A 57,671-nucleotide genomic window follows, 5' to 3' on the forward strand; every position below is an offset into this window, starting at 1 on the left:
GGCCACAACCAGTAAAACGGATGCCACCGGTAAAGCAACCATCACTCTGACTTCCACCAAAAAAGCCGTGGATGATGTCCGCGTCAGTGCGCAGTACGCAAGTACCGCCAAAGTGGATGCGAATAAGCTGATCAGCTTTATCTTTGAACTGACCTCCGCCAAAGTCGGTACAGTTACCCTCAACGGTGATGTGACGGAAAAAGTTGCTGACGGTGTGAACGCCTTTACCTACACCGCACAACTGGTGGACGGCAACGGTAACCCGATCCGTCAGGCCGGTCTGGATATTAAGTGGACGCAGGATAAAGGCAATGATGTGACGTTGTCTGCTGTCAGCAGTAAAACCAACACGGATGGTCAGGCCACAGTCACACTGACGTCGACTACAAAAGCGGTGGATGATGTCCGTGTCAGCGGGCAGTACGAAAGTACCGCCAAAGCGGCAGCGGATAAAACGGTCAGCTTTATCTATAACGTTAATCTGGCCAAAGTCAGCACTGTGACCCTTGACGACGCTGTTATTGAAAAAGTGGCGGATGGTGTGAATACCTTCACTTACACCGCGCAACTGGTGGACGGCAATGGTAACTCGGTCCGTCAGGCCGGTCTGGATGTGAAATGGACGCAGGACAAAGGTAATGATGTCGTGCTGTCTTCGGCAACCAGTCAGACCAATGCCGATGGTAAAGCGACCATCACCCTGAAATCCACCACAAAAGCCGTCGATAACGTTACGGTTAAAGCACAGTACAAAGAAACGGCTGAGGTTGCTGCGGATAAGACGGTCAGCTTTATCTATGAACTGAGTTCAGCCAAAGTCGGTACCGTGAAACTGGACGGCACTGTCACGCAGAAAATCGCGGATGGCACCAGCTTCTTTACCTATACCGCACAGGTTGTGGACGGTAATGGTAACCCGGTCCGTAAAGCGGATCTGGTGGTGAACTGGACGCAGAACAAAGGTAACGATGTTGCTCTGTCGGCCACAACCAGTAAAACCCGTGCTGATGGTACAGCCACTATCACGCTGAAATCGACAACCACTGCGGTGGATAATGTCACCGTCAGCGGGCAGTACGAAAGTACAGCTGCTGTGGCGGCGGACAGAAATGTCAGCTTTACCTATGAACTGACTTCAGCCAAAGTCGGTACCGTGACCCTGGACGGCGATGTGGTGCAGAAAGTGGCAGATGGCGTCAATGCGTTCACCTACACCGCACAGCTGGTGGACGGTAACGGTAACCCGATCCGTCAGGCAGATCTGGTGGTGAACTGGACGCAGGACAAAGGCAATGCAGTCGTGCTGTCAGCGACAAGCAGTAAAACGGATGCCACCGGTAAAGCCACTGTCACACTGACATCGACCACAACTGCCGTTGATAACGTTACAGTGAGTGCACAGTACGAAGATACCGCGAAAGTGGCAGCGAATAAGGCCGTCAGCTTTATCTTTGAACTGACGTCAGCCAAAGTGGGCACCGTGACCCTGGAAGGCGATGTGGTACAGAAAGTGGCGGATGGTGTGAATGCCTTCACTTATACCGCACAGCTGGTTGACGGCAATGGTAACCCAGTTCGTCAGGCGGATCTGGTGGTGAACTGGACGCAGGACAAAGGTAATGATGTGGCGCTGTCGGCGACAACCAGTAAAACGGATGCCACCGGTAAAGCCACTATCACCCTGACCTCCACCAAAAAAGCAGTGGATGATGTACTCGTCAGTGCACAGTATGCCGGTACAGCCAAAGTGGATGCCAATAAGCTGGTCAGCTTTATCTATGAGCTGAGTTCAGCCAAAGTCGGTACCGTGAAGCTGGACGGCGATGTGGTACAGAAAGTGGCGGATGGTGTGAATAACTTCACCTATACCGCGCAACTGGTCGATACCAACGGTAACCCGATCCGTCAGGCGGATCTGGTGGTGAAATGGACACAGGATAAGGGCAATGATGTCGTGTTGTCTGCTGAGACCAGTAAAACCAATGCGGACGGTAAAGCAACCATCACGCTGACCTCGACCACCAAAGCCGTTGATACCATCACCGTGAGTGCGCAGTATGAAAGCACCGCGAAAGTGGCGGCGGATAAGACGGTCAGCTTTATCTATAACCTGACATCCGCACACGTCAGTACTGTGACGCTGAAAGATGATGTAACAGAGAAAATTGCCGATGGTGTGAATACCTTTACCTACACTGCACAACTGGTGGATGGCAATGGTAACCCTGTCCGTCAGGCAAATCTGGATGTGAAATGGACGCAGGACAAAGGCAGTGATGTCACGCTGTCAGCGGCAACCACTAAAACGGATGTCAACGGTCAGGCGACGGTCACCCTGAAATCAACCACCAAAGCGGTGGATACCATCACGGTGAAAGCGCAGTACAAGGAAACCACCGAAGTTGCGGCGAATAAGACTGTCAGCTTTATCTATAACATGGCGTCAGCCAAAGTCGGTACGGTGAAACTGACCGGTGATGTGGTGCAGAAAATTGCTGATGGGGCAAATAACTATACCTTCACGGCGCAGTTAGTTGATAACAATGGTAACCCGATCCGTCAGGCTGATCTGGTGGTGAAATGGACGCAGGATAAGGGCAATGATGTTGCGCTGTCGGCCACAACCAGTAAAACGGATGCGGACGGTAAGGCTGTTATCACCCTGACCTCCACCAAAAAAGCCGTTGATACCATCACCGTGAGTGCGCAGTACGAAAGCACGCCGGTTGTGGCAGCCGATAAGACGGTCAGCTTTATCTATGACCTGGCGTCAGCGCATGTCAGTACGGTCGCGCTGGGCGGTACAGTGACAGAAAAAGTCGCGGATGGCGTGAGTTACTTCACTTACACCGCACAACTGGTGGATGTGAATAACAACCCGATCCGTAAAGCAGACCTGGATGTGAAATGGACGCAGGATAAAGGTACGGATGTGACGCTGTCGGATGTAACCAGCAAAACGGATGCCACCGGTAAAGCGACGATTACCCTGACTTCCACCACAAAAGCGGTCGATACCATTACCGTGAGTGCGCAGTATGAAAGCACCGCGAAAGTGGCAGCGAATAAAACCGTCAGCTTTATCTATAACCTGACATCCGCACACGTCAGTACTGTGACGCTGAAAGATGGTGTGATTGAGAAAATTGCCGATGGCGTGAATACCTTTACCTACACTGCACAACTGGTGGACGGTAACGGTAACCCTGTCCGTCAGGCAAATCTGGATGTGAAATGGACGCAGGACAAAGGCAGTGATGTCACACTGTCAGCGGCAACCACTAAAACGGATGCTGACGGTCAGGCGACTGTCACCCTGAAGTCAACCAAAAAAGCGGTGGATACCATCACCGTGAAAGCTCAGTATCTGGATACCACCGAAGTTGCGGCAGACAAGACGGTCAGCTTTATCTATGACCTGGCGTCAGCCAAAATCGGTACCGTGAAACTGACTGGTGATGTGGTACAGAAGGTGGCCGATGGTGCGAACAACTTCACCTACACCGCTCAGGTGGTGGATGCTAACAACAACCCGGTACGCAAAGCGGACCTGGTGGTGAAATGGACGCAGGATAAAGGTAACGATGTCGCGTTGTCAGCAGCGACCAGTAAAACGGATGCTGAGGGCCGGGCAACCATCACCCTGGTTTCCACCACAACAGCGGTCGATACCATTACGGTGAGTGCACAGTACGAAAGTACGCCGGTTGTGGCAGCCGATAAGACGGTCAGCTTTATCCATGACCTGACGTCAGCGCATGTCAGCACAGTGACCCTGGATGGTGATCTGGTTGAGAAAGTGGCAAACGGCACCAACAACTTTACCTATACCGCGCAGTTAACGGACAGCAACGGCAACCCGATACGCCAGGCGAATCTGGATGTGAAATGGACGCAGGATAAAGGTACGGATGTTGTGCTGTCAGCGACAACCAGTAAAACGGATGCTGAGGGCCGGGCAGTTATCACGCTGAAATCGACGACCAAAGTGGTTAAAGATATCACTGTGAAGGCTCAGTATGCTTCGACTGCTGAAGTGGCAGCCAATAAGACGGTCAGCTTTACTTATGACCTGGCATCAGCGCACATCGGTAAGGTAACGCTGGATGGTGATCTGATTGAGAAAGTGGCAAACGGCACCAACATCTTTACCTATACCGCACAGCTGGTGGATGCCAATAACAACCCGGTCACACAGGCGGATCTGGATGTGAAATGGACACAGGATAAAGGCAGTAATGTCATCCTGTCAGCGGCAACCAGTAAAACGGATGCGACCGGTAAAGCGGTTATCACGCTGAAATCGACCACCAAAGCGGCTTATGATATCAGTGTCAGTGCTCAGTACCTTGAGACCGCACAGACTGCGGCTGACAAAACCGTCAGCTTCACAGCGGATCTCGCAACGGCGCACATTGCATCGGTCAATCTGAAAGGGGAAGTCACCCGTAAAGTGGCCAACGGGACAAATACCTTTATATTTGTTGCCACGGTACTTGACGGGAACGATAACCCGGTAAGGGATGTCGCGCTCACCTGGGAGGGCAGTGCACCAACAACCACAACACTGACCGCGGCTGCGCCGAAGACGGGTGTTGACGGAACGGTGGAAGCCACACTGACGAGTTCGATGACACCAACGTATGACATTGTTGTTTCGGCCAAAATGGACGGACAGAACAAGGTTAATGCAAATCTGACCGTGTCTTTTGAAGAGTTGTTCAAGAGTACAATCACCGTTGTGGATGCCGGTAAAACAGGTACCGTGGTTATTCCGGGAGCGAGAATTGAAATCTATTCCGAGAATAAAGGTGAAAAACTGGTTGATGAGCTGACACCGTCCAGCGGTAAGATTCAGGTTGAACTGGTGGCAGGACGGTATGCGATTGTTATTACGAAAGATGGCTTCAGAACCTATGATGATTTCATTGAGATTCGCTCAGGTCTCGATCTTAATTACCAGTACGGTCTGATCCAGATGGGTAATAATGATGCCAAGATTATTGTCCAGTGGCTGGAAAATAATCCGAAGGATCCGGATGCCTATATTAAAGTGCCTGACGGAACGGTGGTCTTCCGTGGTAAGAAAGATTATGACGGGGTACATCTCGACAGGGATAACACATCCGCTCCGGGTCTTGAAACGATTACCATCGAGAAGTTTAAGCCGGGCACCTATACCTATGCTCTGGAATGCTACAATTGTACCTGGTCAAACTTTAATAATACCGATACAAAAGTATCAGTACATATTAATGACCGTGTAACGCTGGCATCGGGAACCGCACCTGATACTTATGTTGAATCTCCGCGGAATGCCTCAGGTACGAGCACCAAATTCTGGCGTGTACTTGAAGTTAATGTGGACAGCAATAACGTGGTCAGTGTGAGACTGTTGCAGACATACTCCTCTGCCATGTAACGCAGAAGATTGGTAATGATAAAATAAGCCGTTCAGACCACAGGATAATACGTGATCTGTATCTCATAATCTGATACGACGGTAATATAAGGAAAAGCTCCGGTATGACAGCCGGAGCTTTTTATTTTGTGTGAACAGAGGAATAACATTGGTATCAGCGAAGCAGGTGTGAGCAATCCCGGTGAGCATATAGTATTTCAGATATTCAGATAGTTTTTCCCGGCAGATATACATTTATTCAGAGCAGCAGATTTATATCAGATGATAATACTGGGTGACGGGATTTAATAAGTGAAATACGCGTTTTTATACTACTAATCCGGAATGGAATACCACGGATAATGATAGTTACCAACGCAATAATTTGTTAATAATTAGTGTGTTACAATGGTGTTTTTGTGAAAAAACATAATGAATGTGTAACAGAGTGCTTCAAACGTAATCGCGAGAAGAGTGGGGGGAATATTTAGGATAAATCGTATTTATTGTGTAAAAACAGTCACTTCAATTTAACTTACTGATGTAATTAGTAAATTTGACTTATTATGCTATTTTTTGGGTATGAATAAATTTTTATTGATAGGTTTAATCTATTGTTCGATTTGAATGGAGAGGTGAATAAAAATTTGCACACACCGCCATAAGTCATTTACTCTTTACATGAAAATAAAATAACTTATATAAAGAAGGTTATTAACGATAACAGGTAAATGGCGACAAAATGATCTTCGCGATCGTCTTGTAATACCAATTTTCCCGGCGATAAGAAAAAGAAATACAGCTGACATATCAGTGACGATAATGTTTATCCGTACACAGGATAGCAGAGAGCATTAATCTCTGCCGCTCTGATATTGTTATCAATAAAATAGTTAACTACTTAACAAAATGAATGCTGAAAATAGCATTTTTACTCTCACGTGGAGTGAAAATGTATTATCATGCTTATCTTTTTTAACTGAAGAAGGAGGTGTCTTAAACAGGCATGCAGTATATTAGTTTATCTTTTCAGTGATTATCATTATTTCACATGGCATATAAAACAGAATGCATATTGTTTTATTTATAATAAATAGTAGTCAGAGTGTAATGTAGTCGTCAGGAGGATTTGTGATTAAAAATATTCATCCTATTTCCAGCGTAATAGGCCAGGCTCTTAAAAATAAACGCCGACAGCTCGGGTTATCCGGTATTGAACTTTCAAAAATCTTAAGTATCAGTCAGCAACAGATCTCCCGTTATGAAAGAGGCGTGAATTGTTTTAACCTGGATATGCTTATGCGCTATTTTGCTGCTCTTCAAATGACACCAAACGATGTTAATAATTTATTCTCGGTATTAGGAAGCTATTACCATCATAAGGTCGGAGAGCATGAAGGAAGAATAGAACAATCGTACTATAATGATTACGGAAAATGATTTAAACAATAATAAAGTATATTTATACAGAAATAATGCATAAAACCATTATGATGGGGATATCGTCGGTACTTATTGATAAATTATTTTATCATCATTAACTCTGAAAATCCGGGACCGGGACATATTTATGTTTATGTCATATAAAAAATTTAATATGAAAAAAATAAGATTATATCTGCTGTTTTCCTTACCGTTTATTTTTCCGGTTTCAGTTGCAGTATCCTCTGCATCAAAACCGGTGGTCAGACAATCTGAGCCGGTAATATCGGAAACAATAGAGGGTATAGGGGCAGTTGTCGCCGTGTCTCCGGATGATCTCAGAAACCGCTTTTTATCCGGCAGACGGGGCATGCCGTTTCCGATGGATCTGACCACACTGCCGGAGCCTGCCGGAAAAGTGCCGCCCGGCAGCCGGATCCCGCACAGTGATGTGTTCAGTACATTACCGGCGGTTCCGGTGCAGCGCGATGAATCCGGTGATCAGTTTTACTCGGATGAGATCGCCGGTGCCTGGCAGGCATTCTTCGATAACAACGGGTACGATGTACAAACCGGATTCGGCGGTGACCTGGAAAAAGATCTGAAAAATAATCAAAAAAATAACTTATTAAATACCAGCAGTTATATGGTTATCTATGATGAGAAACCATAGGTTTATCTTATGCAGTTCTGTTCAGATGTATTTGTTGTCACTTTAAACCTGAACATCAGGAGGAACTATGATTTTTGATGATATGAAAACTGATTTGGCAAATATAATGAAAAAATTTGTTAAACAGGATTGTGATATTAAATATCACTATGACGGTGATAACGTCGTGTTTTATATCGATGAAGAGAATGGTGTGCATATCCAGATCAATATAAATTGTATCAGTGATGTGCCGGTATACCAGTAAGCATAAAGACGCTGAACGAATGAAAATACATTTGTATTTATACAGTCTCTGGTTTCTCTGGGGAGGAGTACTGATAGCGATTATCTCTTCCGGGAGAAAATTGTATTTTCATATGAGCATCTATTTTTTGCTTCTCTTTGTATTATTTTTCATCACAACAGGAAGGCGTTTTTTTATGGCATTATTCAGACAAGACGATAAAAAAGATAAAGCAGAACCCATGAAAGCGGAACCGGTAAAAGCAGAACCGGTAAAAAATGAACCAGCCGGTAAAAGTATTACTATTGTGGGAACCGGCTGTGAAATAACCGGCGATATGACTCCCGGGGGAAATATTGAAATATACGGGAAAGTGAAAGGGAATATCAATGCCGGGGCTTTTAAAGTTTCCGTTATGGAAAAAGGCGTTATTGAAGGTGATGTGACTGCGGAGCATGTTTCAATCAATGGTCTTATGATGGGCACCTGCTGTGCTAAAAATACGGAAATTTTACAAAAGGGCGAACTTAATGGTGTGTGCCGCGCTGAAGCATTTTCCATTATTACAGGCGGGCGTTTTACCGGCCAGTCCGAACCCTATAAGAGTAATAAAGTAAACCCTGATATCGTTGTTGCCGGTAAAGAAAAGACAATAAATCAAAAATAATCTTTACCCCGGCACACTGTTAACGGATAAAGGAAAAATGAAAATATATTCCCGGATTTTGATAGCGCTGCTTTTTATCCCGTTACTTTGTTCTGCGGGGACGCCGCCGCAAAATGTTGAGCTGCTGAGTATAAAAGCAGGGCAGGGAGAGACAAATGCTCAGTTTTTACTGGGAACGTTGTATCTCACCGGACGTTACGGTGTGAACAAAGATATTGAAAAGGGAAAGTATTATTTGCTTATTGCGGCCGGAAAAGGCGATTCAGATGCAAAACGTTTTTTGGCGCTTCAGTATTATAATGAAAAAAACTATTTTGCATTTCTTAATCTGTTTTCTGAGTATTGCCTGGATATTATTGAACAGAACCCTGACTGATAATAAACAGAGACTAAAAAGGCTTGTATTAACTGCAAGCCTTTTTTATTTATGAACCGGCATTCAGACTGGATTTTTTCTTGATTGAGCGGAATGCGCTCAGTTTGATATCACTGCATACCTTCCCGAGTTTTATCGTCAGGCTGTTTTTCATATAAATTTTAATATCATTGTCCATGATGCTTTCATTTTCCCGCAGGAAATTAAACTCATTCATCACTTCACTGTATTTTCCGGATAATACACGGTAATCATTGGCATTCGTTTTACGCAGCAGATACATATCATCAATACAGCTGTCGCTGGTGGAATTCTGTGCCGGAGCAGGGAGCAGTTTTACCGGCACGGCCGCAGGTTGCGCGGGCTGAGAGGCCATTTGCCGTGATGGGATGGTACAGCCGGACAATGTGGTCAGTAATCCCGAAATCAGAATTAATGTTTTAAAACGCATGATAACTCCTCTGGCGGGTATATATTGTATCTGATTTTAAAAACAGAGAGGGCTATACATTAAAGTATGTCTGCGGTGTTTGTATATGAATAGAGTGTGACGAAATAAACATAATATTATCGTGTTTTTATTGGGTATTTTGGCAATAAATAAAACAATGGTTATGTTTTTTATTATTAAATTTGTCGTAACGCAATATAAGCAATTCCTGGTGCAGAGGATATGATTACATACACGTTATAAGAGTGATAATAAGCATCATAGTATATATATAACCGGTATTTCCCTGCAGAGTAAATAAAAATATGTTCCCGCTGTGCTCTGTTATGTCGTGACAGGAAACAGTCTTTTCCAAAACGGAAAACGTCCTTTTACCAATCATCAGTAGGGTAAGGAAAAACAGATAGTTACAATCCCGCAGATGACTTTCTGACGGGGATAGTGTGATGCTTAAATATGTGATTTTCAGCTTCTGGATTGTGCTGATGTACCCGCTAGGGGTGGATTTGCATCTGACCGGTATTCCGCAGATTGCCGTGGATCTGAATGCCCCGGAAAGCTCGCTGCATACAGCATTCTCCATATATCTTGCCGGAATGGCGGCCATGATGCTGATTGCCGGATGGTGTGCTGACCATATCGGGCGCAGACCTGTGGCACTGGCTGGTGCCGTTATTTTTTGTCTGGCTTCGGTGGCTGCCGGGTCCGCTGTCACCACCGGGTTTTTCCTCGGCGCCCGTTTTGCCCAGGGCGCCGGTGCCGGGTTCTGCTATGTGGTGACGTTTGCCCTGCTGCGTGATGTCCTTCCCGGCCCGGCACGGACAAAAATCCTCTCTATGATGAACGGAATTACCTGTATTGCGCCGGTGCTGGCGCCGGTAATTGGTTTTCTTATCCTGCTGTATTTTCACTGGTCTGTGATGTTTTACTTTTCTGCGGGCTATGCATTGGTGAGCATTATTTTCTGTCTGTTCTTTATTAAAGAGACCCGGCCGGATAAACACACGGCGGAAACAGCGGCAGCAGCCGGAGACGAACAGCCGGAAGGTTTTCTGAATGCTTTTTTCCTGACACGACTGGTGATTTCCTGCCTGGGAATGGGCGTGATCCTGACTTATGTGAATGTATCGCCGATTATTCTGATGGGACAAATGCAATTTACATCCGGTCAGTTTTCAGCGGCGATGGCGTTGCTTGCCATGGTCAGCATGAGTGTCTCTTTTTCCATGCCGAAAATTATCGCTGCCTTCAGCAGTGATGCCATTTTATATACCGCGCTGGGCTTGTTCCTGCTCAATGCCGCGCTGCTGGGAATATTTTTGTCCGGTGCGGAATACACGCTGATACTGATTATTGTGTTTGGCTTGTGCGGTGCCGGCTTTTCACTGATGTTCGGGATTATCATGAGTCAGGCGCTGTCGCCGTTTGCAAAACGTGCCGGTGTGGCCAGTTCTGTGCTGGCCATTGCCCAACTGAGTTTTGCCTCACTCTATATCCGGCTGATGGCCGCCGCGGAAACCGGCGCGGTGGCAATGCTGCTGATTATTCTGCTGACAACCGCGTTGGCGGGTGCGATATTACTGAGACGATATCCTGTCAGCAGCGGAAACCGCCGGGCGCTTTATGAATAAATCACTGCACCGCCTCGATTTAAATCTGCTTATCATCCTCCAGTATCTGCTGGAAGAGCGGAGCGTGAGCCTGGTTGCGGCCCGGCTGGCAGTGACCCCTTCGGCGGTCAGTAAAGCGCTGACCAAACTGCGTACCTGGTTTGATGATCCGCTGTTTATCCGCAGTCCGCAGGGGTTAATACCGACACCGCTGATGCTGCGTCTCGAAGGCGTGCTGCCGGAATTTCTGCATACTGCCAAATCAGTGGCGGAGATCCGCGACAGCGATAACCCGAAAGGGGTTCAGTTCCGTCTGCTGATGGAAGAACCGCTGAACCTGATCATGCTGCATGATCTGGCGGTCACGATCCTGAATCACTATCCGGAGTCGGCGGTCAGTATCCGTGACTGGGATTATAACTCACTCAGTGAGGTGATTGCGGGAGAGGCGGATATCGGGCTGCTCGGGCGTGAAAGCTACCCGAAGTCGCGGGAGAGCATCAGCGCGATCCCGGATATTGTCAATTTTGATCTGCTGTTCACAGACAGGCCGCTGGCGTTTATCCGGCGCGGACATCCGCTGCTCAGTGAGGCGTGGACAATCAGTAATCTGATCAAATACCCGCATATCAGTACGGAATATGCTAACCGGATCCCGTGGGCGCTGGATGATTTGCTGCATGATCTCGGTTATTCGCGGCAGATCCGGCTCTCTTATTCTTCTTTTGAACAATCATTGCAGATGGCCGCGCATCCGGGACATGAACTGATCACCTGTGCACCGGGCTACTGCCGCCACTATGTGACGAAATTTCAGCTGGATCTGGAGTGCCGCCCGCTGCCGTTTGAGGAATCATTTTACCGGCAGCTGGATATTCCGTTTCTGATGCTCTGGCATAAACGCAACGCGCATAATCAGAAAACCCGCTGGCTGCGGGAACAAATCCGGCAGAGTGTGGCGGCGTTTACCGGAGAATAAAAAAAGGCATCCGCCCCCGGATGCCTTTGGGTACAACAACTGAACAGCGGACTATTCAGCGGTTCTGGTACTGGTGCGGATCAGGTAATCAAAGGCACTGAGTGATGCTTTGGCCCCTTCGCCTGCCGCGATAATAATTTGTTTGTACGGCACGGTGGTACAGTCACCGGCACCGAACACCCCTTTAATGCTGGTTTCGTTACGGGCATCGACCACAATCTCACCCATCGGGTTCAGATCCAGTGTTCCTTTCAGCCACTGCGTATTCGGCAGCAGGCCAATCTGAACGAAAATCCCGGCCAGTGTCAGTGTGTGAAGCTCACCGGATACGCGATCTTTGTACTGTAAACCGGTCACTTTGCTGCCGTCGCCGAGCACTTCGGTGGTTTGTGCATTCACAATGATATCCACGTTTGCCAGGCTGCGTAATTTCTGCTGTAACACCGCATCGGCTTTCAGTTCCGGGGCAAATTCCAGCAGGGTGACGTGTTCCACCACACCGGCCAGGTCGATAGCCGCTTCCGCGCCGGAGTTACCGCCGCCGATCACCGCCACAGATTTCCCTTTGAACAGCGGGCCGTCACAGTGCGGGCAGTAAGTTACCCCTTTGGTGCGGTATTCCTGTTCGCCCGGAACGCCCATGTTACGCCAGCGGGCACCGGTACTGATAATGACGCTGCGCGCTTTCAGAGTCGCACCGGACGCGGTCTGTAACTGATGCAGGCCGCCTTGTTCTGTGGCCGGGATCAGTGCGGTGATGCTCTGGTTATCAATCACATCTGCAGTGTAATCTTCCACATGCACTTTCAGTGCCGCCGCCAGTTTTGCGCCTTCGGTTTTCGGCACGGAGATATAGTTTTCAATATCCACGGTATCCAGCACCTGGCCGCCGAAACGCTCACCGATAAGTCCGGTACGGATCCCTTTACGGGCGGCATACACGGCAGCGGATGCCCCGGCAGGGCCGCTGCCGACAATCAGCACTTCATACGGCGCCTGCTGATTCAGCGCATCGGCTGCACGTTTACCGGCATTGCTGTCGACTTTATTGACGATTTCCGCCAGTGTCATACGGCCCTGACCGAACTCGCTGCCATTCAGGAAAACCGCCGGCACGCCCATGATATTGCGTTCGGAGATCTCATTCTGAAACAGACCGCCGTCAATGGCCGTGTGTGTGATATCCGGATTAAGCACCGCCATCAGATTCAGTGCCTGCACCACATCCGGGCAGTTATGGCATGACAGTGAATAGTAGGTCTCAAAATGGAATTCACCTTCCAGATTACGCACCTGATCCAGTAATTCCTGTGCTTCTTTCGACGGATGACCGCCGACTTGTAACAGTGCTAACACCAGTGAGGTGAATTCATGACCCAGCGGGGAGCCCGCAAAGCGGATACCCTGAGTCTGTCCCGGATTTACAATCAGGAATGACGGCTTACGTGCAGAAGCACTGTTATCTTCGCGAACGGTAACCTTCGGCGATAACTCAGCGATTTCCTGTAATAATGTCCTGATTTCACCGGACTTAGCACTGTCGTCAAGGGTTGATACCAGCTCAACCGGACGGGTTAATTTTTCGAGATACGCTTTAAGCTGCGCTTTCATTGTGTTATCGAGCATGATTATTCCCTTAAAAAATCGGGTGCAATGCACCCGATAACAGTAAATAAGAAAGAAGACGGAGAGGGGGTCTTAAATTTTACCGACCAGGTCCAGTGACGGAGACAGAGTCGCTTCACCTTCTTTCCATTTTGCAGGGCAGACTTCACCCGGATGGCTGGCAACATACTGAGCCGCTTTTACTTTACGCAGCAGGTCAGATGCGTCACGGCCGATACCTTCAGCGGTGATTTCAATCGCCTGGATGATACCCTGCGGGTCAACAACGAACGTACCGCGGTCAGCCAGACCTTCCAGTTCACGCATATTTTCGAAGTTACGGGTCAGTGCGCCGGTCGGGTCACCGATCATGGCATATTTGATTTTGCCGATGGTTTCTGAGCTGCTGTGCCATGCTTTGTGGGTGAAATGGGTGTCAGTGGAGACAGAGTAGATGTCCACGCCCATTTTCTGGAATTCGTCGTAATGGTCAGCCAGGTCGCCTAACTCAGTCGGGCAGACAAAGGTGAAGTCAGCAGGATAAAAGAAGAAAATGCTCCATTTGCCTTCGGTGTCTTTTTCGGTGACTTCGATGAATTCACCGTTTTTGAATGCCATGTTTTTGAAAGGTTTGATTGGGGTATTAATTAAAGACATAGATGATTCCTCCTGTTTCGTTGAAAATAACAATACGGGAAGCTACGCGGGGAAGCCAATGGCTTGCTGCTATCGATGTGATAGGTTTTATCTAACGATGGGTTTATTTTAATAGTTTACAGCGCCAAAACGGCAGATATTGCGCACGGACAATAAGATCGCATTCCTGTTTGAAAATGCATTCAATCAGGGGGATGATTGTTAAGATATGTATGAATAAAGATGAACAAAAAATTAGTGGCGTGATGACGTTTCAGCTTTCATTTTAAGGTCGCTGTGTTTATTATGCCCTCTTCTTTTTTTGACGGCGTAACTGGTTTTGGGCATTGGCCATAAGTAGACCAATCTGCTTTAACAGTCTTTTTTCAGTTACGGTTCTATCTGCATGACCTCCGGGATAGAGTGAATAGCATAAATGACTGAGACAACCTCTCTGACACCACTTGTCACCCTGAAAGGGCTGAGCAAAAGCTTTGATGACAAGAACATAATTAAGCATTTCGACCTCACAATTAATCATGGTGAGTTCGTCACCATTCTGGGTCCGTCCGGGTGCGGTAAAACCACGGTTTTACGGTTAATCGCCGGGCTTGAGGATGCGGATGAAGGCACTATTATGCTCGGCGACCAGGATATTACCCATATCCCCGCTGAACAGCGCCATATCAACACTGTTTTCCAGAGTTATGCCCTGTTTCCGCACATGACGGTCTTTGAAAACGTCGCGTTCGGGCTGCGCATGCAGAAAACCCCGGAAAATGAAATCACACAGCGCGTGGAAGAAGCCCTGAAAATGGTGCAGCTGGAAGATTTCGCCGGGCGCAAACCGGGTCACCTTTCCGGCGGACAACAGCAGCGTGTTGCCATTGCCCGTGCGGTGGTGAATAAACCGGAAGTGCTGCTGCTGGATGAATCCCTCTCCGCGCTGGATTACAAACTGCGCAAACAGATGCAGAGTGAACTGAAAGCCCTTCAGCGTCAGCTGGGGATCACGTTTGTGTTTGTCACCCATGACCAGGAAGAGGCGCTGACCATGTCTGACCGTATCATTGTGATGCGTGACGGCAGGATCGAGCAGGACGGCACACCGCGTGAAATCTACGAAGAGCCGAAAAACCTGTTTGTGGCGCAGTTTATCGGCGAGATAAATATCTTTGATGCGGATGTTCTGCACCGGATCGATGAACAGCGGATCCGCGCAAATGTCGAGGGGCACGAGTGTGATATTTACACCACCCTGGATGTCACACCGGGGCAGCGGGTGCATGTGCTGCTGCGTCCGGAGGATCTGCGCGTTGAAGAGATCCATGATAATGAGCCGATTGCCGGGCTTATCGGCTATGTCCGCGAGCGCAACTATAAAGGAATGACGCTGGACTCCGAAGTGGAGATGGAAAACGGCAAACGGGTGATGGTCAGTGAGTTCTTTAATGAGGATGATCCGGATGTGGATCACTCACTGAATCAGAAGATTGCGGTGACGTGGGTCGAAAGCTGGGAGGTGGTGCTGGGCGATGAAAATGACGCGTAAACCATTCCAGACTATCGTGATCACGGGGATTGTCGCCTGGTTACTGCTGTTTGTTTTCCTGCCCAATCTGATGATCATCGGCACCAGTTTCCTGACACGCAATGACGCGAATCTGGTCGATATGGTCTTTACCCTCGACAATTACCGCCGCTTGTTTGACCCGATGTACGCACAGGTAATGCTGCACTCGTTCAATATGGCGGTGATTGCCACGGTCTGCTGCCTGCTGATCGGCTATCCTTTTGCGGCGTTTATTGCAAGGATGCCGCAGAAGTACCGGCCACTGATGTTATTCCTGCTGATAGTTCCGTTCTGGACAAACTCGCTTATCCGCATTTACGGGCTGAAAATATTCCTCAGCACGCGCGGCTATATGAATGAGTTTTTATTATGGACCGGACTTATCGATAAACCCTTTAAGCTGATGTATACCTCTGAAGCGGTGGTGCTCGGGCTTATCTATATTCTGCTGCCGTTTATGGTGATGCCGCTTTACTCCAGTATTGAAAAGCTCGACAAATCTTATCTGGAAGCGGCGCGGGATCTGGGGGCAAATAAATGTCAGACCTTCTTCCGCATTATTCTGCCGCTGACCATGCCGGGTATTATCGCCGGTTGTCTGCTGGTACTGTTACCGGCGATGGGGCTGTTCTATGTGGCGGATCTGATGGGCGGGGCGAAAAACCTGCTGATTGGGAACGTGATAAAAAGCCAGTTCCTGAACATCCGTGACTGGCCGTTTGGCGCGGCAACCAGCATTTTCCTGACCGCAGCGATGGGGCTGCTGCTGTATGTCTATTACCGTGCGGCAAAAATGTTAAATAAGAAGGGTGAACTGGAATGATAGGACGCCTGTTACGCGGTGGTTTTATGACCATCATCTATGCTTATTTATACATCCCGATTGTCATTCTGATTGTGAACTCCTTTAACTCATCCCGTTTCGGGATCAACTGGCAGGGGTTCACGACTGACTGGTACAGCACACTGGTCAATAATGACAGCCTGTTGCAGGCGGCGGGTCATTCACTAACGATGGCGATTCTGTCTGCCACATTTGCCACGGTTATCGGTTCACTGACAGCGGTGGCACTGTACCGCTACCGGTTCAAAGGAAAACCGTTTGTCGGCGGCATGCTGTTTGTGGTGATGATGTCACCGGATATCGTGATGGCAATCTCCCTGTTGGTACTGTTTATGATCCTCGGGGTGTCGCTCGGTTTCTGGTCATTGTTGTTCTCGCACATTACCTTCTGCCTGCCGTTTGTGGTGGTCACGGTCTATTCGCGGCTGAAAGATTTTGACGTGAAAATGCTGGAAGCGGCACGGGATCTGGGCGCCGGGGAATTTACCATTCTGCGCAAGATTATTTTGCCGCTGGCGTTACCGGCGGTGATTGCGGGCTGGCTGCTGAGCTTTACCCTGTCGATGGATGACGTGGTGGTTTCCTCATTTGTTACCGGGCCGAGCTATGAAATTCTGCCGCTGAAAATCTATTCGATGGTAAAAGTCGGGGTTTCACCGGAAGTGAATGCGCTGGCCACGATTTTAATGGCACTTTCGCTGTTTATGGTCATCATCAGTCAGCTTGTGCTGCGTGACCGCTCACACAAACAGCAGTAACCTTTCTGTTACCGGCGCGGTCTTCAGCGGATCCGCCGGTTTATTTTGTGAATAATCCCGTATTGCCGCAGAATTTTCAATTCTGTTACCGTTTTATGACGTAATCGTTGCTTTACCCCCCGCTTTTCCGCTTTTATAATTGCTCTGCTTAATTAATAAAGGGGGCGTTACCGCCTGTGATATTCACTGATTAACCCGGGTTGAGGGAAACACTGAAATGAAAAAGTGGTCCTTACTGCTTGGTGCCGGTATTCTGGCAGCGGGCTTGAGTTCAGCATCAGCAGATGACAGTAAAACACTCTATTTCTATAACTGGACGGAATATGTTCCGCCGGGGTTATTAGAGCAGTTTACCAAAGAGACCGGAATCAAGGTGATTTACTCCACCTATGAATCCAACGAAAGCATGTACACCAAACTGAAGACCTACAAAGACGGGGCTTATGACCTGGTGGTGCCTTCAACCTATTTTGTCGCCAAAATGCGTCACGAGGGGATGCTGCAGAAGATCGATAAATCAAAGCTGAGTCACTTTGATAATCTGGATCCGAATCTGCTGCACAAACCGTTTGATCCTGAAAATGATTACTCGATCCCGTATATTTGGGGGGCAACTGCTATCGGGATTAACGGTGACGAGATAGATCCGTCATCTGTGACCTCCTGGGCCGATCTGTGGAAACCGGAGTACAAAAACAGCCTGCTGATGACCGATGATGCCCGCGAAGTGTTCCAGATTGCCCTGAGCAAACTGGGTTATTCAGCAAATACCACCGACCCGGCTGAAATTGAGCAGGCGTATAAAGAGCTGCAAAAACTGCGTCCGAATATTTTAGCGTTTAACTCCGATAACCCGGCCAACCCGTTTATGGAAGGGGAGGTGAATGTCGGGATGATCTGGAACGGCTCCGCTTATGTGGCGCGTCAGTCCGGCCTGAATATTGATGTTGTCTGGCCTGAGGAAGGCGGTATCTTCTGGATGGACAGTCTGGCTATCCCGGCTAATGCCAAAAATCCGGAAGGCGCACATAAGCTGATTGATTTCCTGCTGCGTCCGGAAATTGCGGCACAGGTCGCACAGACTATCGGGTATCCGACCCCGAACCTGGCGGCGAAAAAACTGCTCCCGGCTGAGATTGTGAATGACAAATCACTTTATCCGGATGAGGAAACTATCCGCAAAGGGCAGTGGCAGGATGATGTGGGTGACGCCAGCGTGCTTTATGAAAGCTATTATCAGAAGCTGAAAGCCGGTCGTTAATGTTACTGACGATAAAAAAAGCACCTTCGGGTGCTTTTTTTATGCCTGCAATAAAGTGACATAACCAAAATGATTTCATTGTAATGATATATAAGCAGCTAAACAAAAATGTTTTTAATTATTAAACAGTGATTGAATCAATAAAGCGGTTTATAGAAAAACATAAATGACACCTGTCACAATGTAGATTTGTAATCATTTCAACTAATTGTTTTAATTCAATTATTATCTAATGCATTGATGTATAAGGGTGCCAATTTAAGTTATCCTGGTTTAAGCGAAAAGTGATGTGAAGATTAACAAATAAAAAATTACAAATACAACAAGCAGGTTACAAAATGCAACAATGAGGCTGCAATATCATGCTGGATATCTTTTTTTGTTGAGAATAAAAACTTGAAATTAAAATAAAATATTCATGCTGTAGCATGAAACACTTACTCACTGTGAATGTCAGATTTTAATGGTTTTTTCTCCGGGCAGCATAACTGATGCCTATCTAAAAATAATTAGATGATTATAATTACGAAAGTGACTAAGTAATGTGTAAATGGGTAATTATAAATACCATTATTTATTACTGGTTTTTCAATCAATTCATCCTTCGGATGGCGGATTGGTCAGTCGCTGAGTCTTTTTTCGTCATATAGCTGGTGTTTTAGGCATAATGGCGATTAGGGTGTGATGGATATCGCTGAATTGATGTAAGGCAATGAAAGATATTTTGTTATATGTGATCTGTTTCGCTTTTTATGTGGTTGGATCAAGGAATCATAGTTAACGGATGGATTAGTATATAATCAGACATCCTGATTTACATTCTCTCATTATTTCGGTTGATGCTACGGATAGCATAAAAAAAGACAGGGCAACGATTAATCACAAAATGACTAAGTGATTTTACCAAAAAAAATTACTTATCTTTATGTGACTAGTTAGTAATCCTGGTCTTATTTTGTTTAGGGAATAGTCTTAAATATGCAGAGTGATTTTAAATTTTGATATCGTAATAAAGATTCTCACGTTTTTCTGTGGCGCTTAATTTTTTAATTAGTTAAATAGATAAACCTGGTTAAGCATTCTTACTGAAGTTCAGATAAATCGGTTTATCCCTGACAGATGTAATGAAATTTTTGTGAAGTATGACATCGATATTAAACTAAATTTAAATATTACGTCATAATTAAAACGAAATTATTCATAACTTTTAGTATTTCGCGAGAAATACTTTGTTTTTATTTGAAATTTTAATATATAAAAAATATATCTTTTAAGTAATTTTACTTAATTGAATTCACGACTTATAGAGAAAATAGGCAGACATTATGGAAACTTCCGACTTTTATGCAGTCTTAGGCCACAGAATCCAATCAAGACGTAAAGAACTCGGGATTGTTACGGTTAAATTAGCGCAAAAACTGAATATCAGTCAGCAGCAATTTAACCGTTACGAACGCGGTGTCAGTAAAATCAGTCTGCATCATCTTATTGAATTATATTAATTATTATATGCACCGGTCGAATGGTTCCTCAGTGGTAAAGCTGAAGCATCAGAACATCCGCATGAACATGCGTTCAAATCAGTTCAGAGCAGAAACAGTATTACTGAACGGCAAACAATTTATTTAAATCAAGATATTTTTTCTGTTGTTATCAATTCTGATACGACAGGCATTATCAGCTAAACGCAGTAAGCCAGTCATCTTTGTTATTATTCTGGTCAAAATCAGCGGAAAGTACATCTGGTGCTAATCCCAGCTGTTTTTGATTCACCATCTTAAGAAGGTATTGTTGGTAAAAGGCATAATAGTTCACAGCTTCGCCGCCAACCTGGCTTACTGATTTGCACATTTCCGTATCAGAATATTCCGGATTTTTAATTAACTTATTTTCAACAGTAATTAATAACTTTATTTTTTCTTGTATATTATTTCCGGTATTGTAGCCATCAATACCTACTAACTCCATTCCCCGATAAATATCTTCCTTTTTATTATAATTAGTTATAAGCCAGTCATGCAATCGTTTGGATTTTTCATTATTTTCGTCAGGGTTAATATCCGCCTTTCCGGCTGTCATTTCTGTTCTCATATTTATTGTCCTTTTTTGTATAATTATAAATATTCACCGGAGATATCCGCCGGGCTATCCGGAACAACACGGGCATTTATTTGTGTTATTTTTTCACGGGCAAACGTTTCCGGTGTCAGATAAAGTAATTTTTTTCCGGTACGTAATATGATGTTACGACTGAAATGAAAAGAAACCGGTACAGTGAAATCCGGATATTCAGTCATTTCTTTTTTAAGCTCAGCCGGCAGGATTAATTCACATTCACTCTCCGCGGCAAACTGTTCAAGCAACTGATGAATCAGCTGAAAACGTATTTTTGTATCATCAAAAAATGCAGTCAGCTCTTTTTCCAGACCGGAAACTGCAACGGCGAGGTTTTGGTGAATGACAGATTTATACTCATTCACCACACGCATCAGTTCCGGCATCGTCTGTGCCAGCCCCTGCTGAAAACCGGCATCAAATCCGGTTTTGCGATGTTGTTCTGCAGTATCTTCCGCCTGTTTTATCAGGCGGGCAGCGTGCTGGTTTGCCTGCCGGGTCAGGTTACTGAGGCGGCAGAGGGCAGAGACATGGCGATCTTTAATCAGCACACCGTGTCTGATATGTGACAGCAGGGAATCAGGCAGTGAACGGCACATAATGTAATACCAAAGGTAAAAGTGAATCGGGCAGATGCGGAAGCCGGATGTCTGCCGGTGACAAGGATGCATCCGTCATCAGCTGAAAGCGGGCTGCCAGCGCAGGAGAAAAACCGGATAATAACTGTGTCATGGCAATCTGGCCGGGCAGGACTGCCGGAATATCCGGCTGTTTGTCTGCTTGTGGCCACTCCGGCAGTGGCAGTACGGGGCTCAGAGATAAAAATGCCTGTTGTGATAAATCCGGCACGGTATTATCCGGCAGGCCATAAGCATGGCGGATGAACATATCCAGGTAACAGCTGACGGCCGGAAGCTGCTGCCAGTGGCGCATCAGCGGGATAACCAGCGGGGAGAACAGATCAAAATCCCTCTCACGCGGCAGCCGGTAGTGATCCATAATAGCTGCGTTCTGCATTCTGCGGTAAGACGCCGATTGTGCTGCCGGCGGCAATCCGCTGAATAAGCGGCTGCTGTGCAGATAATCCGCCGGCTGGTACATCACCCGCGTGACCGCGCCCTGTATATCAAACCGGTCATTCATGCTGTTTTGCCTTCCGCCGCATCAGAAATGCCCGTAATTGTGCACGGCAGAAATAACCGGCCGCTGCCAGCATTATTCCTGCCGGAAACAGCAGAAAAAGCGGGGACAGTCCGGCTGCTTCCGGCTGAGGCGGCAGATCAATAACCGGTTTCCCGGGATACAGAAGGACAGAAACGGTTTCTTCGGTCAGCCCGTTAAAGGCATTCATCACAAATGTCTGAATATCCCGGGTGAATTGTGTTTCATCTTCAATACCGGAATGGTAGATCAGCACAGAGGCGCGGGGTGTTTCCGGTTTTTTCCGGGAGTTTCCCGGGCCGGACAGCGGATAACTGAGGTGAACACGGGCTCCGGTAACCGCATCAAATGAGAGTAGCGATTGCTCCAGCCGTTGTTCAATGGCCGAAATCAGGCGGGCTTTTTCTGACTGCGGAGAGGCAATCAGTGAATCTGACGGAAAGATCCCGGCAATCTCAATCCGCTCATTACTGGGCAGGTGATATTCCTGCAAAATATGAATGGCCTGACGGCTCTGCTCTTCCGGTACTGAAATGGTAAACAGCCCTTTTCCCTGCGGGACTTTTACTGCCTGAATCTGGTGTTTATGCAGTGCAGCCAGCACTTCATTCGACTGACGCTGATTCAGCGACGACAGAATCGTACCTTCTTTACAGCCGCCGAGCAGCAGACTTATTCCGCTTATTATTAATATAAATATTATCTTGTGCATCACTGACCTTTAATTACGGTATCTGCAGCATTCAGGGTCAGATGCAGCATACGGGAATAAAAACTGATCTCGGTATGCCATTTGGCCATTACGGCCTGGTTTTCCAGCATCATCATGACATCACTGGTGGCCGGGGCTGTTTTTCCCGTGTTCAGTGCTTGTGTTTTCCGGCGCAGGTCTTTTTTTGCGGTTCCCGGTAATATCAAATTCTGATGAGCTGACTGCTCACGGTCATTGAGATCGGCCAGTAATTCAGTGATCCCGGTGATCGTTGTGACAGGTAAAATCCGGTTAAATGATGACATCATACAATCCTTGTTATGGTTAATGGCAGGCGGGTAACCTGCCATTTTTACGTCATAAATCAGCGCATATTGCCGATTGGTGTTGAGAGGTTTTCTTTATGCTGGCGGATCATTGCTGAAAGTGCCGAGCACTTTATATTCAGCGATGAGGAACAGGCCTGCAGCATTGCCATATCGTAGGCATTGGCCGTGTCTTTATTGCCAGACTGTAAATTATTCATCAGCGTATTCAGTTTCACATTATCTTCATGAATCGGTGATTTGAATTGTTTTAGCAGGGTGGTAAATGTTATTGCATCATTTTTATTTGCTATATCAGGCATAAATATCCTTATTTATTAGTCAGAGGTGAATTGTGTATGACTATCAGACAGGTGAATATAATTTACTGAGCCATATACTCCCGGCGGTGTATCACGGTATGGCATTTCCCTGTACTTTACCAGCGTGTTTCCCGGTGCTGAGAATATCGTGGTATTGATATCCTTTATAATATTATCTGTTTCCTTATCTCTCCTTTTTTCGCCATAAATGATAATGTTGTTACCCGATTTTTTCACAGAGTATCTGATTAACAGGTGGCTGAATCTGTTATTTATTAACTTGATTATGTCATCGAATGAAAAATATTGTATGGCAATGTCTTTTCTGAATATATCCGGGATGATTAATGGTTTTTTTTTATCATCGCGGTGTATATATGTAATCTCTTTTTTATGATAAAGATCATGAGTCAGAATGATATCACCATCATTTATTTTTAATTTTGATTTATTTATTATATGAATTTTATAGCTAGGCATTTTATTTCTGATGATATTAATTAATTTTTCATCAGAGGATAAAATAAGAATGTTATTTCCGTTAATGATGTAATTATTGTCTTTAATGTACTGACTTATAATATTTTTGCTATCTATATTAGCCGGATTCCCATTTTTATTGCTATCGTACTGAAAGAGCATAAATCCGGTTACCGGTATGATAAATAACAGAAGTATTACAGACAGAAGATAGCGCGGGACAGCGCGCTTTGTCGTTTTTTCATATAACATGATGTTTTTACGCCATTTATCCTGTTGTTTTTTTATGGCGAAAAGGACTTTCCCCTGAAAAATAAAGGGGGCGTTATAATTGATTTCTTGTATTACTAATTCACCATCACAGGTTTTAAAAGAGACGTGATAGTTGTTTTCATATAACTCTGCTTCTGTTTTTTCAGGCAGTGGTTCTGCACCTGTGAGATTCAGGTTAATCAGGTCGTCGTCATGGTTAATTGTACTGTTGATGCAGTATCTTCCGGAGGGAATGGTTATTTCTTCCTTTGGTTCCTTATCGGAAATTGTTATCAGGGTATAAAGGTTTTGCATCAGTGTATCCCGGTCATTAAATCATAAGTATAATAATTTAAATTTATAGTGTATTCTTGGTATTCAAATGGTAGTTAGTTTTATAAAAAAATGGTAGTAAAAGATAGTGTAATGTCTTAAATTCATCACTAAATTTTAGTTCGTTCAGTAACAGTTTGCTGTTTTACAGATAGTTATTATCTATGCTGATACAAGGATGGTTTAATTTATATGAAAAAGGAAAGTCAGATATATATTTATAATGATATATACAAAGTGAATGGATGCGGAGAAAACAGTCAGGCTGACTACTGCTTTCCGCTGTCGAAATGTATAAAACTACTGGCATTTATAGATTGCCATTATCATTTATCCCGGGCAGATAATAATGAAGTTGCGGATAACAAGGTTTGTCCTGATTATGAGATTATTTTTCCGGTTCAGGGGGATGCAGATAATCCGGAATACCGGATTGTCTGTGAAATACTGAATGAAAATAGTGTAATAAAAACATTTTTTAATACACTGCGCCACTCTGAGCATTACTGGCTGGTGAAACACTTGATCAGCGCAGCGGATTGCAAAAACAGTAATATCAGGGATATCAGTCAGCGTTACGGGTTATCCGGTACTCACTTCAGACGCCTGTGCCAGCGCTATATCGGCAATCAGAGTAAATACCAGTTACGTCACTGGCGCGGCGTGGCATCAGTGCTGGATATCCTGGTAAAAGAGCATTCACTGACCCGGATCGCGGCAGATAACGGCTACTGCTCGGCATCGCATTTCTCAAATGAAATCAAAATATTATTTGGCATGTCTCCCCGGAAAATAAGGAATTTAAATCATGCGGTTAAAAAATAGCACCGGGGGGGTGTTCTGCCTTTTTTTCTGCCTGTTTTCTTTGCCGGTCATGGCGGAACAAACACTGTTATACGAAAAAAAACCGCCGCAACAGGCGCAGTATGTAGCGAAAGAAACACGGCTGGATCATTTTTTTGATGCGCTGGCAGGAAAGCTGGATGTCATAATTATTTCGTCTGATGCGGTGAAAAAGAAGAAGATCTCCGGCACTTTTGATTTATCCGATCCGCAGGCGGCGCTGTCGCAGATGCTGAAAACCATGGCGCTGGTGTCATACCTGGAAAACCGCACACTCTATATTTACAGCAGCAATGAAGTTGAATCTTCTATGCTGACGCTGAATGCGGTAACCCGCAATGAACTGACGACTTTTCTGAAACAAACCGGGCTGTTTGATGCGCAATACCCGCTGACATCTGACCGGCAGCAGCGGATTTTGTATGTAACGGCTCCCCCGCGCTATCTGGCACTGATCCGTTCTGCGGCGGACGCACTGGAGGCACAGTACAGTGTACAGGAGCAGGGAATTACGCAGGAAGATGAGCATATTCAGCTGGTTAAGCTGGAACATAGTTTTGTGCAGGACCGGGAAATTACCTCACGGGGGAAAAGCCTGATACTCCCGGGAGTGGCGTCCGCATTGCGGGAGTTACTGGATTCCGGACCTGCGGCAAAAACCGGACTGGTACCGCAGGATGCTGGACAGGACGATATTCAGCCGGCTGAAACTGTCTGGCTGGGCGGTGAGCGGGTGCGGATTGTGCCGCTGCAGGGGGAAAACAGCCTGCTGTTAAAAGGGAACCGTAATGCACTGCACTTAATCAATCAGCTGATCAGACAACTGGATACTGCCAAACCGCAAATCGAGTTATCACTGTGGATTATTGATGTATCAAAAAATGAAGCTGACCAGCTGGGGATCAACTGGCAGGCAGATTACGGTACAGGAAAAATGAAAGTGGCTTTTAATTTCAGTGAGCTTAATCAGTTCACCGGTTTTTCTTTTTTCAGCAAGATCAGAGCATTGTCCGCAAAGGGACAAGCCAATATGGTGTCCCGTCCGATTATTCTGACTCAGGATAACACCCCGGCGATTTTTGATAATAACACCACATTTTACAGTAAGTTACAGGGCGAGAGAACATCATCTCTGGAAAGCATCACTTACGGCACAAAGGTGAGTGTGACACCGCGGATCGCCAATCAGCGGAAATCCGTGGAGATGATTATTGAGCTTGAAGACGGCGCACAGAAAAAGGACGCTGACGGAGCAGGCGGTGAAGATGCCCTGCCGGTGATTAACCGCACGAATATCAGCACAATAGCCAGGGTCGCACAGGGAAATACACTGCTGATTGGCGGCTACACGCGGGAAAATACCCATCGCCATAACGATAAAATTCCGCTGCTGGGTGATATCCCGCTGGCAGGGCGGTTGTTTCAGTTTGAATCAGTGAAGACAGAAAAAATGGTCCGGCTTTTTTTGTTGCAGCCCCGTATTCTGCAACAGGATTTTTTCAGCGATACAGAAATTACCGGACATATTCCATTTAATTATAAGAATAAACAAGGTATTAAGATGATTCAAAAACTGAAGCAGGACTATTGATATGATAAATGGTTTACCCGGCGCACCGGTGTTCAGTCCGTTTGCGGCACCACAGAAACAGCAGAATAATGCTGCAGCAGAACAGCGCCCGGCGGAAAACCAGACGGAAAACCATGCCGAGCAGATGATGGATGTGATGGATGATATGGCCATGGCACTGTCACAATTTAACCGGCGGCAGTACGGAAAAGAGGATCACATCAGCCAGTTACCGGCATCAGAGCAGAAAAACAGTGCTGAGGGTGCGGAAACAAAACTGGACCGGGTCGTTAAGTGGTTTGCTGCTTCCGGGCGCTCAGTTCGTGAGTTTCTCGATTATGTGCGCAATTTATTTCCGGATCCCAGTGATTATGTCATGGCACTGCGTTCCCTGTTGCGCAAACTGCCGTTTTCTGCGGAGGAAGCCGCCGAAATTGATGCAGAAATTGAGCAGTTACTCCACGGAGAATTTGCACAGGAAACCCGCGCAGGGATCAATATCGCACTGAAAATCCGCCAGTATGTACCGGTAACACTACTGGATTGCGCGCAGCTGAGAATGGTATACCGCAGTTATATCAGCTGGAAATTCGACATACTGTATCTGTGGAAAGTGTGGCTGGAGCAGTACCGGAAAAGCCGGGTCAGAAGCCTGCTGTGTTATGTCCGTGACTCGCTGGTGTGTGATATGGCGGCAGCACTGCCCAGTTGCAGCCATCACAGTGAGTTCGGGGAATTGACAACCCGTCTGCATACCCTGAATCAGCTGATTTCCCTGAATGATATGTTTCATCAGAAAATTACGTCTCTGAACTGCGCGGAACCGGTACTGGCGGATGAGCAGCGGCTGAATCAACTGCTGATTTCAGGCTTGGGTGATCCGGATGCATTTCAGTCAGAAACAGAATCGTTGCTGGCGGCGGCAGAAAATGACAAAAACAGACCGCTTATTTTACAGCGCCTGATTGTGATTTTTGGTGAGATACCGGATGTCCTTTTTCTGCCGGAAACAGGCAAAGAGCAGGTGGTTTCTTTTCTGAAAGCCCTTATGAGCAAAACTATTAATATCTTATAACTTTCACCGGCAATGGATTGCTATGCTGACAACTTTTATTAATGCGATCAAAAGCAGGCCGGAGATCGCGGTACTGCTGATTATGGTGATGGTGATCGCTATGCTGATCATTCCGCTGCCGAAAATGCTGGTCGATTTTCTGATCGGGCTGAACATCGTTATTTCCATCCTGATGTTACTGCTCTCTTTCTATATCACCCGGATTCTGGGGTTTACCTCTTTCCCGGCACTTTTGCTGATCACCACACTGTTCCGGCTGGCGCTGTCCATCAGTACCAGCCGTCTGATCCTGCTGGATGCGGATGCCGGGAATATCATTCAGTCATTCGGTGAATTTGTTATCGGCGAAAATATTGTGGTCGGATTTGTGATTTTTGCCATTGTCACCGTGGTGCAGTTTATTGTCATCACCAAAGGGTCGGAGCGTGTGGCGGAAGTGGCGGCACGTTTCTCTCTCGACGGTATGCCCGGCAAGCAGATGAGTATTGATGCAGATCTGAAATCCGGCCTGATTGATAATGAAGAGGTGCGCAAACGCCGGAAAGAGCTGGAGCAGGAGAGTCAGATGTACGGTGCGTTTGACGGCGCGATGAAGTTTATCAAAGGGGATGCAATCGCCGGAATTGTCATCATTTTTGTGAATTTTGCCGGCGGAATTGGTATCGGTGTTGCGCAGATGTCGATGCCGTTCAGTGAAGCGCTGAGTACTTACACACTGCTGACGATCGGGGATGGCCTGGTGGCACAGATCCCGGCGTTGCTGATTGCCATCAGCGCCGGGTTTATTGTCACCCGGGTCAGCGGCACCAATCAGAATTTAGGGGCCAATATTGTCAGGGAGCTGTTTTCCCATGATTTTACCCTGATAGTGACCGCTGTTCTGGCGCTGTGTATGGGAATGCTGCCGGGGTTTCCGGCTGGTGTTTTCGGTCTGCTGGCTGCCGGGCTGCTGTTGTTTTACGGAATGCGCCTCAGACAAAATAAGCAGAAGCAGGCATCTGATCCGGCAAAAAGCCGCTCTGACAGCCGTTCTCCGGCGGTATCTGCGTCGTCTGCGGGGGATTTTGCGCCGCGCGGACTGACGGCGGAAAATAATGAAGCGATTCCGCTGATTATCACCCTCCACACCTGTTATCAGGCTATGTTTGAAAAACAGAAGATGACGGCATGGTTGCAGGAGGAATTTGCCTTCCGTTTCGGTTTCTTTTTACCCGGCATCATTATCAATTACAGCCGTGAGATACCGGAAAATAAATCGGTGATCTTAATTAATGAGATTCAGTCCGGTGTGATTTACAGCTATCCGGATAAATACAAAGTGACAGAAATAAATGATGCCTTTGAGTCACTGGATATTGAACCATTCGTGATTGAGCCGGAAGGCGGGGAGAAAACCGTCTGGACGGATAAAAAACACGATGAGATATGCCGGGCAGCCGGCATGAGAACAGAATCCGGTGTTATGGTATTTTTCAATGAATTCAGCCGGATAATGACACAAAATATTCAGGAGCTGCTTGGCATCCAGGAAACCAAAACATTGCTGGATAATATTGAGAATAAATATCCGGAGCTGCTGAAAGAGTGTTACCGCTATTTATCTGTTCAGCGTATTGCGGATGTCTTTCAGCGGCTTATCGCTGAGCAGATCTCTGTCCGTAATATCAAAATTATCCTCGGCGCACTGGTGCAGTGGGGGCAGAAAGAAAAAGATCCGCTGGTACTGGTTGAGCACGTCCGCAGCCATCTTGCCCGTTACATCTCAGCGCATTTTGCCTGTGATCAGGTCCTGCGGGCGGTGGTGCTGTCAAACCCGCTGGAGGAGATGATCCGTCAGGGGATCCGCCAGTCTGCCGGAGGTACTTTTATCAATCTCGAACCGGCGCAGCTGGATCATTTTTATGATGCGATGTCATTGGTGATGACGCCGCTGCGGCACCGGCGGGATATTGTTTTCCTGACGGCAATGGATGTCCGCCGCTTTGTCCGGAAACTGACTGAAATGCACTATCCGGGTATTGCCGTGCTGTCATTTTCTGAAATTGTTCCGTCGGCGCAGGTGTCGGTGATTGACTCTGTTTAATGTTATAACAAGGAAACTGAAGATGGATCTTGCAACACTGGTTACAGAAGGAATGAAGCTTATCGGACGCGGTGATTTGGTGCCGGAAGGCAGCTCACTCGATAATCATTCAACAATCTCATTATCGCTGGGGGAACAGCAGGTCATTCATATTGCGGTGGTTGATGAATATCCGGTTATCTGGACGCCGTTGCAGACTGATTTACCGGCATTGCGGCCGGAGGTAAAAGGCGGTTTGCTGGATATTCTGACAGAAGAACCCGCCCCTCTGTTTTATCCGGGCTCACCGGCGCTGCGGCAGACAGATAACGGTGCGGAGCTGGTCGGATGTTTCAGTCACAATGCTGTCAGCGGCGCGGAACCTTTTGTGCAGGCGCTGGATCAGTTTGTCCGCCTCAGTCAGCAGTGTCACACACTGATCCTCAGAGGCTGACGATGCTGAATGCACTGCTCAGTCAGCGGGCATTTCCGGTGCATATCCGCGGGTATTATCTGGAAGCGCCGTTGCCGGATGTCTTTATCGGGGAAATTTGTCTGTTATGGCAGGATGTTACCTGTCGCGTACTGCTCGGCCGGGCTCAGGTGGTGGGCTTTAATGAACACAACACGCTGCTGAGTCTGATCGGACAGGCCGCCGGGCTGACACTGACAACGGTTATCGCACCGACGGGTAGTGCAGTAACACTGACATTCACACCGCAAATTCCGGGCTCGGTGATTGATCCGTCCGGTAATACCCTGGCCCGTCTGAGTGAGATAACAGAGCCGGATAACCGGAGTATCATCCGCCCCGTCAGCGGTGAGGCGCCGGATGTGCTCTCCCGGCAGCGTATCACGGAGATTTTGCCGACCGGTGTGAAAGCCATTGATGCTCTGCTGACCTGCGGAAAAGGCCAGCGGCTGGGGATTTTTGCCGGTGCCGGCTGCGGTAAAACCGTGCTGATGAATATGCTGATTGAGCATGCGCAAGCCGATATTTTTGTGATAGCCCTGATTGGCGAACGCGGCCGGGAAGTGACCGAACTGATTGATGAACTGCGCAACAGCCCGCAGGCGGCAAAATGTATCCTGGTCTGCTCGACATCCGATAAACCGGCGGTTGACCGCTGTAATGCGGCGCTGGTGGCAACCTCACTGGCGGAATATTACCGTGATGAGGGGAAAGAGGTGATCCTCTTTGTTGATTCACTGACACGCTACGGGCGGGCGTTAAGGGATGTGGCACTGAGTGCCGGGGAAGTTCCTGTCAGGCTGGGGTATCCGGCATCGGTATTTGAGCAGTTACCGGCACTGCTGGAGCGCCCGGGGGCGACGAAAACCGGCGTGATCACGGCTTTCTATACTGTTTTACTTGATAGCGAGAATGAGCCGGACGGCTTTGGCGATGAAGTCCGTTCCATTCTCGACGGACATATTTATCTCTCCCGGCGACTGGCGATGCAGAATCACTATCCGGCGATTGATATCCCGGCCAGCATCAGCCGTGTCATGTCACAGATTGTTTCACCGCAGCATCTGGCGGCTGCCGGGCATTTCCGGACACTGCTGGCGAAACAGAATGAGCTGAAACTGCTGGTGGAGCTAGGAGAATATAAACCCGGGCTGAATGCGGAGAATGATAAAGCGGTTGAGCTCACTCTGCCGATGCGCCATTTTTTGTGTCAGTCACCGGCGGAATCCGTTGCGGCGGATGAAACAGGCAGATTACTTGAACAGCTCACACAATGAATTACAGCAACTGATCGCGCATTTCAGTCTGAAAGAGCGCTGTGTCCGGGCGGCACTGGCACAGCTGCACCAGCGCTACCGGCAGGAACAGGAAAATAAAGATAAGCTATTGTTGTTAATCAAAGGATTAGAACAGCAGATCCTTGAGTTTGAATGCCGCGGATTATTATCGTACACCGCACTGAATGAACTCAGGCGCAAACAGGCAATCTATCGTAAACAGATCCCGGATGTCCGTGCCAGAGTGGATGAATCATCCCTTCAGCTGGCGCAAATCTCGGATGATATTGCTGAGAGTAATAAAACAATAAATAATCTGAGAAAGAAACTTATTAAGTTTGAACAATATAATAAACAATGAATTTATTTTTTAAATATAAGCAGGACGCTGTAATGAATATTAATCGTTGTTGCCTGGAAGCTGAGCAAGATTTTCCGGAAGGTCATGTTAATCAACGGGTGACTGATTTTTTATCCGGAATGACAAAAAATAAAAAAGAAAATAAACATGACAGTGCTATCCCGGTGATTTATTCACTGTTCTGTCCGTATGATGATAAATGTTATCATGGCGATATATTATATCCCGGGGGGATGATAAAAAATCATAGCAATCATCACCGGAAAGTTCATGATGTTATACTGGTATATCCGGAAAATAATAAAATAAAGAACAGTATATTCAGGGATAATGTCGCCACGGAACCTTTCGGTGATATCTCACATAACATGCTATCAGCGGATAAACCAAAAAACGTTCCGGCAGAGGAGGAAGATTATTCAGGCGCTGATATCTCAGCAGAAGAAAAGATACCGGCGGGCAGTGCAACAACTGAGTTACCGGAAATACCGTTTTTTCTGAACCATCCGCCTCCGGGGATAAAGACGGAAGTAAAAAATCAGCCATTGCGGCATTATGAACAGGGAAGAGGTACTCAGGAAAAAATACCCCTGTTCGTTTACCATACGGAGAAAAATGCGTTATCTCCGGCGTACAGCAGAGCTGATTATTATTGCTCTTATCATTTCAGACAGAAATATCAGCCACCGGAACCGGTTCATATTTACAGAGATAATCCGGGAGGGTTTAAATTAGAAACATATTCAGAATCCCTGAAGCGACGACTGAAATCAGCAGTAAATATAAACGGAATTGATAATATTGATATAATATAAGCGGATGAAATAAATGCATTATGATACCCATCAGATAATGGACTATCTGAGCTGTTATCTGCCGGAAAAAAAAGAAAATACCAAACGCGCGATTAAATGTCATTTAATTAATACTCAAAATATATTGGAGGTTTTAATTGATGTTGAATCCTTTTTTTCTGAACTGATTGGTGAAAATACGATCCCCTGGGAAATCGTTCCTGAAAATTATCTTATTGACCTGATAAATGAAAATAAGAAAGAGATTCGGCTGCCTTTTTTTTCAGCGGAGAGTTATTTTCCTGAGTTCAGGACGGAAAACATCGCTGTTAATCCAACCCGTAAACTTGCTTTCCGTCAGGGAAATATTGATTTCACTCTGATTGGCGCCCGTGGCCGGTTTGATATTAATGGCCCGCCACTGACCCCGGATCTCTCTGTTCCGGTGAATGCCGGGATTTATATCGGTTCAACCCGGGCATTCACGGGTGTGATTCAGCAAATCAATGAAGGCGATATCCTTTTTATTACACAATACCAGCGATTTCTGAGAGCAGGAGGCTATTTTCAGATGACACTGAAACAGGAGCAGGAGGACACGGTTATCACCGGACGCGGAATTATTCCGGAAGTGCCGGCTACCACAGCGGAAACGGCAGTTTTTGACAGCCGCAGAGTGCCGGTTCAGGTGGATTTCCTGCAGTACCGCAGAGTGTTTCCGTTATCGGAACTGATGGCGCTGCAACCGGGCGATACACTGCCGCTGCCGGCGGCGGATAATCACCTGATCACGCTGGAAATCAGCGGGCAGCGTTTTGCACAGGGGGAACTGGTACGTATCGGGGAACAATACGCCGTGGAAATTCATCATATCTTTCATAAGGGTGAATGATGACTGACAGCGCTGTTTCGATGATGCTGATGCTGGCCGCAGCATCTGTTCTGCCCTTTATTCTGGCGGCCGGAACCTGCTACCTCAAATTTTCCATTGTTTTTGTGATGGTGCGCAACGCCCTGGGGGTTCAGCAGGTGCCGTCAAATATGGTACTCAATGCGATTGCGTTTATTCTGGCGATGGTGGTGATGTTTCCGCTGGTCAGTAAAACCTATGCGTATATTAATGAAAATCCGGTGGAATTATCTCAGCCGGAATCACTGTCGCGTTTTACGGATGAGGGGTTACAGGATTACCGGGACTATCTCTTCCGTTATGCCGATAAACCTCTGCTGTATTTTTTTGCGCAAACAGACGTTGATGAGGATGCTGAACCGGAACTGAGTGATGCCCGTGATATCGCATTCTTTCCCCTGCTGGCCGCCTATGCGCTGGGGGAAATCAAATCTGCTTTTCTGATCAGCTTCTATCTCTATCTGCCGTTTATCGTGATTGATCTCGTGGTGTCCAGCGTTTTGCTGGCGCTGGGGATGATGATGATGAGCCCGGTCACACTCTCGGTACCGATCAAACTGATCTTATTTATTGCCCTTGATGGCTGGTCGCTGTTATCGACCAGTCTGGTGTCTCAGTATCTCGAACTTATGGACATATAACATGGATGTGATTTATGCAGCGGATAAAGGAATTTATCTGGTGATTATGTTATCGCTGCTGCCGGTGAGTGTGGCGACCGTCGTGGGTCTGACGGTCGGCCTGCTGCAGACTGTCACGCAGATCCAGGAGCAGACACTGCCCTTCGGGCTGAAATTGATTGCTGTGTTTGTCTGCATCCTGATGCAGCTCAGCTGGCTGGGGGATTCGATGCTCAGTTATGCCCGTGAAATGTTCTCACTGGCGCTCAGCGCAACAGCGGCAGGTTAGTTCCCGGTGTCGTTATTCTCCTGGCTTCATGACCTTTTTCAGAACGCGCTGTTAAGTAGTGTGCGGTTATTTGCGGCGTTCTCTTTTTTGCCGTTTCTGAATGATAAATTTATCCTCAGCCGGACCACGCGGGGCATTATTATTTTTCTCATGGCGCAGTGTCTCAGCGGAAATGGAGACTACCCGGCGGCAGAGTTCTCAGTGGTCAATATACTGAGTGAGATCATTACCGGCATGGTAATGGGGTTGGTTTACAGCACGCCGTTTTTTATTTTTTCCGCCTTCGGTGAATATATTGATAACCAACGGGGGGCGAATATCAGTGATACCGCTGATCCGACAACAGGGACCGATGCATCACCGTTTTCCACCTTTATGAATCTGTTTTCTGTCTCGTTTTTTTTGCTCAATGACGGTTTTGTGTTACTGATGACATCCGTTCAGGATAGTTTCCGGTTGTTACCGCCGGGTACATTGCTGACGGAAATCCATTATGCGGCGGTATTTGACTGGCTGACAAACAGCCTGTCACTCTCTTTGCTGTTTTGTATGCCGGTACTGATTATCTTATTTATTTCTGAAGTCAGCCTGGGCATTCTGGCCCTGTACAATTCACAACTGAATCCGTTTTCCTTATCACTTTCAATAAAAAGTATTATTGCCTTTCTGCTGGCGCTGCTGCTGTTTCGCAGCACAACAATGACGGATGTGACAGTGCTGTTTGATACTTCCCCTCTGACTCACTTTTTGAGGGGGAACGATGGCTGAAAAAACCGAAAAACCCACCAGTAAGAAACTAAAGGACGAATCGAAAAAAGGGAATACGTTCAAATATAAAGAACTGCTCTCCACAACCGGCTATGTGACGGGAATAGCGTATCTGCTTTACGTTGCTGACTGGTCAGCATTCTCCCGTTTTTATCAGACGGTATTGCGTAATGTGAATCACTTGTCACTCTCTGTTTATATACAGATGTTATCGGATATCTTTTTTCAGATGGTGTTACCGCTGATTATATTATGCGGAGTGAGTGTCAGCTTTGTTTCTCTGATGCAGACCCGTTTTGCTGTTGCGACGGAAGCGATTAAATTTGATTTAAAGAAAATTGATCCCATCGCCGGATTCAAACGGATTTTTACCAAAAAATCCCTGAAAAATCTGGTAAAAGCACTGATATCACTCATTGTGTATTTATCTGCCGGTTATACCTTTATTACTCTGTATACCGGCGATATTTATCAGTTAATTACGGCACTTTTCTCTGAAGTGAGTGAGAGCTTTCTCTATTTCACCGGCCGCTATATCTTTATTTTTATCCTGCTGCTGATGCCACTGCTGGTGGTTGATTACATCGTTGAATATTTTTTCTTTTTTAATGACATGAAAATGGAAAAGCATGAAGTTAAACAAGAGTATAAAAACAGCGAAGGTAATCAGGAAATAAAATCAGCCCGCAAACAGCAGCACAGAGAATTGCTGAATGCGGAAACCAAAGCATTGATAAAGAATTCGGATATCGTGGTGGTTAACCCGACGCATATTGCCGTTGCTATCTATCTTGATCCGGAAAACGGCGTTATGCCGCTCATTACCGTGAAAGAGAAAGGCGTGTATGCGCTGGCTGTGCGCTGCTATGCCGAAAAGCACAGGGTGCCGGTTGTCCGGGATATCCGCCTGGCCCGGACGTTATTCCGGAAATATCATGTCTTTGACACCATTATTGATGATGATCTGGATAAGTTTCTCGATCTCTTACTGTGGCTGAATGACGCAGAGCAGGCTGCACTTGCCGATAGTGAACCGCACTAATATGTATCAGCAGGATGGTGCTGAGGCGTATTTTATGAAAGTGATTATCAGCCGGGTCAGATAGTATTGCCTGACTTGATAATCCAATATTATTAAGGGGTTTTTGTTATGGATGACAATACAGATTTTGATATTAAATCTCTGATCGGGAATATTTTTTCTCATCTGGAAAGTGGAAACATTTCTGATCTTCTGATGCCAAAGAATAATGAGGATTTTTCGGATGTTTATTCTCTGGCGTGTGATTATTATGATAAAGGGCTTATAGAACAAGCTGAGAATATTTTTCGTTCACTCTGTTTATATGACTTTAGCAATGTGGATTATTTACTTGGATTAGCTGCAGTTAAACAGGTGCAAAAACAATATCAGAAAGCGATTAATCTTTATAGTTTAGCTATTAATTTAGATGAAAACAATGCATCGATATATTTGTATGCAGGACAATGCTATTTATACACAGGTGAGAAAGAATCAGCGATAAGCAGCTTCAATCATTGCCTTTCATTAGCGTGTAATGATAATGAGCGGGAACAAGCAATACATTATATATCAATGCTGGAAGGTGGATTATGCGTTTGGAAAATAGGTTGAAAGTAAATAAAGAAGTTGATGATCTCAGTTATAATTCCTCATTGCATAATGATTTTATGAGGCTTAGGATAATATATGATGCGCTCACGGTTACAGAGAGAATTCCGTATGATGATGCTGTGAAATATATAAGAGAATACTACGATATAGTAAATGATAGTAACTTTAAGAATAATATTAAAAATAAGGTTATAATGCATGAAGAGTGTGAGGGATTGATTAATAAAACGAGGGTGATTGTTGATAGAATTGAACAAGAACAGATTAAATCTATGGCGGGTAGATTTTGGGAGCACTTTTATGAAGATAAAGTAAAACAAATTTATAGCGAATTAGATAGGATTAATTATATTCTGTCGGATCCTGACACTACAAGAGAACAAGCATTAAAAGAACTTGAAGCATATGATATATTAATGAAGGATAAAGAAAATATAAAGGCAATTAATAATGCTGGTGATAATATTTCAGAGAAAATAAGATTGATAAATAAAGGTATTCAGGAGTATTTTATCATTAGGGATATGGTCACATTTGGTTACTTTGTTGAGAGAATGGATAATGTCAGTGTGTATGCTTATGATATTTCAGTTAAATATCAGCGCGAAGGTATGAACAAATATGTTGATTATTATAAAAGCGTAGCAACAAAATTAAATACATTTGGTGATTATATTGATGAGCCCATCAATGATGGAAAGCAGAATAAGGTATATAAAAGAAAGTTTTATACTGAATTATACAACACTATGAAACCTTATTTTTATTATGGAGATTCTGTTGGCCATACTTTATATACAGGTAGTATGAAGATAGTTAAGGTCGGTGACGATAAATTTAATGTTCTGGTTGATGATAAAGTAATAGAAGAAAATTTATCATATAAAGATGCATATGGAAAAATGGAATATTTCTTTTCTTGTCATGAGCCGGTTATTAAAGGGACTAAATTATGTAAAATATTTAAACCCGTACTGGATGAATTTAATAATGTTATTGGCTTAGAAGGGAAGGTTGAACAGTTTCTATTTCCTTATGAACTTTATAGTTTTATGGACTTAGCAAGCGATGAAAAAGGACTTAATCGTATAAATGAAAATTTTGATAAATGTTTCAAGGATAAATCACCAGATTTATCAAGGTGGAATAATGTTAATGAAAAATCAATAGCGGCTACCAGTGATGTAAAATATACCAGGGAAATTTTGAAAAAAAACTATGATGCAGGATTCATTAGTTATTATGAAAATGAAGAAGAAAGAAATGAATATTCTAAGTTTTATCAACATGAAATAAATAGTATGAATCAAAAAATAGATGGGGCTAAGAAAGGACTTCAATTAACGTTGGATGAATACACTCAGCGGTATAACACTATAAATAGTAACTATGACAATATGCTGAGAACAATTACAACAATGATTAGCGAATTGGCTCAGGAATTAAAGGGATTTTTAAGATTCTGATATAAAAAGGGAATTGTATGACTGTAATTATTGATAAAACATCAGATTTTGGTGTTTTAAATACCACAACGTCAAGTGAAAGTGTAAATAAAAATTCAGGTGCAAATAAACAAAATCGTGTTAACGATCCTATCGGAGAGTTTAGCAAGGTGATGGTTAGTGATGTTAGTAAAAAATCAACATCAGCTAATGATGGAAAGAAAAAATCAGAATTAAATAAACCGAAATTGGATAACCCAAAGTTAAATAAAGATACCGCAGGCAGTGAAAGTACTACGGAAAGTAAAAATACCCCGGAAAGTAAGGATACCACAGACAGTAAAGATACTACGGGTAAGAAAAAAGGTGGATTTTCACTTAATGAATTACATTCATTGCTGACGGTTTTTTATTCTGAAGAGAAATTTAAAATTAATTCAAGAGCTCATGGGTACAATCTTAAATTCATCAAGGAATTATGGTCTGATAATAAAGTAAATCAATTATCAGAGCTTATTTCTGAATCCGGGGATTTGATTAATGACCATATTGAAGCAACGGCAGAGTATTATTTCTCACAAATGGGCAGTGAGCTGTTGGGAAAGATGCCGGATGGTGAGCTGAAAAATAAATTAACCGGTAATGGTGTTGATAAGTTTAAAAGTAAAGATGAAATTTCTTTATATTTAAGAAGTAAAACAAATGCCGATGAAGTTATTAAAAATATCAATTCGGAGTCAGTGCTTTATAAGGATAAAACCAAGTTATTTAAATCATTTTCTGATGAGATGAATAAATTTCCTGTGCTGGGTGATGAACTCGGTTCTCTCATTGCCGGAAATCGTGAGGAGATTACGGCTGAATTAAATTCATTACATGAAATGGCCGCTCTTCAGGATGAAGCGAAAGATATTGTGAAAGATATTTCTGATATATTCGGCTCTCAGCGTAAGTCTGATATGAATTATAGTAAATCATTAACTATTTTGATGGGTAAAATAGCAGATCTGCGGAATAAGCTAGCACAGCGTAAACTTGAAAATGATCGTCTTATAGCCACAATTCAGCAAAAAACATTGCAGGATAAAACCGATGCTGACGGAGCTGAAATGGCAAAAAAAATAAAAAAAGCAGAGCGTTTACAGGCCCTTTTTAAATGGTTAGGGCCATTATTGATCGCATTAATGGTTATATTAACTGCTCTGACTGGTGGTTTACTGGCAAAAGCACTGGCCGCAGTGATTGTGGTTGTCACTATTATTAGTGAAATTGTTAAGGCGGCGGGTGGCCCGGATATTATGGCAACAATAATGACACCGGTGACAAAATTGGTGGAAGTTGTCCAGAAGTTTATTAAAGATATGGCTATGAAAATTGGCCAAAAACTTGGGCTGCCACCGGCTGAGTTAAAAAAACTGGAAGAAAAAATGGAAATTATTGCCATGGTACTTGCAGTTGTTGTTGTGATGGCGGTGTTTGCTGCTGCAGGTGCTGTTGCCGGAAAAGTTATCGGTCAGGTGGTATCAGAATCGGTAAAGGAAATATTGAGACAGGTAATGGTGGAGGTTAAAAGATTATTAATTTCAATGATGCTGACATCTACTGTCGTTAACGGTATAAATTCAGTCACTCAGGCAGAACTTAATAAAGATGTAATGAAATTAAACGCTGATATAGATTTAGATCAGGAATTACTGGATAAGTTGATGGAATTGATGGAAAAAATAATGGCAGCTTTTTCAGAATCACAGCAGGATTTAAATAAAATGAAAGAGCAGTTAGGTAAGATAGGAAAAGACGATTTTCAGCGTAAGAAGGCTATTATACAGTCAGGGCCATTAGCTGTTTAATTTAAAAAGGAATTTATTATGACGACGATAACCACAGCAAATAATACGAAGCAGGTTTATTCACCGGAAATTGATAGTATTATTTCAGTAAAAAAAGATTTACAGGAAATAAATATTGATCCTGAAGTTATAAAAGAGATTACAAAAAATAACAGTATAAAGAGCACAGAAGTTACAGATGAGCAAATTTCTGCTGAGATCCGTACCCGTGCAGGCTCGCTGATGCCCTCTCTGTTATCTGTCAGTGATCAGAAATGGATGAAATTAGCCATAGAATTATGCAAAGTACTGAATGATGATTCACTGAGCCAGCAGGAACGCCAGAATAAGCTGGATGTAGCTGTTATTGAACTGGCAAAAGAATTAAAAAATATGAAATATAAGGAAGCCGAACTTCAGGTCAAAGCAGCCGTCACCGGTGCGTTAGTTTCTATTGGTATTTCTATTGTCGGTGCTGCTATGTCAATAAAGGGGATTGATGTGGCTAATCCGACGGCACCGACACCCGGCGGAATAGCGGGGCAGGCCATGTCCGGACTGTCCCAGCCGGTTAGCCAGGTATTCGTACAATTTATTCAGAAGCAGGTTACTGAGTTACAGGGTGATGCTGAAGTTGTTCGCGCGCAAAAAGATCTGAAGCTGAAAAGCGGTTCCGTTCATGGTAAAGCTTCTAATGACGCGCATGAATTAAATAAAAAAGTAATGGATATGTTTAACCGTTATCTTGATAACAAGCAGGCGACATCTGGTAACTTGCTTAATAATATGCGGACATAATCTCTTCTGTGCTCATAAATCCGGGCCGCTTCTGACAGCGGCTTTTTCATGTTCTTTCTCATCATGAAGAAAATTCATCATGTTTTGCCACTTCGGTTTTGATCCCGGCAGTGAATACCGGTATAACAAAGGAATGTCTAAACGTCTGGACGTCTAAATAAAAATATTCACCTGTGCGGTAAGGAAGAACACATGAAACTTGAAACGCTCTCTGTCCATGCCGGTTATTCGCCGGATCCGACCACCAAATCCGTCGCGGTTCCTATCTATCAGACCACCTCCTATGCCTTTGATGACACACAGCATGGCGCGGATTTGTTTGATCTGAAAGTCCCCGGGAATATCTACACCCGTATCATGAACCCGACCAATGATGTGCTGGAGCAGCGTGTGGCGGCTCTGGAGGGCGGAATTGCCGGGCTGGCGGTGGCATCGGGCATGGCGGCGATCACCTATGCGATCCAGACCCTGGCCGGAGTCGGCGACAATATTATCAGTGTCTCCAAACTCTATGGCGGCACGTATAATTTGTTTGCGCATAATTTTCCGCGCATCGGGATCGACGTCCGTTTTGCTGATCATGATGATTTCGCACAGCTGGAATCCCTTATTGATGACAATACCAAAGCCGTTTTCTGCGAAACCATTTCCAACCCGGCGGGGCATATCGCGGATATTGAAAAACTGGCGGAAATCGCTCACCGTCACGGTGTTCCGCTGATTGTGGACAACACCGTTGCCTCTCCGGCGCTGTGCCGCCCGATTGAATTCGGCGCGGATATTGTGGTGCATTCATTGACCAAATATATCGGCGGACACGGTTCATCACTGGGCGGGATTGTTATCGACTCCGGAAAATTCCCGTGGCAGCAGCATGCGGATCGCTTTGCGGTACTGAATACCCCGGATCCTTCCTACCACGGTGTGAACTACAGTGAGCACTTCGGTGCGGCGGCATTTATCGCCCGCTGCCGCGTCGCGCCACTGCGTAATACCGGCGCAGCTCTGTCGCCGTTTAACAGCTTCCTGATTCTGCAGGGACTGGAAACACTGGCGCTGCGCATGGAACGTCATACCGAAAATGCCCTGCGTGTTGCGCAATACCTGCAACAACATCCGCAGGTTGCCTGGGTGAAATATGCGGGTCTGGCGGATAGTCCGGAACATGCACTGGCGAAGAAATACGTGCAGGGCACGCCGGCATCAATTATGTCTTTCGGTATCAAAGGCGGGGCAGAAGCGGGAGCGAAGTTTATCGATGCCCTGAAACTGATTGTCCGTCTGGTCAATATCGGTGATGCGAAATCCCTGGCCTGCCATCCGGCCACCACCACTCACCGTCAGCTGAATGAAGCCGAACTGGCCCGTGCCGGGGTATCACAGGATATGATCCGTTTATCCGTCGGTATCGAGCACATTGATGACATCCTGGCGGATATCAGTGCGGCACTGGACAGTGCGAAATAATATTAACAATCAATAAAATATAACCATAACAATATGTTCCGGAGATAGTATGAGAAAAATTATTGTATCGGCACTGCTCGCCTGCACCACATTACTGGCCGTGTCCTGCTCGCAGAATGATGATGAAAAACCACTGAAAGTGGCGATTAACACCGGGCCGGATCAGGCTATCTGGGAAGAAGTGGTCAAAGTTGCCAAAGAGAAGCAGGGGCTGGATGTTGATGTTATCGCCTTCAATGACTATGTCCTGCCGAATGAAGCGCTGCGCAACAGTGATGTGGATGCCAATGCGTTCCAGACCGTGCCGTACTATGAGGCGCAAAGCAAAGAACGTGGCTATCAGTTTGAAGTTATTGGTAAAACCTTTATCTTCCCGATAGCGGCATACTCAAAGAAAATCAAATCCGCAGCCGAGCTGCCGGATGGCGCAACAGTGGCTATCTCTAACGAAGCCACTACGCTCGGCCGCAGCCTGCTGCTGTTACAGGCTCAGGGGCTGATTAAACTGAAAGACGGCGTCGGTTATCTGCCGACCACCCTGGATATCATTGAAAATCCGAAGAAACTGAAGTTTGCGGAGATCGATACCCCGCAACTGACACGCACCCTGGATGATCCGGATGTGTATCTCTCCATTATCAACAATAATTTCTCATCTCAGGTCGGATTATCCGCCGCCCGTGACGGTCTGTTTATGGAAGGGGCTGATTCCCCGTATGTGAACCTGATTGTGGTCAGAGCAGCAGATAAAGATAATGAGAAGCTGAAAAAACTGGTCGCGGCATTCCAGAGTGATGAGGTGCTGAAAAAGGCCGATGAAGTGTATAAAGGCGATGCTGTCCGGGCCTGGTAAATGCGCGTCATCCTTCCGCCCATAGCGGTGTTGGCCGCATTCAGGGGCACCTTGCTCTGAACGGAATGATTTAGTGTATTGAGATCTGCAGGCACAGGTGACGGGCAAAGAAAACAGAAAGCATGCGAGCCATGGATGGCGAGCCTGAGCGCACACGGAAGTGTTTACAGCGACTTTCTGTTTTTGCCCGTTGCCGGTGCAGGCACCGTAATCCCCGATCCCCGGTTTTACTCTTTCATCCTTATCTTGAATCCCCGGCGGATTGCCTGAATAATAGTCGCCACTGAGATAAGGAAAATACGATGAAACAACTGATTATCGGATTACTGGGTGTGGTGGTGCTGGTCGGCGTACTGCTGGTCTCCAATTACAACAGCATCCAGACACAGGACGAAGCGGTGACTGCCTCCGCCTCTGAAATGCTCAACCAATACAAACGCCGCGCGGATCTGATCCCGAACCTGGTGAAAACCGTGCAGGCTTCCTCTGACTTTGAACGTCAGGTCTTACAGGATGTGGTGAATGCCCGGGCAAAAGTCGGACAGATGAATATCAGTGTCAGTGATCTGAGTGACCCGGCGCTGCTTGCTAAATTCCAGCAGGCGCAGACTGAACTGGGATCCTCGCTCTCCCGCCTGCTTGCAGTATCAGAACGTTATCCGGATCTGAAAAGTAACGCACTCTACAGCGACTTAATGGTACAGCTGGAAGGCAGCGAAAACCGGATCGCTGTGGCGCGCGGCCGCTATATCGAAAGTGTCCGTGAATACAACACCACTATCCGTAAATTCCCGGCCGTGATTATTGCAAACTACATGGGATACACCGGCAAACCTAACTTCAGCGTTGAAAATGAAGCGGAAGTCACAACAGTTCCGGATGTGCAGTTTCAAAAATAAACCGGCTGAACATGATTAACTGATGGCAGGATAAATTGAGTTTCCGGGCAAAATCCGTTAGAAGGAGAGGATAATACTAAGGAGTTATCGTGATTACCGAAGAGTTTCTCTCCAATAATGTGCTCAGCCTGATTGTGCTGGTGCTGTGTCTGCTCGGTTCCGGCGGGCTGATGATTTATAACCGTAAACGGGAAAAAGGCGAGCATGCCACATTAGTGCATGTTTCCCAGTTTATCATGTGGGCGCTGGGAGTCATTATCCTCGGCGATTTCGCCGAGCAGGGAATTGACCACTTTCAGTGGCGCTTTATCACCGCAGATACGGTCGGGATGATCTGCACCACACTGATTGTGCTGATGCTGATCCGCAAATTGTTCCTGATGATAAACCGCCTGGCCGCCGCACAGATCAAACGCGGCAGCGATATCACCTCGGCACATATTGTTTCCCGCGTTCTGAAAATCCTGATTGTGATTGTGGTGTTCCTGTTCTACGGCGAACACTTCGGCATGAGCCTGTCCGGCCTGCTGACCTTCGGCGGTATCGGCGGCATTGCTATCGGTATGGCGGGGAAGGATATTCTCAGCAACCTCTTCTCCGGCATCATGCTCTATTTTGACCGCCCGTTTAAAATCGGTGACTGGGTCAGTTCGCCTGACCGGCAGATAGAAGGGACGGTGGTGGAAATCGGCTGGCGTATCACCAAAATTATTACCTTTGATCACCGCCCGCTCTATATTCCGAACTCGCTGTTCTCCTCCATCAGTGTGGAAAATCCGGGGCGCATGACCAACCGGCGGATCAAAACCACCATCGGGCTGCGCTATGAAGATGCGGAGAAGATTTCGCAGATTGTCAGTGAAATACGCGCTATGCTGAAAGCCGAAAGCAGCATTGACCAGCACCAGACATTGCTGGTCTATTTTGATGAATTCGGTGATTCCGCCCTCAATATTATGGTGTACTGCTTTACCAAAACCACGGTCTGGGCAGAGTGGCTGGCAGCACAGCAGGCGGTGTATCTGAAGATTATTGAGATTGTGCACCGCAACGGTGCGGACTTTGCTTTCCCGAGCCGGACACTCTATATGGAACGCAACAGTGTCTCCCGCGAACCGCCGGGAGTGTGATCTGACACCTTGCACCATCCCCCTTGTTTCCGTTATTGTGCCGCCGGTTAATTCCTGAGACGTTCATCAGAGGCGGCACAATATGGCGAAATATTTTTCCATCGGTGAGATGGCAAAGCTCCATAAAATCAGCATTCAGACACTGCGTTACTATGACCAGCTGGGGCTGTTCCGCCCGGTGTATGTCGATCAGGAAAGTAACTACCGCTATTACACTATCGATCAGTTTTCTCAGCTGGATATTATTAAGTATCTGAAATACCTGGGTATGCCGCTGAAAGAGATCAAACACCGCCTGGAAGACAGCGACACACAAATTCTCAGCCTGCTGACCCGGAAAATTTCCGTGGTGGATGAGAAAATCCGCGAGCTGGAGCTGATTAAAAAAGTCCTCTCCACCAAAAAAGAGACACTGGAAAAAGGGATTGATACCGACAGTATCGGCAAAATCACCCGCCGTTATATTCCGCGCCGTCATATTTTATCGATGAATTATGAGCCCGGTCTGAGCTTTGAGGAGACCATGGAGTTCTCACGGCGGCAGATTGCCAATATCCTCGAGGAAAACATTTCTATTTTCTACGGCGGCGTCAGTGGTCTGGTCTCCCGCGAAGAATTTCTGGCCACACAGCAGGTGCATTATCTGAACAGTTTTGTGATTGTCGAGCGCGACCTGTTTAATCCGCAGGTGCAGGACAAAATTACAGAAATTCCCGACGGTGAATTTATCTGCCTGATGTATCAGGGGTCTTACAGCGAAAATACGGCAGCATTTAAAGCGCTGACGGATTATGCGGAATACAAACGCATTCCGGTGGATGACATGATGTATGAAATCCCGGTGATTGACCCGCTTTCCACCAATGATGAGCGCCAGTTGCTGACAGAAATTCAGATCAAAGTGAAACGGCGTGAAATTGATACCCGCTGCCTGGTGTAAAACTCTCCCTCTGCTATAGGTATTAATGCTTTCAATACAGAAACAGGCTGACATTGTTCAGCTTGTTTTGCTTCTATTCACCGTATAATTACCCGTTTTGTGATGTGCATCTACTATCTCTGAATTGACTCTATAGTAGCTGGAGAGTCTATAGTTATCCACATTACAGCAATGGTTAAAAAGGTCGTTACCGCCACACTATTACCCCCGCTGATCCTGAATCAGCAACCCGAACTCACTAATGATAATAAATGATGACATGCGGATCAGAGTGCTGATCTCATGAGGAGTCTGTTGTGCAAAAAAATACTGATTATGATTTGGAAACCAAACTGATCCACCAGGGTCATTCACCGGATCCGGCCACCGGCGCGCTGGCCAGTCCTATCTACCAGACTGCCACATTTGCGGCGCATTCTGTGGAGCATTTTGAAGAATTGTGCCGGACATGGGGCTATGTCTACAGCCGCGAGTGCAACCCGAACCTGACTGAACTGGAGAGCAAACTGGCGATGCTGGAAGGGGCGGACAGTGCGATTGTCAGCGCATCCGGCATGGGGGCGATTGCCTCAACCCTGCTGTCACTGGTGAAAACCGGCGATCATATTGTCAGCGCGGACGGGATCTTCTCCCACACCCGGCTGCTGATGACAGAACTGCTGGCAAAATTCGGCGTGGAAATCACCTTTGTTGATGCCACGGTCAGTGACAACATCCGCGCTGCCATGAAACCGGCGACAAAACTCGTGTATGTGGAAAGCCCGCTTAATCCGTCTCTGGAGCTGGTGGATATCCGCGCGGTGGCAGACATTGCCCATCATAACAAAAGCCTGCTGATTGTTGACAGCACCTTCTGTACGCCGATCCTGCAACGCCCGCTGGAGCTGGGTGCGGATCTGGTGGTTCACAGCCTGACCAAGTTTATGAACGGTCACGGTGATACCCTGGGCGGTGCGGTTATCGGCTCCCGCGAGCTGATCGAACTGATCAAATGGCCGGGATTATGCTGCTTTACCGGCGCGGCACTGGCACCAAACAATGCCTGGATGATTATGCGCGGGATGAAAACCCTCGATATGCGCATGAAAAAACACTGCGAAAACGGCCTGGCACTGGCGGAATTCCTGACATCTCAGAGCGAAATCGAAGAAGTCCGCTACCCGGCACTGAAAAACCATCCGCATTATGAACTGTGTCAGTCACAGATGAACGGCCTCGGCGGCGGTATTGTCTCTTTCCGTCTGAAAGAGGACATTCACGGCCTGACCCGCGACCAGGTGAGCCGCAAATTTGTGAACTCCCTGAAACTGACCACCATTGCCACCAGTCTGGGTGAAGAGCACACCCTGGTCCAGATGAACGGCGAAAACCTGATCCGTATTGCTGTCGGACTTGAATCAGCAAAAGACATTATTGCGGATTTCCGCCAGGCCCTGGATGCAGTTCACGGCTGATAAAAAGAGATAATAATTATGGCAAATCACATGGCAAATCAATCCCGCGTCAGACGGATGCTGATTCTGTTTCTGCTGGCATTCGGTACCACCGCAATGTACAGCCTGCCTTACCTGAAGTCTTCGTTCTATGATCCGATGCAGCAGGCGCTGGGGCTGACACACATTGAGATCGGTAACCTGCTCAGTCTGTATGGCCTGATCGGTATGTTTTCCTACTTTTTCGGCGGCTGGTTTGCGGATCGTTTTTCACTGCGCAACCTGATCACCTTCTCGCTGATCGCCTCCGGGTCACTGGGATTCTGGTTTGCGACCTTCCCGTCGTATAACACGATCCTGCTGATCCACATTCTGTGGGGTGTCACGACGATCCTGACATTCTTCGCCGCATCGATCAAAGTGGTGCGGATGCAGGGTACGGAGAAAGAGCAGGGGCGGATCTTCGGGTTTTACGAAGGACTCTCCGGCGTATCCGGCACACTGATCTCGTTCACCGGTCTCTATTTCTTCGGCAAATTTGCCGAGGCGGCAATCGGCTTCCGTTACGTCGTCTGGCTTTACTCCGGCGCTTCTGTGATCTGCGGCGTGCTGCTGTTCTTCCTGATCGCGCACCGCAGCAGTACCACTGACAGCGGCGAACCGGAAGAAAAAACCACATTCCGTTCGCTGATGAGTGTGGTGAGCATGCCGAAGGCGTGGCTGATCGGGCTGATTATTTTCTCCACTTATGTGGTGTTCTCCAGCCTGACGTATCTCAGCCCGTATCTGTCACAGGTATATGTGGTACCAATTACCCTGGTGACGGCGCTGTCAATTATCCGCACCTATGTGATCAAAATGGTGGCCTCTCCGGTGGCGGGGATCGTGACGGATAAAGTCGGATCATCTATCAGTGTGATGTTTGTCGGCTTTATCATCATGGCCGTGAACTGTGCTCTGTTCCTCGTGATCCCGAAAGGTAACGCCTTTATGTGGTTTGCGGTGGTGAATATGGTGGTACTGAGTGCGTTACTGTTTGCCTTCCGCGGTATCTATTTTGCCTCTGTTGCAGAATCGAAAATCCCGATGAAAACCACCGGCGCGGTGGTGGGTTTTGCCTCCTTTATCGGCTTTTCCCCGGACGCGTTCTATTATTCCGTTGCCGGCTACTGGCTGGATAAATACGGCGAAACCGGCTACAGCTATATCTTTATGCTTTCGGTCGCCTGTGCGCTGCTGGGTGTGGTGGCAACCTTCCTGCTGCGTCAGATCAACCGCCGGGAAGCGGCGGGCGGCGGAATGACACTCTCCCCGTCAGTCTGAAAATACAGAAAGCCCCCCGAAACGGGGGGCTTTGCACAAAAAGCGTCCTGCTGATTAATAGCGGTATTCCACGCCCAGCCAGAAGTTACGGCCTTCTTCCATATAGCCGTTGGTGTACTCGTAGGATTTATCAAACAGGTTATTAACGGAGGCATTGGCGGAAATGCCGTAACCGAAGTCATAATCCACGCGCAGGCCGGTAAGAGCATAACCGGCCACTTTGTCATTATTGTCGTTATACTGATAGCTCCAGGCACGGAACTCTTCGGACAGGGTGATCGACAGCGGCTCTATCGGTGTGACTTTCACCCAGGCATACATTTTATGCTTCGGCAGCCCTTCAGCATGATCAACATCTTTCGGATCACTGTGGATGTAGCTGTAGTTGATCCCGGTTTTCAGCCAGTCACTGACTTCGCCTTTCACGCCCAGATCCAGCCCGGTGTAATCCACACGGCCACTGTTCTGGTTCTGGAAGTAGCGGTCACCGTTTTTAATCACTGTGTGCGCGAGGATCGCATCATCCACTCGGTTGTGATAGATGCTGGCCTGGTAGCCCCATTTATCGGTGATATTCCCTTCATAGGTTAAATCGAAGGTCAGTGCGCGTTCGGCTTTCAGGTTCGGGTTAATGATACCCAGCGAACCGTCTTTTGGTTTTTCAGTGGTATAGCGCTCTTTCTGTGTCGGGAAGCGGCTGCGGTCAGACACGGAGAACCGCACGTTGTCCTGGTTGGCGAACGTGTATTTTGACATCACTTCCCAGTTAAACGCGTGCTGATCATTATCATCCGCACCTTTATCCGCCTGACGGCTTTCGCGCCAGTCATAGCCGATGGCACCGATAAAATCGAGATCAGACGTGGCCGCCCACTGGTATTCGGTGGCGACAGAATAAGTGCGATCTTTGTAACGCAGAATATCCCCGTTACGCTGTTTCTGTGCGCGGTGAACGTCATCTTTCCAGTGCGCGGAGAATGACAGCAGATCACGTTCACGCATGTCGATCCCTAACTGGAGAGAGGCACCGTTGCTGAAATCATCGTAATAGCTGTAATCGTACCCTTTGCCGTCTTTTTTATACATCAGCAGGGTATTTTCAAACTTGTCATGGAACAGGCGGCCCTGGAGGTTTACGCCGTCTGTCAGCTGAGTGGTGCTGTTGAAATAGTAGCTCTCTTTGTTGTAATCCGGCCATTCCCACCAGCTGTATTTGCCTTTGCCCGGCACCGCAGACGGCGAACTGTCTTTGCTGCCATCCTGCTTCAGATAGGTAAAGACATACTGATCGGTTTCACGCGGGGTCCAGCCCACTTTCACCATGCCGCGTTTATCATCGGATGAGGAGTGCGCACGGCGGCCGTTGCTGCCAGCCAGGGCATTGTCATCATCGGAGCCCGGCAGGCCGAGGAAACGCTGTTTGTACTGGCTGCCGCTGACCTGGATAAACCCGGGGTCGCTGCGTGCGCCGACACGGGCGCTGGTGTTATAGGCATTATCCGCGCCGCGTGCGAAGCCCTGGCTGAATGATACGTTGGCCTCAAACGGTTTTTTCGGGGTGGCGGTGGTGAGGTTGATTGCACCGCCCATCAGGTTCGGGCCCTGTAACAGCGAGGTATAACCTTTGCTCACCTCAATACTTTCCAGTTCGCTGGTCATAAAGCGGCCGAGGTCAAGGTTGCCGTCATACGGGACATAAGTCGGGATCCCGTCGAAGAACACCGGCACCTGGCGGCTGTCAAAACCACGGACTTTAACGGTCAGCTCATTACGATTGCCGGATTTTTCGAGAACCACACCCGGCATGGTGCTGATGGCTGTCGCCGCATTGGTTTTGTTCAGCGACTGCATCTGCGGCTGTGTGATGACATCCGGATTGGAGGCCACCGGGCTGCCCCAGACGGTCAGAATATCTGCGCTTTCTGCCTGTACCGCAGGCGCGGTTGCCAGCAGAATAGCTGAGCAGAGTAGAGTTCGTTTCATTGTTATTTTTCCTGTTACCGATATGTATTTATTTATATAACGACTTGCAAAACAAAAGGATAAAACGGCCGGTTCAGTGACCTGACCGGTTTATCCCTTAACTCACTATAAGGTTGTGTGGTTTTCCGTCAGCGCGGATATAACCGGACTTTAATATCCGCCGGGGACGCATAATACGGCGCGGACGTGACAAACAGCTTCACGCCGGTATCCGCATACTGCCCGATGGTCTCTGCATTCAGCCCGCCTGCAGCAGACAGTGTGCAGTCCGGTGCCAGCACCGCCGCGTCTTTGACGAGACGGCGGATATCATCAGGACTGAATTTATCCAGTTGCAGCACATCAGGGCGGCCTTTCAGCGCCTGATAAGCTTCATCCGGATTGTCCGCTTCGGCAATAATGGTCTTTTCCGGGGCTTCACGGCGCAATGTTGCAATCGCTGCACACCAGTTTTCCGGCTCTGCCAGGAAACGGCGGTGATTGGCAAACAGCAGAATAGTTTCCGCGCAGCCCTGACGGTGAATAATGCCTTTCCCGGCCAGTACAGCAGCGGTTGCCAGCAGCTTGGTACCGGGGATATTTTTACGGGTGCAGGCCAGCTGTGCGTCCGGCTGATACTGACGAAGGGTATCCACCATGCAGCGGGTCATCTGTGTCACGCCGCTGCTCCACTCAATCACATTCTGGACAATCTTCCAGCCCTGATGCAGTGCTTCCGCACGACCGGTTGCGGTCAGCAGCAGAGCGCCTGCTTCCGTATGATCGCCGTCATTAGCGTGTAATTGTGTCTGTAATCCGAGTTTTTCCAGTAACTTCTGACCCAATGTCAGCCCGCTGACATAACCGGCCTGCTTGCGGGAAAAGTGCATTTCCCCGCTCTGTGCGCCGATGCCGAGTGCGCGGGTGGTGAGATCACCGTAATGGATGTCCTCCAGCAGGAGGCTGTCCAGAAAGGCATCACTGTAGTAGATCACTTCTGACCTCCCGGCAGCAGCAGGGCGGATTCCGGTACCACACTCCAGGAAACCATGGCCCAGTCGCGGGTGGCCGGCACCACCGGCAGGCCGTCAGCCGCCTGCTGGTCGTAATAGCGGCGCAGCAGTGTCATTTCATGGTCATCAAGCTGTCCCAGCGACCAGATCACACCTTCGGCAAACTGCTCAAAGGTCATATTGTCGCGGCTCTGGCAGTTCGGACTGCGGATAAATTCCACATCCGGATGAATGCCGAGCTGGTTGAGAATATTCACCGCGTAAATATAAGTCGGCAGTGTGACCGGTGTGCGGCCGATGGCGCGGATCACGCGGATATCGACAAATGTCGGGCTGACAGTGTGGGTGGTGTAAACCCGCAGCCGCGCGTGACGGTTCAGTTTCAGCAGCGCGGCCTGTAAATCCATCACCAGGGTGGAGCGGGAAGCCACAGCGATATCGCACGGCGGCAGGGCTGACCAGTCATCTTCCCAGGCGCAGTGACGGAAGGTGACGTGTGAGCAGCCCTGAGTCTCAGCCCGCTGACGCGCGACTTTCAGCATCCCTTCGCTGTAATCAATACCGGTGACCTGCTCAAAGCTGTCCGCCAGCTGCAACGCGACAGAGCCTGGCCCGCAGCCGACATCCAGCAGCGTTTTCGCGCCGGTGGTATCGACAATCTCTTTAAAGCGGATCAGGTAAGGATCGGCGGGGTTCGCACAGCTTTGTGCCATTTTCTCCGCACGTTTATCCCAGTGTTCCGGATCTTTGCGGGTACGTTCGGCCTGTGCGAGATGGTCGCGGTAGAGTTGTGCGAAATCGATATCATCAATAGTCATGAGCATCCCTTATAAGCTGGCTGCGCGAAGTGGGCAGCAATATGTTCTGGTGTCACATGATAGAGTGCCGCCAGGGTTTCCGGTGTGAGCAGCGCGGCAGGTTTATCCTGGCAGGCGGGGCTGTCTTTGCTGAGCATCACAATGCTGTCTGCCACGGCGGCCGCATGCTGCGGGTGGTGGGTGGACATCAGCACGGTGATCCCTCTCTCACGTAACTGTTCGATTTTATTCAGTAATTTTATCTGATTGCCGAAATCGAGGCTGGCCGCCGGTTCATCCATAATCAGCAGCCCCGGCTGTTGTACAAGGGCGCGGGCAATCAGTACCAGCTGTTTTTCCCCGCCGCTCAGGCAGGAATAGGAGCGCTGTGCCAGATGGGCGATCCCCATATGATCCAGTTCCTGCTCTGCCATCTGCCGTTCAGCGCGTCCCGGGGCGGCAAACAGGGAGAGATGGGCACTGCGTCCGAGTGCGACCATATCCGCCACCCGGAAAGAAAACGGCATATTGTGCGCCTGCGGCACATAGGCAACGCGGCGGGCGAGTGCGGCGGCACTCCAGTCACGCAGCGGTGTGTTATCAATGCGGATCTCCCCGGCCTTTGGTGGTAACAGGCCGAGCAGGGTTTTCATCAGCGTGGTTTTGCCGCAGCCGTTGGCACCGAGCAGACAGATAATTTCTCCCTGATGTAATTGCAGATTTATGTCAGTGAGTATTAACTTCTCTCCGTAGCCGACCGCCAGGCCGCGGGTGGTCAGGACATCGCTCATCCGTTCCTCCGGGTCTGCAACAGCAGAAAAATAAAGAAAGGTGCGCCGACCGCAGATGTCAGAATGCCGAGCGGCAGTTCAATCGGGGCAATGGTGCGTGCCAGTGTGTCTGTCAGCAGCAGCATGATGGCGCCGATCAGCAGTGACACCGGCAACTGGTGGCTGAAGTTAGCACCCACTAACAAGCGGGTGATATGCGGGATAATCAGCCCGAGCCAGCCGATAATTCCCGCGACAGAGACCGCACTTGCGGTGATCAGGGTGGCGGAGGCAATAAAAATCAGCCGCGTCACGGTGACATTCAACCCGAGTGCGCGGGCTTCTTCATCACTCAGGCTGAGCAGATTCATACGCCAGCGCAGCAACAGAAGCGGCACCATCCCGGCGAAAATCAGCGGGGCGGTGGTTTTAATATCATCCGGTGAAATCGCGGACAGGCCGCCGAGCAGCCAGAAGGTCATGGCGGGCAGTTGGGTATAGGGATCGGCCAGAATTTTCATCAGGGAAATGGCCGAGCCGCACAGGGCACTGACAGCGATCCCGACCAGCACCAGCGCCAGTACCGGATCATGCTGACGCGCCAGCCGGGCGACAGAATAGACCAGGGCAACCACACACAGCCCGCCGGTGAAGGCGAACAGCTGGATAGTGAGCATTGACTGACCTGCAAAAATTCCTAGGATCGCACCAACCCCGGCACCTGCGGAAACACCCAGGATATCCGGTGAAACCAGCGGGTTACGGAACATGCCCTGATACGCCGCCCCGGCTATCGCCAGTCCGCCGCCGATAATCAGTGCGGCGGCAATGCGCGGCAGACGGATTTGCCAGAAGACTGTCATATCACGGCTCAGCGCCGGATCATCCGCGCCGCTGTTGCCGGTGATTTTCGCCTGCACCACATCCCACAGTTGCTGCGGAGTCAGTGAGAACTTACCAACATTCAGAGCAATGCCGGTGACCAGCACCAGCAGCACAAGCAGTAACAGGGTTTTGACGGAGGTGGTCATCGGGCAGATAACAGACTGTTAATCTGTGCCTCCGGCAGCGGAGAGCGATAGAACAGGCTGAAAAACAAACCAGTGTCTGCTTTCAGATCGGTACTCTCCGGTTCAAACTGTGCCTGAAGGCGGCGCAGCCCCAGCAGCCGGTTCAGTCCCGGCGGGCTGTCGAGCCAGCCGAACGGCAGCCCGGCATAGTAAAAGACCTGTTTATTCTTCACTGCATCCAGGCTCTGCCAGACCTCACCCTGCATAATGGCATCATACGTCACGGCATCCTGGGCGATAATAAAATCCGGGTTCCACTGCAGTAACTGTTCGAAAGAGACTTCCGCCAGTCCCTGCATATCCGGGACATCCGCGACATTCTCAAACCCCAGTAATTCCGGGGCTTCGCTGTGAATCGAACCACGCAGACCGGTTTGCAGGCCTTTCGCGCCGCGAGCCAGATAAAAACGGCGTTTGTGTGTCTGGCGATCAGCAAAAGCGGCAGCATCCTGCAGCCATTTCTCTGCCAGCTGTGCCTGGTGTTCCGTGCGTTCTGTTTTTCCCAGCAATGCACCGGCCTGACGCAGCAGATCCGGGGTTTGTGTCAGATTGCCGGACAACAGAATATACGGAATACCGGTCTGGCGGCTGAAACGGGCGGCCTGAGAGCGGTAAGTGTCATCGGTCAGTCCGCTGTCAACAATCACATCCGGTGCCAGCGCCAGCAGGGTTTCAGGGGAAAGGGTACTGCCGCGTCCGGAGAGGCGTCCTGTGACCGGCAGCGCGCGCCAGCGGGGAGCAAAATACGGGTTATTTTTTACCGACAGAGAAGCAAAGCCCGGCAGTTTTTCCGGGGCGACCGCAAACAGCAGCTGATCAGTCGGCGGGCCGCTGCTGACCACACGGTGAATGGCTTCCGGCGGCGGAAGCTGACCATAAATAAAAACCTGAGAGGCGGTTTCCGGTGCGGCAGCGGCTGACAATGCCGGGAAAGTGAACAGCAGTGCGCAGCAGAAAAGAAATCCGGAGCAGAGGCGGTTAAGTGTCATCGTGATCAGTCGTCATTATCGTTATATGTATTGTTATACAGCGGACGTTAGCGCAGAGCATGAGGTGAGTCAATAAAATCAGCGGTAAATAGGGAAGTAAGTCAAAACAAGGTAAAATTCCGGGCGGAATACGGTATAACTACGGCCTCTTTCGGCGGATATGACGACACACAGACCAGTCTGTATTAAGATAAGCACTATGAAGAAAAAACGCCCTTCGTTACAGGACGTGGCTGACCGCGTTGGTGTAACCAAAATGACTATCAGCCGCTTTTTGCGTAACCCTGAACAGGTTTCCGAAAAACTGCGCGGCACGATTGCCCGTACCCTCGATGAACTGGGGTATATCCCGAACCGGGTGCCGGATATTCTATCCAATGCCACCAGCCGGGCTATCGGCGTGCTGCTGCCTTCGCTGACCAACCAGGTGTTTGCGGAAGTGATCCGCGGTATCGAAACCGTGACGGATGCCGCCGGTTATCAGACGATGCTGGCGCACTACGGTTATCAGGCGGAGAAAGAAGAAGATCGCCTGGTCTCCCTGTTGTCTTACAATATCGACGGCCTGATCCTGGCCGAACGCACCCACACCCCGCGCACCCTGAAAATGCTGGCCACCGCCGGGATCCCGGTGGTTGAGCTGATGGACAGCGTCTCCCCTTGCTATGATTCCGCCGTCGGGCTGGATAACATGCGCGCCGCGTATGAAATGACGCAGGCCATGATTGCACGCGGCTGCCGCCGTGTGATTTATCTCGGCGCGCGTCATGACGAACGGACATTCATGCGCCTTCAGGGTTATGTACAGGCCATGCGGGATGCCGGGCTTGAACCGGGTAATGTGATGACGCAGGAAAGCTCTTCGTATTCGCTGGGGGCGAGACAACTGCACCAGGTCAGAGCCGATTATCCGGATGCTGACGGGCTGTTCTGTACCAACGATGACCTTGCTATCGGGGCTGTTTTTGAGTGTCAGCGCCTCGGGATCCGTATTCCGCAGGATCTGGCGGTTGCCGGGTTCCACGGCCATGATGTCGGCCGTGTGATGACCCCGAAACTGGCGAGTGTCCTCACACCTCGTGACCTGATGGGCCGCCGTGCGGCTGAAGTGCTGCTGGCGCGTCTGCGCGGCGAACTGCCGCCTCAGCAGATAGTGGATGTCGGCTTCGAATTATTACCGGGAGAGAGTATTTAACGGCTCCCGGCCCTTCCTGAAGTGACAGGAATTTCATTTGAGATAACTGTCACAATTTGTTCATCCGAAAACAGTGTTTGATTGCATTGTAACCATATCCGTTGGTAATGTTACCGGTAATAGTTACCGGTAACATATCCGGTGATAATGACCGCATAAGAGGAATTGTTATGAGTGATAGCCAAAAACCACATCACGCCTTTGTTTTGATGGGGGTTTCCGGCTGCGGAAAATCCGCTGTGGCTAACGGGGTTGCGACCGGGCTGAATGCGGCCTTTCTGGACGGGGATTACCTGCATCCGCGTGCCAATATCGAAAAAATGGCGGCCGGGCACCCGCTGAATGATGCCGATCGTGAACCGTGGCTGAAAGCCATCAACGACGCGATTTTTGCTATGCAGCGGACCAATGAGCTTTCGGTGATTGTCTGTTCGGCGCTGAAAAAAAGCTACCGCGATATCCTGCGCCGCCAGAATAAAAACCTGTCATTTATCTGGCTGAAAGGGGATTTTGAGCTGATCGAAAGCCGCCTGAAAGCCCGCAAAGGGCATTTCTTCAAACCGGAAATGCTGATCACACAGTTTGATACCTTAGAAGCACCGGACACTGCCGCAGAGCAGGATGTACAGGTGCTGGACATTCAGCCGCCGCTTGAGGATGTGATCGCGGGCGCGGTTCAGATTATCAGACAGGTTTCCGGAGGTCAGTCATGACAACATTAACCCTGGTGTTAACCGCCGCCGGGTCGGTATTACTGCTGCTGTTCCTGGTGATGGTGGCGCGGCTGCATGCGTTCGTGGCACTGATGATTGTGGCTATCGGCGCGGGGCTGTTTTCCGGCATGCCGCTGGAGCAGATCACACAGACCATGCAGAACGGCATGGGCGGCACGCTCGGTTTCCTGGCGATAGTGGTCGC

General features: G+C 47.7%; 56 protein-coding genes (2 of these 56 cut by a window edge). 40 read left to right on the forward strand and 16 right to left on the reverse strand.

Features of this window, described 5'->3' with window-relative positions:
* The 6 genes from X965_RS10965 to X965_RS10990 form a co-directional block, all read left to right on the forward strand.
* On the forward strand, positions 1-5,422 hold the 3' portion of the coding sequence (locus X965_RS10965; protein ID WP_172794091.1) for an Ig-like domain-containing protein. It extends 4,217 nt beyond the left edge of the window; the window shows 5,422 of its 9,639 coding nt (coding positions 4,218-9,639); the start codon falls outside the window, past its left edge; its stop codon occupies positions 5,420-5,422.
* A gap of 1,110 nt (positions 5,423-6,532) precedes the next feature.
* Positions 6,533-6,841, forward strand: a complete 309-nt coding sequence (locus X965_RS10970) for a helix-turn-helix domain-containing protein (RefSeq protein ID WP_004241177.1) — start codon at positions 6,533-6,535, stop codon at positions 6,839-6,841.
* A gap of 352 nt (positions 6,842-7,193) precedes the next feature.
* On the forward strand, positions 7,194-7,496 hold the full coding sequence (locus tag X965_RS19755) for a hypothetical protein (protein ID WP_225310128.1): 303 nt from the start codon (positions 7,194-7,196) through the stop codon (positions 7,494-7,496).
* Between the two features lie 106 nt (positions 7,497-7,602).
* The gene (locus X965_RS10980) at positions 7,603-7,743 is read left to right on the forward strand and encodes a hypothetical protein (RefSeq protein ID WP_223302422.1); all 141 of its coding nucleotides are present in this window, start codon (positions 7,603-7,605) and stop codon (positions 7,741-7,743) included.
* 175 nt (positions 7,744-7,918) lie between these two features.
* Positions 7,919-8,389, forward strand: a complete 471-nt coding sequence (locus X965_RS10985) for a polymer-forming cytoskeletal protein (RefSeq protein WP_004234762.1) — start codon at positions 7,919-7,921, stop codon at positions 8,387-8,389.
* Between the two features lie 37 nt (positions 8,390-8,426).
* Positions 8,427-8,765, forward strand: coding sequence for a tetratricopeptide repeat protein (locus X965_RS10990; RefSeq protein WP_004234764.1), 339 nt, complete (start codon positions 8,427-8,429; stop codon positions 8,763-8,765).
* Between the two features lie 49 nt (positions 8,766-8,814).
* On the opposite strand, the gene X965_RS10995 is transcribed toward X965_RS10990, so the two are convergent.
* The gene (locus tag X965_RS10995) at positions 8,815-9,216 is read right to left on the reverse strand and encodes a hypothetical protein (protein WP_036418088.1); all 402 of its coding nucleotides are present in this window, start codon (positions 9,214-9,216) and stop codon (positions 8,815-8,817) included.
* A gap of 446 nt (positions 9,217-9,662) precedes the next feature.
* Between X965_RS10995 and X965_RS11000 the strand changes: the two genes are divergently transcribed.
* Both X965_RS11000 and yidZ read left to right on the forward strand, forming a co-directional pair.
* Positions 9,663-10,847 (forward strand): MdtL family multidrug efflux MFS transporter, encoded by a 1,185-nt coding sequence (locus tag X965_RS11000; protein ID WP_004234779.1) that lies wholly within the window; start codon positions 9,663-9,665, stop codon positions 10,845-10,847.
* The gene (gene yidZ / locus X965_RS11005; protein ID WP_004234780.1) at positions 10,840-11,805 is read left to right on the forward strand and encodes an HTH-type transcriptional regulator YidZ; all 966 of its coding nucleotides are present in this window, start codon (positions 10,840-10,842) and stop codon (positions 11,803-11,805) included. The genes X965_RS11000 and yidZ overlap by 8 nt, the downstream gene beginning before the upstream one ends.
* Before the next feature lie 51 nt (positions 11,806-11,856).
* On the opposite strand, the gene ahpF is transcribed toward yidZ, so the two are convergent.
* Together ahpF and ahpC are read right to left on the reverse strand one after the other, a co-directional pair.
* Positions 11,857-13,431, reverse strand: a complete 1,575-nt coding sequence (ahpF, locus tag X965_RS11010) for an alkyl hydroperoxide reductase subunit F (protein WP_036418089.1) — start codon at positions 13,429-13,431, stop codon at positions 11,857-11,859.
* Positions 13,432-13,503: 72 nt separating this feature from the next.
* Positions 13,504-14,067, reverse strand: coding sequence for an alkyl hydroperoxide reductase subunit C (ahpC, locus tag X965_RS11015; protein ID WP_004234783.1), 564 nt, complete (start codon positions 14,065-14,067; stop codon positions 13,504-13,506).
* Positions 14,068-14,482: 415 nt separating this feature from the next.
* Between ahpC and potA the strand changes: the two genes are divergently transcribed.
* The 5 genes from potA (at position 14,483) to X965_RS11040 (ending at position 19,984) form a co-directional block, all read left to right on the forward strand.
* On the forward strand, positions 14,483-15,598 hold the full coding sequence (potA, locus tag X965_RS11020) for a spermidine/putrescine ABC transporter ATP-binding protein PotA (RefSeq protein ID WP_004234784.1): 1,116 nt from the start codon (positions 14,483-14,485) through the stop codon (positions 15,596-15,598).
* Entirely contained in the window at positions 15,582-16,442 is an 861-nt protein-coding gene (gene potB, locus X965_RS11025) for a spermidine/putrescine ABC transporter permease PotB (RefSeq protein WP_004241187.1), read from the forward strand. The genes potA and potB overlap by 17 nt, the downstream gene beginning before the upstream one ends.
* Positions 16,439-17,221 (forward strand): spermidine/putrescine ABC transporter permease PotC, encoded by a 783-nt coding sequence (potC, locus tag X965_RS11030; protein WP_004234794.1) that lies wholly within the window; start codon positions 16,439-16,441, stop codon positions 17,219-17,221. Before potB ends, potC begins: the two co-directional genes overlap by 4 nt.
* 217 nt (positions 17,222-17,438) lie before the next feature.
* Positions 17,439-18,482: a spermidine/putrescine ABC transporter substrate-binding protein PotD gene (gene potD / locus X965_RS11035; protein ID WP_004234795.1), complete on the forward strand. Its 1,044-nt coding sequence runs from the start codon at positions 17,439-17,441 to the stop codon at positions 18,480-18,482.
* Positions 18,483-19,807: 1,325 nt separating this feature from the next.
* Entirely contained in the window at positions 19,808-19,984 is a 177-nt protein-coding gene (locus X965_RS11040; protein ID WP_004234796.1) for a helix-turn-helix domain-containing protein, read from the forward strand.
* Between the two features lie 175 nt (positions 19,985-20,159).
* Here the strand turns inward: X965_RS11040 and X965_RS11045 are convergent, their stop codons facing one another.
* Genes X965_RS11045 through X965_RS11075 form a run of 7 tightly spaced genes read right to left on the reverse strand, consistent with a single transcriptional unit; the run spans position 20,160 to position 24,145 of the window.
* The gene (locus X965_RS11045) at positions 20,160-20,573 is read right to left on the reverse strand and encodes a hypothetical protein (protein ID WP_036418091.1); all 414 of its coding nucleotides are present in this window, start codon (positions 20,571-20,573) and stop codon (positions 20,160-20,162) included.
* Between the two features lie 23 nt (positions 20,574-20,596).
* Entirely contained in the window at positions 20,597-21,196 is a 600-nt protein-coding gene (locus X965_RS11050; protein WP_004234798.1) for a hypothetical protein, read from the reverse strand.
* The gene (locus X965_RS11055; protein ID WP_004234800.1) at positions 21,177-21,740 is read right to left on the reverse strand and encodes a hypothetical protein; all 564 of its coding nucleotides are present in this window, start codon (positions 21,738-21,740) and stop codon (positions 21,177-21,179) included. The genes X965_RS11050 and X965_RS11055 overlap by 20 nt, the downstream gene beginning before the upstream one ends.
* A complete protein-coding gene (gene sctJ, locus X965_RS11060) occupies positions 21,733-22,470 on the reverse strand; it encodes a type III secretion system inner membrane ring lipoprotein SctJ (protein ID WP_036418093.1) in 738 nt (245 codons plus the stop codon). Before sctJ ends, X965_RS11055 begins: the two co-directional genes overlap by 8 nt.
* Positions 22,470-22,775, reverse strand: a complete 306-nt coding sequence (locus X965_RS11065) for a hypothetical protein (protein ID WP_032099017.1) — start codon at positions 22,773-22,775, stop codon at positions 22,470-22,472. The genes sctJ and X965_RS11065 overlap by 1 nt, the downstream gene beginning before the upstream one ends.
* 59 nt (positions 22,776-22,834) lie before the next feature.
* Positions 22,835-23,098: a hypothetical protein gene (locus X965_RS11070; protein WP_004234804.1), complete on the reverse strand. Its 264-nt coding sequence runs from the start codon at positions 23,096-23,098 to the stop codon at positions 22,835-22,837.
* 15 nt (positions 23,099-23,113) lie between these two features.
* Complete coding sequence (locus tag X965_RS11075) at positions 23,114-24,145, reverse strand: hypothetical protein (RefSeq protein WP_036418095.1); 1,032 nt, start codon at positions 24,143-24,145, stop codon at positions 23,114-23,116.
* Between the two features lie 255 nt (positions 24,146-24,400).
* Here X965_RS11075 and X965_RS11080 point away from each other — a divergent pair, with 255 nt between their 5' ends.
* From X965_RS11080 to X965_RS11195, 24 genes are all read left to right on the forward strand, one after another.
* The gene (locus X965_RS11080) at positions 24,401-24,988 is read left to right on the forward strand and encodes a helix-turn-helix domain-containing protein (RefSeq protein WP_223302421.1); all 588 of its coding nucleotides are present in this window, start codon (positions 24,401-24,403) and stop codon (positions 24,986-24,988) included.
* A complete protein-coding gene (sctC, locus tag X965_RS11085; RefSeq protein ID WP_036418098.1) occupies positions 24,972-26,597 on the forward strand; it encodes a type III secretion system outer membrane ring subunit SctC in 1,626 nt (541 codons plus the stop codon). Before X965_RS11080 ends, sctC begins: the two co-directional genes overlap by 17 nt.
* Before the next feature lies 1 nt (position 26,598).
* Complete coding sequence (sctW, locus tag X965_RS11090; protein WP_004234809.1) at positions 26,599-27,651, forward strand: type III secretion system gatekeeper subunit SctW; 1,053 nt, start codon at positions 26,599-26,601, stop codon at positions 27,649-27,651.
* Between the two features lie 22 nt (positions 27,652-27,673).
* Positions 27,674-29,734: an EscV/YscV/HrcV family type III secretion system export apparatus protein gene (locus X965_RS11095; protein WP_004234811.1), complete on the forward strand. Its 2,061-nt coding sequence runs from the start codon at positions 27,674-27,676 to the stop codon at positions 29,732-29,734.
* A gap of 22 nt (positions 29,735-29,756) precedes the next feature.
* Positions 29,757-30,167 (forward strand): hypothetical protein, encoded by a 411-nt coding sequence (locus X965_RS11100; RefSeq protein ID WP_004234812.1) that lies wholly within the window; start codon positions 29,757-29,759, stop codon positions 30,165-30,167.
* A 2-nt stretch (positions 30,168-30,169) separates the two neighbouring features.
* A complete protein-coding gene (gene sctN, locus X965_RS11105; RefSeq protein ID WP_036418100.1) occupies positions 30,170-31,462 on the forward strand; it encodes a type III secretion system ATPase SctN in 1,293 nt (430 codons plus the stop codon).
* Positions 31,443-31,823 carry a hypothetical protein gene (locus X965_RS11110; protein ID WP_004234815.1) on the forward strand — a complete coding sequence of 127 codons (381 nt, stop codon included), beginning with the start codon at positions 31,443-31,445 and terminating at the stop codon, positions 31,821-31,823. Before sctN ends, X965_RS11110 begins: the two co-directional genes overlap by 20 nt.
* A 32-nt stretch (positions 31,824-31,855) precedes the next feature.
* On the forward strand, positions 31,856-32,638 hold the full coding sequence (locus X965_RS11115; protein ID WP_036418152.1) for a hypothetical protein: 783 nt from the start codon (positions 31,856-31,858) through the stop codon (positions 32,636-32,638).
* A 13-nt stretch (positions 32,639-32,651) separates the two neighbouring features.
* Positions 32,652-33,509, forward strand: coding sequence for a FliM/FliN family flagellar motor switch protein (locus tag X965_RS11120; protein WP_036418102.1), 858 nt, complete (start codon positions 32,652-32,654; stop codon positions 33,507-33,509).
* A gap of 20 nt (positions 33,510-33,529) precedes the next feature.
* On the forward strand, positions 33,530-34,168 hold the full coding sequence (locus X965_RS11125; RefSeq protein WP_371257984.1) for an EscR/YscR/HrcR family type III secretion system export apparatus protein: 639 nt from the start codon (positions 33,530-33,532) through the stop codon (positions 34,166-34,168).
* Between the two features lies 1 nt (position 34,169).
* Positions 34,170-34,436, forward strand: a complete 267-nt coding sequence (gene sctS / locus X965_RS11130) for a type III secretion system export apparatus subunit SctS (protein WP_004234819.1) — start codon at positions 34,170-34,172, stop codon at positions 34,434-34,436.
* 6 nt (positions 34,437-34,442) lie between these two features.
* Complete coding sequence (sctT, locus tag X965_RS11135; RefSeq protein ID WP_015422275.1) at positions 34,443-35,204, forward strand: type III secretion system export apparatus subunit SctT; 762 nt, start codon at positions 34,443-34,445, stop codon at positions 35,202-35,204.
* Entirely contained in the window at positions 35,197-36,246 is a 1,050-nt protein-coding gene (locus X965_RS11140) for an EscU/YscU/HrcU family type III secretion system export apparatus switch protein (RefSeq protein ID WP_036413085.1), read from the forward strand. Before sctT ends, X965_RS11140 begins: the two co-directional genes overlap by 8 nt.
* A gap of 108 nt (positions 36,247-36,354) precedes the next feature.
* The gene (locus tag X965_RS11145; protein ID WP_036418103.1) at positions 36,355-36,840 is read left to right on the forward strand and encodes a tetratricopeptide repeat protein; all 486 of its coding nucleotides are present in this window, start codon (positions 36,355-36,357) and stop codon (positions 36,838-36,840) included.
* Positions 36,819-38,306: a hypothetical protein gene (locus tag X965_RS11150; protein WP_036418104.1), complete on the forward strand. Its 1,488-nt coding sequence runs from the start codon at positions 36,819-36,821 to the stop codon at positions 38,304-38,306. The genes X965_RS11145 and X965_RS11150 overlap by 22 nt, the downstream gene beginning before the upstream one ends.
* A gap of 17 nt (positions 38,307-38,323) precedes the next feature.
* Positions 38,324-40,135: a YopB/SseC family type III secretion system translocon subunit gene (locus X965_RS11155; protein ID WP_004234827.1), complete on the forward strand. Its 1,812-nt coding sequence runs from the start codon at positions 38,324-38,326 to the stop codon at positions 40,133-40,135.
* Between the two features lie 18 nt (positions 40,136-40,153).
* On the forward strand, positions 40,154-40,912 hold the full coding sequence (locus X965_RS11160) for a hypothetical protein (protein WP_004234829.1): 759 nt from the start codon (positions 40,154-40,156) through the stop codon (positions 40,910-40,912).
* A gap of 192 nt (positions 40,913-41,104) precedes the next feature.
* Positions 41,105-42,379: a bifunctional O-acetylhomoserine aminocarboxypropyltransferase/cysteine synthase gene (locus X965_RS11165; RefSeq protein WP_004241218.1), complete on the forward strand. Its 1,275-nt coding sequence runs from the start codon at positions 41,105-41,107 to the stop codon at positions 42,377-42,379.
* A 49-nt stretch (positions 42,380-42,428) separates the two neighbouring features.
* Positions 42,429-43,232 (forward strand): MetQ/NlpA family ABC transporter substrate-binding protein, encoded by an 804-nt coding sequence (locus X965_RS11170; RefSeq protein WP_024474377.1) that lies wholly within the window; start codon positions 42,429-42,431, stop codon positions 43,230-43,232.
* Between the two features lie 302 nt (positions 43,233-43,534).
* On the forward strand, positions 43,535-44,131 hold the full coding sequence (locus X965_RS11175; RefSeq protein WP_024474378.1) for a LemA family protein: 597 nt from the start codon (positions 43,535-43,537) through the stop codon (positions 44,129-44,131).
* Between the two features lie 92 nt (positions 44,132-44,223).
* Positions 44,224-45,261, forward strand: coding sequence for a mechanosensitive ion channel family protein (locus tag X965_RS11180; RefSeq protein ID WP_369750278.1), 1,038 nt, complete (start codon positions 44,224-44,226; stop codon positions 45,259-45,261).
* Positions 45,262-45,343: 82 nt separating this feature from the next.
* Positions 45,344-46,201, forward strand: coding sequence for a MerR family transcriptional regulator (locus X965_RS11185; RefSeq protein WP_036418106.1), 858 nt, complete (start codon positions 45,344-45,346; stop codon positions 46,199-46,201).
* A gap of 296 nt (positions 46,202-46,497) precedes the next feature.
* Positions 46,498-47,655 (forward strand): PLP-dependent aspartate aminotransferase family protein, encoded by a 1,158-nt coding sequence (locus X965_RS11190; RefSeq protein WP_004241221.1) that lies wholly within the window; start codon positions 46,498-46,500, stop codon positions 47,653-47,655.
* 30 nt (positions 47,656-47,685) lie between these two features.
* A complete protein-coding gene (locus X965_RS11195; protein ID WP_004234837.1) occupies positions 47,686-48,957 on the forward strand; it encodes a nitrate/nitrite transporter in 1,272 nt (423 codons plus the stop codon).
* Positions 48,958-49,011: 54 nt separating this feature from the next.
* Here the strand turns inward: X965_RS11195 and X965_RS11200 are convergent, their stop codons facing one another.
* From X965_RS11200 to X965_RS11225, 6 genes are all read right to left on the reverse strand, one after another.
* The gene (locus X965_RS11200) at positions 49,012-50,940 is read right to left on the reverse strand and encodes a TonB-dependent siderophore receptor (protein ID WP_036418108.1); all 1,929 of its coding nucleotides are present in this window, start codon (positions 50,938-50,940) and stop codon (positions 49,012-49,014) included.
* 128 nt (positions 50,941-51,068) lie between these two features.
* Positions 51,069-51,914, reverse strand: coding sequence for a ModD protein (gene modD / locus X965_RS11205; RefSeq protein ID WP_004241224.1), 846 nt, complete (start codon positions 51,912-51,914; stop codon positions 51,069-51,071).
* A complete protein-coding gene (locus X965_RS11210) occupies positions 51,911-52,750 on the reverse strand; it encodes a class I SAM-dependent methyltransferase (RefSeq protein WP_004241226.1) in 840 nt (279 codons plus the stop codon). Before X965_RS11210 ends, modD begins: the two co-directional genes overlap by 4 nt.
* Positions 52,747-53,520 carry an ABC transporter ATP-binding protein gene (locus X965_RS11215; protein WP_004234844.1) on the reverse strand — a complete coding sequence of 258 codons (774 nt, stop codon included), beginning with the start codon at positions 53,518-53,520 and terminating at the stop codon, positions 52,747-52,749. The genes X965_RS11210 and X965_RS11215 overlap by 4 nt, the downstream gene beginning before the upstream one ends.
* Positions 53,517-54,530, reverse strand: a complete 1,014-nt coding sequence (locus tag X965_RS11220) for an iron ABC transporter permease (RefSeq protein WP_036418110.1) — start codon at positions 54,528-54,530, stop codon at positions 53,517-53,519. The genes X965_RS11215 and X965_RS11220 overlap by 4 nt, the downstream gene beginning before the upstream one ends.
* The gene (locus X965_RS11225) at positions 54,527-55,558 is read right to left on the reverse strand and encodes an ABC transporter substrate-binding protein (protein WP_036418112.1); all 1,032 of its coding nucleotides are present in this window, start codon (positions 55,556-55,558) and stop codon (positions 54,527-54,529) included. Before X965_RS11225 ends, X965_RS11220 begins: the two co-directional genes overlap by 4 nt.
* Positions 55,559-55,757: 199 nt before the next feature.
* Between X965_RS11225 and gntR the strand changes: the two genes are divergently transcribed.
* The 3 genes from gntR to gntU all read left to right on the forward strand — a co-directional run.
* Positions 55,758-56,753, forward strand: coding sequence for a gluconate operon transcriptional repressor GntR (gene gntR / locus X965_RS11230; RefSeq protein ID WP_004234848.1), 996 nt, complete (start codon positions 55,758-55,760; stop codon positions 56,751-56,753).
* 170 nt (positions 56,754-56,923) lie between these two features.
* Positions 56,924-57,466: a gluconokinase gene (gene gntK / locus X965_RS11235; protein WP_004241234.1), complete on the forward strand. Its 543-nt coding sequence runs from the start codon at positions 56,924-56,926 to the stop codon at positions 57,464-57,466.
* Positions 57,463-57,671, forward strand: the start of a protein-coding gene (gntU, locus tag X965_RS11240) for a gluconate transporter (RefSeq protein ID WP_004234850.1). The gene runs 1,129 nt beyond the window's last position; only the first 209 of its 1,338 coding nucleotides appear in the window; it begins with the start codon at positions 57,463-57,465; its stop codon lies beyond the right edge, outside the window. Before gntK ends, gntU begins: the two co-directional genes overlap by 4 nt.

The organism is Morganella sp. EGD-HP17 (genome assembly GCF_000512315.2).
GTDB classification, from domain to species: Bacteria; Pseudomonadota; Gammaproteobacteria; order Enterobacterales; family Enterobacteriaceae; genus Morganella; species Morganella morganii.

What these genes read in the sequence shown, in the direction of transcription:
- X965_RS19755 (WP_225310128.1), top strand. Translation starts at nt 7,194, where the DNA reads ATGCCGTTTCCGATGGATCTGACCACACTGCCGGAGCCTGCCGGAAAA.
- X965_RS10980 (WP_223302422.1), top strand. Translation starts at nt 7,603, where the DNA reads ATGAAAAAATTTGTTAAACAGGATTGTGATATTAAATATCACTATGAC.
- X965_RS10985 (WP_004234762.1), top strand. Translation starts at nt 7,919, where the DNA reads ATGGCATTATTCAGACAAGACGATAAAAAAGATAAAGCAGAACCCATG.
- X965_RS10990 (WP_004234764.1), top strand. Translation starts at nt 8,427, where the DNA reads ATGAAAATATATTCCCGGATTTTGATAGCGCTGCTTTTTATCCCGTTA.
- X965_RS10995 (WP_036418088.1), bottom strand. Translation starts at nt 9,216, where the DNA reads ATGCGTTTTAAAACATTAATTCTGATTTCGGGATTACTGACCACATTG.
- X965_RS11000 (WP_004234779.1), top strand. Translation starts at nt 9,663, where the DNA reads ATGCTTAAATATGTGATTTTCAGCTTCTGGATTGTGCTGATGTACCCG.
- yidZ (WP_004234780.1), top strand. Translation starts at nt 10,840, where the DNA reads ATGAATAAATCACTGCACCGCCTCGATTTAAATCTGCTTATCATCCTC.
- ahpF (WP_036418089.1), bottom strand. Translation starts at nt 13,431, where the DNA reads ATGCTCGATAACACAATGAAAGCGCAGCTTAAAGCGTATCTCGAAAAA.
- ahpC (WP_004234783.1), bottom strand. Translation starts at nt 14,067, where the DNA reads ATGTCTTTAATTAATACCCCAATCAAACCTTTCAAAAACATGGCATTC.
- potA (WP_004234784.1), top strand. Translation starts at nt 14,483, where the DNA reads ATGACTGAGACAACCTCTCTGACACCACTTGTCACCCTGAAAGGGCTG.
- potB (WP_004241187.1), top strand. Translation starts at nt 15,582, where the DNA reads ATGAAAATGACGCGTAAACCATTCCAGACTATCGTGATCACGGGGATT.
- potC (WP_004234794.1), top strand. Translation starts at nt 16,439, where the DNA reads ATGATAGGACGCCTGTTACGCGGTGGTTTTATGACCATCATCTATGCT.
- potD (WP_004234795.1), top strand. Translation starts at nt 17,439, where the DNA reads ATGAAAAAGTGGTCCTTACTGCTTGGTGCCGGTATTCTGGCAGCGGGC.
- X965_RS11040 (WP_004234796.1), top strand. Translation starts at nt 19,808, where the DNA reads ATGGAAACTTCCGACTTTTATGCAGTCTTAGGCCACAGAATCCAATCA.
- X965_RS11045 (WP_036418091.1), bottom strand. Translation starts at nt 20,573, where the DNA reads ATGAGAACAGAAATGACAGCCGGAAAGGCGGATATTAACCCTGACGAA.
- X965_RS11050 (WP_004234798.1), bottom strand. Translation starts at nt 21,196, where the DNA reads ATGTGCCGTTCACTGCCTGATTCCCTGCTGTCACATATCAGACACGGT.
- X965_RS11055 (WP_004234800.1), bottom strand. Translation starts at nt 21,740, where the DNA reads ATGAATGACCGGTTTGATATACAGGGCGCGGTCACGCGGGTGATGTAC.
- sctJ (WP_036418093.1), bottom strand. Translation starts at nt 22,470, where the DNA reads ATGCACAAGATAATATTTATATTAATAATAAGCGGAATAAGTCTGCTG.
- X965_RS11065 (WP_032099017.1), bottom strand. Translation starts at nt 22,775, where the DNA reads ATGTCATCATTTAACCGGATTTTACCTGTCACAACGATCACCGGGATC.
- X965_RS11070 (WP_004234804.1), bottom strand. Translation starts at nt 23,098, where the DNA reads ATGCCTGATATAGCAAATAAAAATGATGCAATAACATTTACCACCCTG.
- X965_RS11075 (WP_036418095.1), bottom strand. Translation starts at nt 24,145, where the DNA reads ATGCAAAACCTTTATACCCTGATAACAATTTCCGATAAGGAACCAAAG.
- sctC (WP_036418098.1), top strand. Translation starts at nt 24,972, where the DNA reads ATGCGGTTAAAAAATAGCACCGGGGGGGTGTTCTGCCTTTTTTTCTGC.
- sctW (WP_004234809.1), top strand. Translation starts at nt 26,599, where the DNA reads ATGATAAATGGTTTACCCGGCGCACCGGTGTTCAGTCCGTTTGCGGCA.
- X965_RS11095 (WP_004234811.1), top strand. Translation starts at nt 27,674, where the DNA reads ATGCTGACAACTTTTATTAATGCGATCAAAAGCAGGCCGGAGATCGCG.
- X965_RS11100 (WP_004234812.1), top strand. Translation starts at nt 29,757, where the DNA reads ATGGATCTTGCAACACTGGTTACAGAAGGAATGAAGCTTATCGGACGC.
- sctN (WP_036418100.1), top strand. Translation starts at nt 30,170, where the DNA reads ATGCTGAATGCACTGCTCAGTCAGCGGGCATTTCCGGTGCATATCCGC.
- X965_RS11115 (WP_036418152.1), top strand. Translation starts at nt 31,856, where the DNA reads ATGAATATTAATCGTTGTTGCCTGGAAGCTGAGCAAGATTTTCCGGAA.
- X965_RS11120 (WP_036418102.1), top strand. Translation starts at nt 32,652, where the DNA reads ATGCATTATGATACCCATCAGATAATGGACTATCTGAGCTGTTATCTG.
- X965_RS11125 (WP_371257984.1), top strand. Translation starts at nt 33,530, where the DNA reads ATGATGCTGATGCTGGCCGCAGCATCTGTTCTGCCCTTTATTCTGGCG.
- sctS (WP_004234819.1), top strand. Translation starts at nt 34,170, where the DNA reads ATGGATGTGATTTATGCAGCGGATAAAGGAATTTATCTGGTGATTATG.
- X965_RS11140 (WP_036413085.1), top strand. Translation starts at nt 35,197, where the DNA reads ATGGCTGAAAAAACCGAAAAACCCACCAGTAAGAAACTAAAGGACGAA.
- X965_RS11145 (WP_036418103.1), top strand. Translation starts at nt 36,355, where the DNA reads ATGGATGACAATACAGATTTTGATATTAAATCTCTGATCGGGAATATT.
- X965_RS11150 (WP_036418104.1), top strand. Translation starts at nt 36,819, where the DNA reads ATGCGTTTGGAAAATAGGTTGAAAGTAAATAAAGAAGTTGATGATCTC.
- X965_RS11155 (WP_004234827.1), top strand. Translation starts at nt 38,324, where the DNA reads ATGACTGTAATTATTGATAAAACATCAGATTTTGGTGTTTTAAATACC.
- X965_RS11160 (WP_004234829.1), top strand. Translation starts at nt 40,154, where the DNA reads ATGACGACGATAACCACAGCAAATAATACGAAGCAGGTTTATTCACCG.
- X965_RS11165 (WP_004241218.1), top strand. Translation starts at nt 41,105, where the DNA reads ATGAAACTTGAAACGCTCTCTGTCCATGCCGGTTATTCGCCGGATCCG.
- X965_RS11170 (WP_024474377.1), top strand. Translation starts at nt 42,429, where the DNA reads ATGAGAAAAATTATTGTATCGGCACTGCTCGCCTGCACCACATTACTG.
- X965_RS11175 (WP_024474378.1), top strand. Translation starts at nt 43,535, where the DNA reads ATGAAACAACTGATTATCGGATTACTGGGTGTGGTGGTGCTGGTCGGC.
- X965_RS11185 (WP_036418106.1), top strand. Translation starts at nt 45,344, where the DNA reads ATGGCGAAATATTTTTCCATCGGTGAGATGGCAAAGCTCCATAAAATC.
- X965_RS11195 (WP_004234837.1), top strand. Translation starts at nt 47,686, where the DNA reads ATGGCAAATCAATCCCGCGTCAGACGGATGCTGATTCTGTTTCTGCTG.
- X965_RS11200 (WP_036418108.1), bottom strand. Translation starts at nt 50,940, where the DNA reads ATGAAACGAACTCTACTCTGCTCAGCTATTCTGCTGGCAACCGCGCCT.
- X965_RS11210 (WP_004241226.1), bottom strand. Translation starts at nt 52,750, where the DNA reads ATGACTATTGATGATATCGATTTCGCACAACTCTACCGCGACCATCTC.
- X965_RS11215 (WP_004234844.1), bottom strand. Translation starts at nt 53,520, where the DNA reads ATGAGCGATGTCCTGACCACCCGCGGCCTGGCGGTCGGCTACGGAGAG.
- X965_RS11220 (WP_036418110.1), bottom strand. Translation starts at nt 54,530, where the DNA reads ATGACCACCTCCGTCAAAACCCTGTTACTGCTTGTGCTGCTGGTGCTG.
- X965_RS11225 (WP_036418112.1), bottom strand. Translation starts at nt 55,558, where the DNA reads ATGACACTTAACCGCCTCTGCTCCGGATTTCTTTTCTGCTGCGCACTG.
- gntR (WP_004234848.1), top strand. Translation starts at nt 55,758, where the DNA reads ATGAAGAAAAAACGCCCTTCGTTACAGGACGTGGCTGACCGCGTTGGT.
- gntK (WP_004241234.1), top strand. Translation starts at nt 56,924, where the DNA reads ATGAGTGATAGCCAAAAACCACATCACGCCTTTGTTTTGATGGGGGTT.